A 57,671-nucleotide genomic window follows, 5' to 3' on the forward strand; every position below is an offset into this window, starting at 1 on the left:
TTTAGCTCACTTCTACAGGTTTTGGGAAGTATTTTATCAGAAAAAAATAGTTCAAGAAGGAGACAAATACTATTTCAAAGACCCTATGCCTCGGCCAGAAATTTACAATATAGCTAGAGTACCAGAAGGCGGATATCAAGAATCTGAAGTTACTCCTGAAGTATGGCATTTATTAACAGAATTTGATAAAGCCTACACCGATGTTGTACAATTACTGGAAGAAGCTTGGGCTATAAACGGAAGAGGTCAAGCAGCTCTAGTTCATGCTATTGAGGCTATGTTTAAACTTGAAAGATATGCGATTCCTTTAGTAAAGACACCTATACCAAACAATGAACAAGGGCTTCATTACGGACCTTGTTTTAGAATGATTTAAAACAATACAATTAACCAAACAATTAAAATATGGGAAGTTTTATAGAAATAAACGACACACTAGAACTTACAGAAGAACAAGGGTTTCCTGTTGATGTTTTCAACATAGAAAAACACAGAAAAAATCCAGTAATACTTAAAGATGTTGAAGGAAAAGTATTTGAGTTCAAAAACAAACCAAGCGCAAGAATTTTTCAACTAGACCCTGTAAGAGTTTATTATGCCCACAATATAGACGGAAAATGGTTATTCTGGGGACGCGTATTAATTCAAACTCAAAAAATTGAGAAGCAATTTAATAACGACGGTACTTGGGATGGTAAATCATGGATTACTTCAGGAACCTATACAATATTAAATGTTTATGACCCAGAATACCAACATACATTTACCTTAAACGAAGCTCCTGACGACAGAAATTACTTCAAATAAAAAACATGACAAGTCCCCCAACTACAAACAAACCCTCCATCAAGTTAAGTCAAAAGCACTTAGATGTTAACGACCCAAATTTAAAAATTGTTCTAGAAGACATTCAGGGCAATATTTTAAAAAGTCATGGTCGTTCACATTCACGCCATATCTTTTTACAATTTAATGGACATTCACATGAGAATCGCATGTGGTTAAATCAATTTGCTTCACAATTAACATCTGCATATGAACAACATCAAACTTCATTAGATTTTAAAAATTCTGGTACTGAACATTTATTTACAGGGCTTCTACTCAGTCATTCTGGATACCAAGCGTTAGAAATAGATAGCAATCAAATTCCTGATGATAAAGCTTTCCGTGCCGGTATGAAAGATATTACATTTCAATATGACACGGGGCCTAATGGAGTTCATGAAAGAACTATCAACCCATTAAATGATACCCCAAAAAATTGGCAAATTCCATTTAATCAAAAAATAGACGCCTTATTGATCCTTGCATACGGAGGAGACAAAACCGACGATGAGGTATGCAATAACTATTTAGATAACGAAATTGCCAAAATAGAAAGTAGTATAAACAACGTAGCTACCATACTATCTGTTGAAAAAGGATATATCCTAAGAAATAAAAATAATGATGTAATTGAACATTTTGGTTTTGTAGACGGACTAAGCAATCCCGTATTTTTTAAATCTGACTTTGATTCTTGGCAAAACAAAGAAGGGATAAAAAGTTTTGACCCCACCGCCCCTTTCGATTTAGTAGCTGTGAACGATCCCGGAGGGATAGATGAAGACCTGAGTTTTGGAACCTATTTTGTATATAGAAAAATGCAACAAAACATCAAAGGTTTCAACAAACAAGCCCAACAATTAGCTTCTTTAATCTCAGAAAAAACGGATGATAAAATTGACTCAGAATATGCTGGTGCTCTAGCTTTCGGTCGTTACAAAGATGGCACTCCTTTGACAGCTAATTCAAAGAAAGATACCTTTAACAACTTTGATTATCAAGAAGACATGGAGGGACTTAAATGTCCTTTTCACTCTCATATCCGAAAAACAAACCCAAGAGGAGATACAAACAGAATTAATAACACTCCTATTCAAAAAGAAAGGAGTCATAGAATTGTTAGGAGAGGAATTAGCTACGGTTCAAAAAATTTAAACCCAGATTCCGAATGGACCGATGCTGGACTTCTTTTTTTATCATGTCAAAGTGATATTGAACAACAATTTTTAGTCATGCAGTGTGGATGGTCAGACAATCCAAATTTCCCTATAAAAGATACTGGTCACGACCCTATTACTGGTGAACAAAACACTAAACTAAGCAACAATATTAAGGAGTGGCAACATCAGGTTAATGGTAAAACCATTACACTTGATTTCAGATATAAAAATCTAGTTAAAGTATTAGGCGGAGAATATTTTTTTGCCCCTAGTATTTCATTCCTTAAAAATTTAATTAATAATCAACCCAAAAAACCAAATTTATTATGAACGAACAAGGTTACAAAGACTGGAGAGTTGTACAATCTGTAGAACTAGGAGCTTCAGCTGAACAAGTATGGGAAGTTATTGGTGGTTTTTATACCATCCATAAATGGCATCCAGACATTACTGAATTAGATGTTATAAGCGACCAAACTGACACTCGACAATTAAGACGTTTATTAACTTTTCCTGGACAACCACAAGCTATTGAAGAACTAGTAATGATGGATAATGAAAATCATCACTATCGTTATAAGTGGCATTGGGGTGAATGGGGGCAAGAAATCCATAAGTACTACTCTGATTTACGTGTATTTGATGTAAAAGGAGGTACTTGTATTGTACAATGGGTAGCTACCTTCTATTATAAAGAGGATGCTATTTCTGACTTTTATCAAAGAGGCTTTGATGAATTACTAAAATTATTTCCAATGGTAAAAGAATCTGCTAACGCAATATAAAAACACTAATTATGGTAGAAACAGTTTTATTACAACCAACAGAAGGAGAAAAAACAAAAATTACAGGTTTTGATGCTGTGTATAGAACAGATATAAAAACCACTGGAAACTTATTAGATTATTTTGAATTAAAGGTTCCATCAGGAAAAGGAGCTCCATTGCACATTCATCATAAAAATGATGAAAGTCTTCATGTGATTGAAGGTGAGTTTACCTTTCAAATTGGCGATGAAGTGCATAAAGCCCCAAAAGGCACCTTCTTATTTCTTCCTAGAGGTGTAGCTCATAAATTTACCAATGTGGGTACTACTGAAGGTCATTTAATAGGTACATTTACTCCATCAGGAACTTTTGATTTCTTTGATAAGCTAACTAAACTAGCTCCAGATGATTTTGAAGAAATCCAAGCATATTCAAAAAAATATGGTCATGAAGTTCTAGAGGAAGGATCTTATTAAACTCTCTAACAAGAAATAGCAATAAACAACAAGTTTTAAAACTTATTGACACATTTACTATTATATACCGCTCATACCGAGCGGTATATTTCATTCTTCCATTTTAATTTATTCAAAAATCAAATAATTTAAAATTACTCAAATGACTTCAGAAAGATTAGAAGCCTTTAGCGATGGAATTCTTGCTATAATAATTACAATAATGGTTCTTCAATTAGAAGCTCCTAAAGAAACAACCTTCGAGTGTTTATACAAAATGACTCCTATATTTTTAAGCTATGTAGTAAGTTTTCTATACATTAGTATTTATTGGAATCATCATCACCAATTGTTTAAAATTGCTAAAAAAATTAATGGAAAAATACTTTGGTCCAACTTAAACTTACTTTTTTGGCTATCACTAATCCCATTCACTACTTCTTGGATTGGCAAAAACCACATAGAAAATGTACCAGTTATTTTATATGGAATTGTATTTCTTATGAGTGAAATTTCTTTTCTGTTTTTAAAATACAACATCATACAACTACATGGGAAAGATTCAAACGTGGGAAAAGACCTTAGAATAAGTAAAAGCAACCTACTTTTTTTTGGTATTCAAATTACAGGTTTATTAATAATGGGAATTAATGACTACATTCCACTATCTTGTTTTTTAATAGCAGGTATTGTAAAAGTCATAGAACTAAAAAAAGTATATAATTATATACTTACCAAGCATCAATAAAAAAAACCTACGATACGTAGGTTTTTTATTTTTTTTTGTAGAATACTAAATTTAATTTACAAACTCTTGCATTGTATTATTTTCATCATTGTAAAGTAGCACAACTTTCAACTCTGGGTGTTTTTGTAAAAACACTTTTGTTTTTTCTAACCCCATCGCTAAAAAAGCAGTAGCATATGCGTCAACATCAGCACAGTCTCCTTTTAAACGGACAGACACACTTAACAGATTACTCTCTTCTGCTAATCCTGTTTTAGCATTTACTGTATGCACTATCTTTTTGCCTTCAGCATTTACTTTGTACTTTCTGTAGTTCCCAGAAGTTGCCATAGATTCATTATCCAACTCAATATATTTTTGAACAGATCTTGTTCCATCAGTATTCGGTTTTTCAATAGCTACTTTCCATAATTTTCCATGTTTTGTACCTCTAGCTCTAATCTCTCCTCCTATTTCTACTATGTAATCATGAATATTCTTTGCCTCAAAAAATCGTCCAATAACATCAACTCCATAGCCTTTAGCAAAAGCATTTACATTAAACTCTATGTTTTCACTTTCTCTATAAACTTTCCTATCTTTTAAAACAACTTTATCGAATCCAACATGTTCCATCAAAGCCGAAATTTCTTCCGAAGTTAAATCTTTCTTTTCTTTTCCTGACCCGAAACCATAAGCATCAATCAACCTACCTATAGTCGGATCAAAATACCCATCTGTTTCTTTGTAAATTTTTTTAGCTTTTTCAAAAACTTCTACAAACATATCATCAACAACTACCGTAGAATCTCCTTGGTTAATTTTTGAAATATCTGAAGTAGGCATATAAGTTGATAAAGACTTATTAACCAAATGATATAAACTATCAATTGATTTTTGGTAATTAGTACTACTAACATAAGTAATATGATATGTGGTACCAAAAACACTTCCTTCTAATCTGGTTTCATTTTGTCTTTTTTCTTCCTTACAAGACATCAACAACAATAATGAAACTACTATAAACGTTATCCTTTTAATCATCTTAAAAATTTGATCACAAAAATAATGCATTCACACCTCATAAAAGATTGTTAATTCTCTTTTTTGTATATTCATTTTTATAAATTTGCTCAACTATTTAATAATTTTCTAAAAAATCAGAATAAAATGAAAAAAATATTTTTATTCCTTACCGCATCTCTTTTGTTAGCCTCTTGTGCTTCAACAAAAGAATTAGACGCTTTAAAAACTAAACATGAACAAACCAAAGAAGAGTTGTTAGCTGTAAAAGCTAATTTAACGAAATGTTTGGTTGAAAAAGATAAATATCAAGATCAAGCATCTTCTTTAGAATCTAGAGTAGATGAATTAAGAAAAGACAAAGAAAACACTTTACAGCAAGTTGAAAACTTAACAGTATTAACTAAAGGAGCTAACGATAACATTAAGGAAACTTTATCTCAATTAAGTAAAAAAGACAAATACATCAACAAAATTAGAGAAGCTGCCTCTAAAAAGGATTCATTAAACTTGGTCGTTGCCTTTCATTTAAAGAAGGAATTACAAGAAGGAATTGATGATGAAGATATTGAAGTGAACGTTGAAAAAACAGTAGTTTTCATCTCAATTTCAGATAAATTATTATTCAAAAGCGGAAGCTACACTATTACTGACAAAGCATCTAAAGTATTAGAAAAAGTTGCAACTGTTGTTAACGGACAACCTCAAATGGACGTTATGATAGAAGGACATACTGACAATACACCTGTGTCTGCTGGTTCTGCATTAATAGACAACTGGGGATTAAGTGTATTACGTTCTACTGCTATTGTAAGACAATTACAAAACAACTACAACGTAGCTCCTGAAAGATTAATTGCTGCAGGAAGAAGTAGCTATGTACCATTAGTTGCAAACGATTCTCCTGCTAACAAAGCTAAAAACAGACGTACAAAAATTATTATCTTACCAAGATTAAATCAATTCTTTGATTTATTAGATCAAAAGGTAGAATAATTTTTAAAAGATTTTATAGTAATAAAAAACGTGCTTCGAGCACGTTTTTTTATTTTAAAAATCAGCTAAGTCAAGAAAACAAAAAATTAAACTAACACGCTATTTGTCAATCAAATAATTAATTGTACATTTGCAGACCTTTTTAAAGGATAAAAAATCATTATTAACAAACAAAAACTAATCGTGTAATTATGAACACATTAAGTTACAAAACAGTATCAGCTAACAAAGCTACAGTTAACAAAGAGTGGGTTTTAGTTGATGCGGACGGGCAAACATTAGGTCGTCTAGCTTCTAAAGTTGCAAAACTTATTAGAGGTAAGTACAAGCCAAATTATACTCCTCACGTAGATTGTGGAGACAACGTTGTTATTATCAACGCTGAAAAAATCAACTTAACTGGTAACAAGTGGGCTGACAAGTCTTACATCCGTCACACAGGTTATCCAGGAGGTCAAAGATCATTAACTGCTACAGAAATGTTCGAAAAAGATCCTACAAGATTAATCGAAAAAGCAGTAAAAGGTATGTTACCTAAAAACAAATTAGGTAGTGCGTTATATAGAAACCTATATGTTTACGCAGGGACAGAGCATGGTCAAGAAGCTCAAAAACCTAAAACTATTAACCTTAACGATCTTAAATAATTATGGAAACTGTACACAAAATAGGTAGAAGAAAAACAGCTGTTGCTCGTGTTTATGTTTCTCAAGGAAGTGGAAACATCACTATCAACAAAAGAGAGTTTAAAAACTATTTCACTACACCAACTTTACAATACAAAGTTCAACAACCTTTAATGTTAACTGAAAACTTAGAGGCTTATGATGTTAAAGTAAACGTATACGGTGGTGGTGTTACTGGTCAAGCTGAAGCTATTCGTTTAGCAATTACTAGAGCATTAGTAGCTATTAACGAAGAAAACAAAGCTGTATTAAAACCAGAAGGATTATTAACTCGTGATCCAAGAATGGTTGAACGTAAGAAATTCGGTCAGAAGAAAGCACGTAAGAAATTCCAGTTCTCTAAACGTTAATCGTTTATTAGAACTGTTATTTATAAATCAATTTTTAACAGTTTAGTATCTAAATACTTCAGACTTAATAACTACTGAAGTATTGCGAAAACAGAACGTAAACACATTTATTAAAATGGCAAACATTCAAGAATTATTAGAAAGTGGTGTTCACTTCGGACACTTAACTAGAAAGTGGAACCCAAACATGGCTCCATACATCTATACAGAGCGTAATGGTGTTCACATCATCGATTTGTATAAAACTTCAGCTAAAATTGACGAAGCTTCTGCTGCGTTACAAAAGATAGCTAACTCAGGACGTAAAATCTTATTCGTTGCAACTAAAAAGCAAGCTAAAGATATCGTTGCTGAAAAAGCAAAAGCTGTAAACATGCCTTACATTACTGAGCGTTGGCCAGGTGGTATGTTAACAAACTTTGTTACTATTCGTAAAGCTGTAAAGAAAATGGCTTCTATTGATAGAATGAAGACTGATGGTTCTTTCGACGCTTTATCAAAAAGAGAAAAATTACAAATCAACCGTCAACGTGAAAAATTAGAAAAGAACTTAGGTTCAATTTCTGATATGACTCGTTTACCAGGAGCTTTATTTGTAATTGACGTAAAGAAAGAGCACATTGCTGTTGCTGAAGCACAAAAATTAAACATTCCAATCTTCGCAATGGTTGATACAAACTCTGATCCAAGACCAATCGATTTTGTAATTCCTGCAAACGATGATGCTTCTAAATCTATCGATAAAGTATTATCATATATTACAGATGCAATTGCTGAAGGCTTAACTGAAAGAAAAGCTGACAAAGAAAAAGCTAAAGCTGAAAAAACAGCTGACGCTCCAGCATCTGAGGAAGCTTAATAATTTTTAATTTAAAGGTTTCATTACATTGAAACCTTTAAATTTTTATACCTTACAACAATTAATTACAATTAAAAAATAACGATAGAAATGTCAGTAAAAATTAGCGCTGCAGACGTAAAGAAATTAAGAGAAACTACCGGAGCTGGTATGATGGATTGTAAAAAAGCATTAGTAGAAGCAGAAGGTGACTTTGATAAAGCTATTGAAATTTTACGTAAAAAAGGACAAAAGATTGCTGCTAAAAGAGCAGATCGTGAGTCTACTGAAGGTGTAGCAATTACTAAAATTAGCGATGACAACACTTATGGTGTTGCTATCGTACTAGCATGTGAAACAGATTTCGTAGCTAAGAATGATTCATTCAAAGAATTAGCACAAGAATTTGTTGATATCGCTTTTAACCATAATACAAAAGAGGAGTTCTTAGCTGCTGATTTTGGAGGAATGACTGTTGCTGAGAAATTAATTGAGCAAACAGGAGTTATTGGTGAAAAAATCGATATTACTTCTTTCGAAAAAATCGAAGCACCATATGTAGGAGCTTATACTCACGTTGGTAAAATTGCTGCAATGGTAGGTTTAACTGCTGCTGTAGATAACGCTGCTGAGTTAACTAAAGACTTAGCTATGCAAGCCGCTTCAATGGGAGCTGTTTCATTATCATACAAAGATTTTGATCCTGCTTATGTAGCTTCTGAAACTGAAGCTAGAATCGCTGCAATTATTAAAGACAACGAAGAGTTAGCTCGTTTAGGTAAAACGTTAAAGAACGTACCTCAATTCGTATCTAGATTACAGTTAACTGATGAAGCTATGGCTGAAGCTGAAAAAGAAGCTAAAGAGCAATTAAAAGCTGAAGGTAAACCAGAGCAAATTTGGGACAAAATCTTACCAGGTAAAATTGAAAGATTTATCTCTGACAATACAACTTTAGATCAAGAACAATGTTTATTAGATCAAAAGTTTATTAAAGACGAAAAGAAAACTGTTGCAGAATATGTTTCTTCTTACGGTGATGTTGAAGTTAAAAACTTCGTAAGAGTTACTTTAGGATAATTCTCAACAATCATATTATAAAAAAACCATCCATTTTTGGATGGTTTTTTTTTATTTGATCAAAATTCAAACTCAAAAAAAATATGTAGCTTTGCACAACTTTCAACAAAACAAATGCAATACAAAAGAATCCTTTTAAAATTAAGTGGTGAGGCACTAATGGGAGAGCGCCAATATGGTATTGACCCAAACAGACTTAAAGAGTATGCTCAAGAAATAAAGCAAGTTGTAGATAAAGGTGTAGAAGTAGCCATTGTTATTGGTGGTGGTAATATTTTCAGAGGAGTTGCAGGCGCTAGCCAAGGTATGGATCGTGTACAGGGAGACCATATGGGAATGTTAGCTACTTGTATTAACGGATTGGCATTACAGAGCGCTTTAGAAGACGAAGGTATTCATACCCGATTACAAACCGCTATCGAGATTAAAGAAATAGCTGAACCTTATATTAAACGTCGTGCTAATCGTCATTTAGAAAAAGGTCGAGTGGTAATTTTTGGTGGAGGAACAGGAAATCCGTATTTTACTACCGATACAGCGGCCGTATTAAGGGCTATTGAAATTAATGCAGATGCTATTTTAAAAGGTACAAGAGTAGATGGTATTTACACATCTGACCCCGAAAAAAATAAAGATGCAGTTAAGTATGAAAACATTACCTTTAAAGATGTAATTGACAAAGGTCTAAAGGTTATGGATATGACTGCTTTTACATTAAGTGAAGAAAACAAATTACCTATCATTGTTTTTGATATGAACACCAAAGGAAACTTGTTAAAGTTAATTTCTGGTGAAAATATTGGAACAATAGTTGATAACGAATAAATCGAAATTACCCTCTATTGAGGTTTATAAATACGAACAAAATGACTGAAGAAATTGATTTTATTTTAGATTCGGCCAAAGAGGCAATGAATAGTGCTATAGAGCATTTAGTAAAAGAATTGCGAAGCATTAGAGCTGGTAAAGCATCTCCAGCCATGTTAGCGAATGTTCAAGTAGACTACTACGGTTCTGCTACCCCTTTAGGGCAAGTAGCAAACGTAAACACTCCAGATGCAAGAACAATTTCGATTCAACCTTGGGAAAAAAACATGTTGCAAGAAATAGAAAAAGCAATTATGCTTGCTAATTTAGGTTTTAACCCAATGAATAATGGTGAAAATATCATCATCAATGTTCCACCATTAACTGAAGAACGTCGTAAAGATTTAGCTAAACAAGCAAAAGCGGAAGCTGAACATGCAAAAGTTGGAGTTCGTAATGCTCGTAAAGATGCTAACAACGAAATTAAAAAATTAGATGTTTCTGATGACATGAAAAAGAGCGCAGAAACTGAAATACAAAGTTTAACTGATCAATACGTTAAAGAAATTGACGATAAATTAGTCGTAAAAGAAAAAGAAATTATGACCGTATAATTTTCTTTGAAAAATAGTTTTAAAAAGAGTGTTTTTGACACTCTTTTTTTTTCGTTTAATTGTTTCATTTAGCATAACTTTGCTAAAAATTTTTTGAATGACTTTTTGGACTAAAATCGCAGGATTTATATTGCGAAATCGTTATCTAGTTTTAATTACCATAGCTATCATTACAGGACTTTTAGTCACTCAAATGAAATATATGCGCTTCTCATATACAGAAGCAAATTTACTCCCTACCGATCACGAAGCTAATATTCAATACAACAAATTTTTAGAAATTTTTGGTGAAGAAGGTAACCTAATTATTTTAGGGGTTAAAGACTCTACTGTTTTTACTCCAGCTAAATTTAATGCATGGAACAAGCTTGTAAAAGATTTAGACAGTTTATCTCAAGTAGATTTTACAATTTCTATTGCCAATGTACAACAATTAAAAGCAGATAGAAAGCAACGTAAATTTATTGTTGAACCGTTGTTTAAAAGCGCTCCTAAAACAAATAAAGAGGTAGATAGTATTAAAAAACAGCTCTTTGAAAAACTTCCTTTTTACGAAAACCTGTTATACAACGACCAAGGTACTTTGCAAACTGCTATTTACCTTAATAAAGATATTGTAAACACTCCTGCTCGTAGAGATTTCATTACCGATGTTTTAATTCCTACAGTTAATACTTTTGAAAAGCAACATCAATTAGATATTCGTGTATCAGGAATGCCATACATACGAACCGTGAATTCTCAAAACATTATTGATGAAATGGAAATATTTGTTGTTGGAGCATTGCTTATTACAGCCATTATATTTTTCTTCTTTTTTCGTTCGTTTAGGGCTACTTTTATTACTCTTTTGGTAGTAGGAATTGGAGTTATTTGGGCCTTTGGTTTTATTGGTCTTTTCCGTTATGAAATTACTGTTTTATCAGCCTTAATTCCTCCATTAATTATCGTTATTGGAGTTCCTAATGCAGTATTTCTAATCAACAAATACCAGCAAGAAGTAAAAAAACATGGTAATCAAGCCAAGTCATTGCAACGTGTAATTTCAAAAGTTGGGAATGCTACCTTAATGACTAATATTACAACCGCATCTGGTTTTGCCACATTTGTTTTTGTAAAAAGTCAGCTATTACGTGAATTTGGAATACTAGCTTCTGTAAACATTGTTAGTATATTCATTTTAGCTTTATTAATCATTCCAATTATATACAGCTTCATGCCGCTTCCTGAGAAAAAACATTTAAACCATTTAGAGAAAAAATGGATGGAAAATGTGGTAAATTGGATGGAACGTATGGTGAAAAAACAACGAATTGGCATTTATATTACTACAGTTGTTATTATCATCTTTAGTATGATTGGGTTATATCAAATTAAAGTATCTGGAAGTTTGATTGAAGACATGCCAAAAAGCAAACAGTTTTATAAAGACATTAAGTTTTTTGAGTACGAGTTTGGAGGTATAATGCCTTTAGAAATTTTAATTGACACCAAAAAAGATAAAGGTGTAATGAAACTTTCTACGTTAAAAAGAATGGAAAAGTTGAATGAAACAATTGAAACTTTTCCAGAATTATCTAAACCTATATCTATTACCAATTTAGTAAAATACTCAAAACAGGCTTACTATAACGGAAACCCAAAATACTACCAACTACCAACTAGCCAAGAAAAGGGATACATTTTTGCATATACCAAAAATTCTAGTAGTAATTCAGGCATGCTTAAAAACTTTGTAGATAGTACTGGACGTTATGCTCGTATTACAACTTTTATGAAAGACATTGGCACTGATAAAATGGATATTATTCAAGATAGACTACAAGCCGTAATTAAAAAGCAATTTCCAGACGACCAATATGAAATTTCGATGACTGGTAAAGCTTTAGTTTTTCTTAAAGGAACAAACTATCTGATAAAAAACCTAGTTATTTCATTATCACTAGCAATTATACTAATTTCTATTTTCATGGCGTGGATGTTCCGCTCACCACAAATGATTTTAATTTCGTTAGTTCCTAACATGCTTCCTTTGTTAATAACAGCTGGATTAATGGGATATTTAAGCATTCCTATAAAACCATCAACTATATTAGTATTTAGTATCGCTTTTGGTATTTCTGTAGATGACACTATTCACTTTTTAGCAAAATATCGTCAAGAATTACTAGCTAATAACTGGAAAATAAAACCCGCAGTATATTCTGCATTAAAGGAAACAGGTGTGAGCATGTTTTACACTTCTATTGTACTTTTCTTTGGTTTTTTAGTCTTTACCATTTCTAGTTTTGGTGGTACTATTGCTTTAGGAGGTTTGGTTTCAATAACTTTATTATTAGCTATGGTTTCTAATCTGCTATTATTGCCTTCTCTTCTTCTTTCTTTTGAAAAAAGAATCGCTAATAAAAATGTTTTAAAAGAAACTAAATTTAAAATTTTGCCTCCTAAAGAAGATAAGTAAAACTTTGCCTGCTTTTTGTAGTTCATCATTGCACAATTAATAGCAAAAAAAGTATCTTTGCGTGTTTTAATTGAAGATATTAAGAAATGAACAGAAGTAGCATTAAAGAATTATTACAATCGGATAAATTTTTACATGAAGTACACGTAAAAGGATGGGTAAGAACTTTTAGAAGCAATCGTTTTATTGCTCTAAACGATGGTTCTACCATTAATAATATTCAATGTGTTGTAGATTTTGAAAATACCGATGAAGCTTTATTAAAAAGAATAACTACTGGAGCTGCTGTAAGTATAAATGGTACTTTAATTGAAAGTCAAGGTAAAGGACAAACAGTAGAAATTAAAGTAACTAACTTAGAAATTTTAGGAGATTCAAATCCTGACGAATATCCTATTCAACCAAGAAAACACGGATTTGAATTTTTAAGAAGGAATGCACATTTACGTGTAAGAACCAATACTTTTAGCGCTGTAATGCGTTTGCGTTCTGCGTTATCATTTGCAGTACATCAGTATTTCCAACAAAATGGATTTTACTATGTAAACACTCCTATCATTACTGGTTCTGATGCCGAAGGTGCGGGTGAAATGTTTAAGGTTACAAACTTTGAAGCTAACAAAGCTCCCTTAAATGAAGAGGGTGAAATAGATTATACTAAAGATTTCTTCGGTAAAGAAACTAATTTAACGGTTTCTGGGCAATTAGAAGCTGAAACCTATGCAATGGCATTAGGTAAAGTGTATACTTTCGGACCTACTTTTAGAGCTGAAAACTCTAACACTACACGTCACTTAGCAGAGTTTTGGATGATTGAGCCAGAAGTAGCTTTTAATGATTTAGATGCTAACATGGATCTTTCTGAAGACTTTATCAAGTATGTCTTACAATACGTATTAGATAACTGCCAAGACGATTTAGCCTTTTTAGACAATCGTTTAGCTCAAGAGGAAAAAACGAAGCCTCAAGCAGAACGTAGCGAAATGGGACTAATTGAAAAGTTACGATTTGTAGTAGACAATAATTTTAAACGTGTAAGTTATACTGAAGCTATTGAAATTTTACGCAATTCTAAGCCAAATAAAAAGAAAAAATTCCAATTCCCAGTTAACGAATGGGGAGTAGATTTACAATCTGAACACGAGCGTTATTTAGTTGAAAAACACTTCAAGTGCCCAGTAATTTTATTTGATTATCCAGCCAATATTAAAGCGTTCTATATGCGTTTAAATGAAGACGGAAAAACCGTTCGTGCTATGGATGTATTATTCCCTGGGATTGGTGAAATGGTTGGTGGATCACAAAGAGAAGAACGTTTAGACGTTTTAAAAGAAAAAATGGCTGAACTAAACATTCCAGAAGAAGAATTATGGTGGTATTTAGACACTCGTAAATTTGGTACTGCTGTACACTCTGGTTTTGGTTTAGGGTTTGAACGTTTAGTTTTATTTACTACAGGAATGAGTAACATTCGCGACGTTATTCCTTTCCCTAGAACACCACAAAACGCTGAGTTTTAAAAAAATCATAAAACTTATAAATAACTATCGTCATTCCTTAATGAATGGCGATTTTTTTTGTCCTATTTCATATCTTTGTACATATGCTAAAACAAAGTTTACATCAAAAATTACTTCAAAAATTATCGCCTCAACAAATTCAGTTGATGAAGTTAATTCAATTGCCTACACAAGCTTTTGAAGAACGTTTAAAACAAGAAATTGAAGAAAATCCTGCACTTGATACAGGGAAAGAAGAATCTGATAATTTTGAAGATACATTAACTAATGATGTAGATTATGATGACTCTGGTAATGAAAAGATTGATGCTGAAGACATCAATATTGATGAATATTTAAGTGATGATGAGTTTCCAAGTTATAAAACACAAACCAATAACTATTCACCAGACGATGAAGAAAAACATGTTCCGTATGCAGCAGGAACAACTTTTCATCAATCTTTAAGTAATCAATTAAATACTTTTAGAATTAATGATGAAGAACGAGCTATTGCAGAGTTTTTAGTAGGAAGCATTGATGATAGCGGATATATTCGTAGAGAAATTATTGATTTAGTAGATGACTTAGCTTTTACACAAAACATTTTTACTACCGAAGAAAAAGTAAAAAACGTTTTAATAAATGTAGTGCAAAAATTAGATCCAACTGGTGTTGGTGCTTTAGACTTAAAAGAATGTTTAATCATTCAGTTAAAAGCAAAAAAAGAAAATGAAAGTAGAGTTTTAGCTATTAGAATATTAGAAGATGCTTTTGATCATTTTGTAAAAAAACACTACAAAAAGCTTCTTGAAAAATTTAGTATTTCTGAAGAACAATTAAAAAATGCTATTACCGAAATAAGCAAATTAAATCCGAAACCAGGAAGCTCTTATGCTGGTAATAATAAAATTGCGGAGCAAATTGTTCCTGACTTTTCTATTAGAATAATTGATGGTAATTTAGATTTAACCCTAAACTCTCGTAATGCTCCAGAGCTACACGTTTCTAGAGAATATAGCAATATGCTAAAAGGGTACCAAGATTCGAAAGAAAAGAGTAAATCACAGAAAGATGCAGTACTATTTATCAAGCAAAAACTAGATGCCGCAAAATGGTTTATCGATGCTATAAAGCAGCGTCAACAAACTCTTTTAATTACCATGAATGCTATTATGCATCGACAAGAAGAATACTTTTTAACTGGTGATGAGCGTAAGCTAAAACCGATGATTTTAAAAGATATTGCTGATGAAATTAGTATGGATGTTTCTACTGTTTCACGTGTTGCGAATAGTAAATATGTATCTACTCCTTATGGTACAAAATTGATTAAAGAGTTCTTTTCTGAATCAATGAAAAATGATCAAGGAGAAGATGTTTCTACCAAAGAAATTAAAAAGATTTTAGAAACAGTAATTAGTGAAGAAGATAAGCGTAAACCACTTACTGATGAAAAATTATCTGCTATTTTAAAAGAAAAGGGATACCCAATTGCTAGAAGAACAGTTGCAAAATATCGTGAACAACTTGACATTCCTGTGGCGAGATTACGCAAAGAGATTTAATGAAGTGGCATAAGTTTATATCAACCATTTTACACCCCATTGTAATGCCTACAATTGGTATTATTTTGTACTTTCTTTTATCTCCTATACAACTTAATTACCAGCAACAGTTTACGGTACTTACTGTGGTTTTTATTGCTACATACCTTATACCTATGCTTTTATTGGTTTTCTTAAAATCTATAGGCTATATAAAATCTTTTCAAGTACATAGTATAAATGAACGAAAAGCTCCTATTTTTTTTATGATGTCGCTCTTTTTTATTTTAGGAAAACTTTTCTCAAATATGGGTATTGTTAAGGACTTAAGTTATTTATTTTACGGTACTGTATTAGGACTAGGCATAATATATATCCTCTTTCCATTAAAAATTAAAGGGAGTTTACATTTATTATCTATGGGAATTGCAACCAGTTTCTTTTTATTATTTCAACAACTACAAGGTGTTTTTGTGCTCCCTGTGGTAATTACCTTTATTTTCCTGTCAGGAGCTCTAGCAAGCTCTAGATTGTATTTAAAAGCCCATACCACAAGAGAAGTCTATATTGGTTTTTTTATTGGCCTGATAAGCCCTTTTGCTATTTATTATCTTTTATAGGAGATAAAAACTTAACCCTAATCTTACAATTTTACTTTTTATCGGGTTATTGTTCAATTTAACATTTTTAAACATTGGAGTTAAGCCATAATATACATGAAAGTTAAAGGTTCCATACCCTACTGATAATGCTAAGCCTGTTTGCCATGTATTGTATTTTGCTACATTAGAGAGTTTTACACTTTCAGTTGGTAAGTTATATTGAAAGTTATTATTCATGTTATATACAATCTTAATTCCTGCATAAAAACGCCAAAAAGAATATGTATTAACATTAGAAGATCTCCACCTGAACTGTATAGGCATTTCAATGTTATGAAGCTTTATTTTATTTGAAGTTATTTCCGGGTCTATTTCATATTCGCTTACATTTCCTTCTAATACTTTTAAATTATGATTAAAAGAATCGAAGCTATACCCTAAACCAACACCTAAAGCTGTTTTTCCTTTTCTATTAAATGGAATATCCTTTATGTAACCAGCAGAAAAACCGTATGAAAAGCCTGTTTTTTCCACACCATCTGGCTGATCATTTAATAAATTATAAGTAATATCAATGTACAACTGATCTTCCCAATATTTATCTCCTATTTGTAGAGAATCCTTTTGAGAAAATGTACTTAATGACAATAACAATGCAAAAAGAGTTAATATATGCTTCATAATAATTTTCTAACGATAAATATACCTTTTTTGTATAAAAAAAGAGCAATCTTACGATTGCTCTTTTTTTATTTATTTAAAAGTAATTACTTATTAATTACACTTCCTTTATGAGTAGATAAACTTAACTTAAGAGCATTTACGTCTCTTAACTTTTCACGAATATCGGCTAATGTACCAACACTCGATTCTTTATCTGCTTTGATAGAAGTTGTCATAAAAGGCACTTCAGCTTCTGATACATTATCTCTTTCAAGAAAAATGAACGAAGGTACATCCTCTGGAGTCGCAATCTTATCATTTAACTGAATTCTATTATAACCTGTACCGTACTTAGGATCCTTTGCTTTACCAACATAAATTGTACTCACTAAACTTTTACGCTCAAGCTTTTTAACTTCACTTGCACTAGGTAAACGTGGTGAATCAATCAATAAATCTGTTTCTCTCATAGTAGTAGTTACCATGAAGAAGAATAACAACATAAAAACAATATCTGGTAAAGATGCCGTAGATAAAGCTGGCATACCTTTTTTCTTCTTTCTAAATTTAGACATACTCTATTGTTTTATTATTGAACATTTGTTGGGTCTGTATCTGATATAATTTGAGGATAACTCTCCTTAATATCTTCTACTTTCTTTCTTAAAGACTCATCTTTTCTTGCACTATCGATAAAAGCTTTTTCAAGTTCGTCAAAACTCATACCATATTTTTCTTGGCATAGTCTGTTACGTAAATCTGTATAAGCACGTAACAACTCATTTTGAACAGCAACATAAGTACCATACTCAGTACCTCTATCACTTTCTACTGAAATAATTGCTTTATTTGGATGATCTGATGATTCTGGATCCTTTACTCCTTTACAGTAGTCACAAGGTGCTCCAGCTTCTTTTCCTGGCATTGGGTTACCAATACCTCCACCATTATCAATAAATTTCATTGCAGCATCTTTTAAGTCTTTCAACTCCATTGGTTCGTTTTCAACTAAAAGTTGATTGTTACGGTTAATGCTTACTTGAAAAATATTCTTTTCTTTAACGATTGGTGGTTGAACATCTGTTTTTTCAGCTAACTTTTTAGGGATACCTGAATCCACATCCATTGTTGTTGTTACAAGGAAAAAGATAAGTAGCAAGAAGGCAATATCTGCCATCGAACCTGCATTAATTTCTGGGTTTTCTCTTCTTGCCATAATGATCTATGATTTAACTAATCCTTTTAATAAATCCCACACGAAGAAACCTCCTGCAATCACTATTAAAATAATACTTAACCAAATACCTGTACTTGTGTTTTTAGACACACTACTACCAGCCTCTGCTACTAATTCATTATTAGCTCCTATTACTTGACCATCACTAGAAAACATGTAAGATATCACTAATAAAACTCCCATAGCTAATATCCCTAATAATGCTTTTTTTAATGCAGCAGGATTTTTAAACAAGCTAAAAACAGAAGCTAAAACTGTTACTGCAGCTGTTAACATTAGTAATACTAAAGAATAAGTAACTAATGGAGAAACTGCATCTGACATTGCTACTTTGTCCTCACTATCAACACCCATAGTCATTAAGAATAAGACTATACCGACAAGAGAAAGTAAAGCAACAACGATTGTTATTAATCTATTGTTCTTCATACTTCTATTATTTTTTATACTTAGCTAATAAATCAATTAAAGAGATAGATGCATCTTCCATATTATTTACAATGCTATCTACTTTAGAAATGATGTAGTTGTAGAAAATTTGTAAGATAATTGCTACTACTAAACCAAATACTGTAGTTAAAAGTGCTACTTTAATACCACCTGCTACTACCGCTGGAGAGATATCGTTTGCAACTGCAATCGCATCAAATGCTCCAATCATACCAATTACAGTTCCCATGAACCCTAACATCGGTGCTAAAGCGATGAATAATGAAATCCAAGAAATATTTTTTTCTAATAATCCCATTTGCACTCCACCATATCCAACTACAGCTTTTTCAGCAGCATCTAAACCTTCATCAGCTCTTTCTAAACCTTGATAGAAAATAGAAGCAACAGGACCTTTTGTATTTCTACAAACCTCTTTAGCAGCCTCTACACCACCTGAACTTAATGCCTCATCTACACTAGCAACTAATTTTTTAGTGTTGGTTGTAGCCATATTTAAATAAATGATTCTTTCAATTGCAATAGCTAAACCTAAAATTAAAGCTACTAATACAATTCCCATAAAACCAGGACCACCTTCAATAAAATATCTTTTTAAAATTTGGTGGAAAGTTTCTGATCCTTCTGCCGCTGCTGCGTCTTGAGCATAAGTTGATTGAATAGCTCCTAAAAACATAAATCCTGCAATAGTTAGGATATTTACTACTTTTTTCATTTTGTTATAATTAATTTTAAATAGTTAACGGGTTAAAAATACAAATTTTACTACGAAAAACTCATTTTTTTACAAATAAGTAATTCTTTTCTCGTACTTATTACGCTTTTTAATTTTTCAGAGTGGCAAGTAACAAAAAAATGTTGGGACATTAAAAAAAAACTCTTATATTTCTATCAACACCCTATTCCCCCGCCTTTACCCTAAGTATTTCAAGCAGTTACAGCTGCTAATTTAACGATTTATTTACAAATCAAGCCATTTCTCCTCTTAGAGGTTTCTGAAAATAATGCTTAAATTCTTCTTTTGAAAGCTTTTCGCCCAATAAATACATCATTTTTGCTATAGCTGTTTCTGTGGTAATATCCTTACCATCAACAATACCAATACGTTTCATTTCAGAACTAGTTTCATAATGCCCTAATATGACACTACCTCCTGCGCATTGAGTTACATTCACAATACTGATTCCTTTTTGTATCGATTCTTCTAACAAATTAAGAAACCATTTTTCTGTAGGTGCGTTTCCTGATCCGTAAGTTTCCAAAACAATTCCTTTTAGCCCTGAAATATTTACAAAACTCCTTACTACTGGCTCTGTAATTCCTGGAAACAGTTTTAGAATTGCTACATGATTGTCTAGCTTTTTTCTAAAAACTAATTTAGTTTCTTTCTGACTAGGTTTTAATAACAAATGATGATTAAAATTTAAATGCACCCCACTTTCTGCCAACGGAGGATAATTCATCGATGCAAAAGCTTCAAACTGTTCTGCATTTATTTTTGTCGTTCTATTTGCTCTATATAATTTATATTCAAAATACAAACCTACTTCTTGAATTATTGGCTGACCATTTTCGTAAGTTGAAGCAATCTGTATTGAAGTAATTAAATTTTCTTTTGCATCTGTACGTAAATCTCCTATTGGCAATTGCGAGCCTGTAAATATCACTGGTTTTTGTAAGTTTTCAAACATAAAACTAATTGCAGAAGACGTATATGACATTGTATCTGAACCCGTTAAAACTACAAAACCATCAAACTTATTATAATTGTCAGAAATTATCTCGGCTATTTGAATATAGTAATCTACATTCATATTTGACGAATCTATGGGTTCATCAAATGATATAGTAGTTATATCACAGTTAAGCTGTTGCAATTCTGGTATTTTGCTAGATATTTGACTAAAATCAAAAGCTTTTAAAGCTCCTGTATTATAGTCTTTTACCATACCAATGGTTCCTCCTGTATAAACAATTAATATTTTAGGTTTATTTGTCATTTTGACACATTTTAATACCATTAATAAATTGGAATAATTTATGATGTAAATTTATCCAACAAAAATGACATAAAATTTTAAAACTATATAAATTATGATTGGATTTTATATTCTAATTGGGATTATATCTTTATTCAGCTGGTTAGTAAGTAATACTTTACAGCAAAAATTTAAAAAATACTCGCAAGTACACTTACGAAACGGCATGAGTGGTGCAGAAATTGCACAAAAAATGTTAGCTGATCATGGTATTTCAGATGTACAGGTAATTTCTACACCAGGGAGGTTAACAGATCATTATAACCCGCAAAACAAAACTGTAAATTTAAGTGAAGCCGTATACAACCAACGAAATGCTGCCGCAGCTGCTGTTGCAGCGCACGAAGTTGGACATGCTGTACAACACGCTAGAGCTTATCAATATTTACAAATGCGATCTAAACTGGTACCTATGGTAAGTATTACCTCTCGTTTTTCTCAGTGGATGGTGATTGGTGGTATTACTTTTGGAGCCGCTTCTGGTAGTACTGGCATCGGATTTTATATCGCATTAGCTGGTTTGGCTTTTATGGCTTTAGGTACAATTTTTAGTTTCATTACCTTACCCGTAGAATATGACGCAAGCAATAGAGCCTTAGCTTGGTTAGAAAATAAAAATATGGTAAGTCGTGAAGAACTAGCTGGATCTAAAGATGCTTTAAAATGGGCCGCAAGAACTTATTTAGTGGCTGCGCTTGGTTCTTTAGCTATGCTATTATATTGGGGGTTAAGAATTTTAGGAAATAGAGACTAAGTCAATATAGAAATATAATAATAAAACCCTCGTTTTGATAAATTCAAAACGAGGGTTTTAATTTAATTCTAAATAATTTTTTCCAAAAAATTTACACTCACAGCTAACTCTTAAATGAATATATTCGCGCCACAAATATTAATTATTCAATTTTAAACTATGAAAAAAATTATTTTATCAATTGCTATGTTAACATCAACGGTTTTAGCTTCTTGTTCTGACGATAATGAAAGTAATACAAATTGTAGAAAATGTGTTTTTGAAGGATTTGATCAAACACTTAACACGGAGTATTGCGATAATGGTGACGGAACAATCACTATGACTGTAGAAGGAGGACAAACAGTAACAGATGAAATTCCTAAAGGAAGCTCTTTTGAAGAGATTATGAAAGCTGTTGAAGCTAATGGATCTACTTGTGACAAATAAGTTTTAATGACCGTTAATAAAAAAAGCATCAAAATTTTCATTTTGATGCTTTTTCTTTATTTACATACGATTTTTTTAACTCAAAATAACTAGTCGTTTAATTTCAGTACTGCCATAAACGCTTGCTGAGGAATTTCTACATTTCCTACCTGACGCATACGCTTTTTACCTTTTTTCTGCTTTTCTAATAATTTACGCTTACGAGAAATATCACCTCCATAACATTTAGCCGTTACATCTTTACGCAATGCTTTTACTGTTTCACGAGCAATAATTTTTGCTCCAATAGCAGCTTGGATTGGAATATCAAATTGTTGACGAGGTATTAATTCTTTTAACTTCTCACAAATACGTTTACCTATTCCGTAGGCATTATCTGCGTGTAACAGCGCTGAAAGTGCATCAACAGTTTGTCCGTTTAACAACATATCTACACGTACCAACTTCGATTCTTTCATTCCTATCGGATGATAATCAAACGATGCGTATCCTTTAGAAACTGTTTTTAATCGGTCGTAAAAATCGAAAACAATTTCTGCCAATGGCATATCAAAAATTAACTCAACTCTCTCTGGAGTTAAATACGTTTGATTTACAATTTGTCCACGTTTTTCTATACAAAGCGACATTACTTGTCCTACAAAATCAGCTTTGGTAATAATTGATGCTTTTATAAAAGGCTCCTCTACTCTATCTAATCTTGATGGATCTGGTAAATCTGATGGATTATTTACAATAATAGCTTCATCTGGATTTTTCTTTGTATATGCATGGTAACTTACGTTTGGAACCGTAGTAATTACCGTCATGTTAAACTCACGCTCTAAACGCTCTTGAATGATTTCCATGTGTAACATTCCTAAGAATCCACAACGAAAACCAAAACCTAACGCTGCAGAACTTTCTGGTTGAAATACTAATGAAGCATCATTTAATTGTAATTTCTCCATCGAAGCTCGTAGTTCTTCATAATCTTCGGTATCTACAGGGTAAATACCTGCAAACACCATTGGTTTTACATCTTCAAAACCATCAATTATATCGGTTGTTGGATTTGCAAAATCAGTAATAGTATCACCTACCTTTACTTCTTTTGCCGCTTTAATCCCTGTAATTAAATAACCTACATCACCAGTTTTAATCTCGTTTTTTACAACTTGAGTTAACTTTAATGTTCCTACCTCATCGGCTCCATACTGTCTACCAGTAGCCATAAACTTTATTTGTTGATTCTTTTTGATAGAACCATCAATTACTCTAAAATAGGTTTCAATTCCACGATACGAATTGTAAACTGAATCAAAAATCAAGGCTTTTAATGGCGCATCAGGATTTCCGCTAGGAGCAGGGATTTTTTCAATAATTGCTTTTAAAATATTTTCAACCCCAAAACCTGTTTTTCCGCTTGCGTGAATTACATCTTCTGGCTCACAACCTAATAAATCAACAATATCATCTGTTACCTCCTCTGGATTTGCCGAAGGTAAATCTACTTTATTTAATACTGGAATAATTTCCAAATCATTTTCTAACGCCAAATACAGGTTAGAAATAGTTTGCGCCTGAATACTTTGTGCCGCATCTACAATTAATAATGCTCCTTCACATGCTGCAATAGAACGAGAAACTTCATAAGAAAAATCTACGTGACCTGGAGTATCGATTAAGTTTAGAATATAATTTTCTCCTTCATAAACATAATCCATTTGGATAGCATGCGATTTAATGGTAATACCTCGTTCACGCTCTAAATCCATATTATCTAACAACTGGTTTTGCTTTTCACGCTCGGTAACCGATCCTGTAAAATCTAACAATCTATCGGCAAGAGTACTCTTACCATGATCAATATGTGCAATAATGCAAAAATTTCTTATGTTCTTCATTCGTCGTATTCTAACTACTTGTAATTTGCAAAGATACTTTATTTGCAGGGTACTACAAACAAAATAAATAGCGAAAATTAAACATCTTCTTTAACTCATTTAACTAAGTACACCACCACATATACCTAATCCGATTATCAGGTACAAAACAGCTAGTATGTAAAATATTTTTGAGGCTGTTTTACTTTTTTTTCTGATAGCTGCGCCAATAACAGCTAATAATACGGGTGGACCAAACATAATTAAACCTATAATTACGAATAAACCTGAAAGGTCACCTACTTCTAAAAATATCATATCCTTTTTCTTATATTTCTTTTCTTAACTCTTCTAAATATTCTTTTTTATCATCTCTATAAAACAAATTCATTGTTTCAAAAGGAATAATTTTATCGTCTTTGTTTACTATATGTACGCATGATTTTTTTACCGCTCGTACATCAAAATTATAAGCATCAATAAACTGCATGATTATAACTCTAAATAAATTATCGTACCCTAACTCTGGTGCATCAATATTAGGCAGACAACACATTATTGATTTTAAATTTTCTTCTGCAACTTCAACAGAATTTCCTGTACTGAATAACTCTATCATTTTTCCATGCAATGCTTCATCTTGCTCATAAATAATGGTGTTTTTACTATTATCTAACAAATCATTGGGATTAATATATCTAGTTAACGGAAAAACTTCTTCTCCCAATTTAAGAGCATATCCCATTACCAAAGCATCAGGGTTACAAGGTACTGGAATTAAATCGTCAGCATTAAAAACGTCAGTTTGCTCCATTATTTTTCTTCTTACTTCAGTAAGCGTCATTCTATCAGTTTCAGGATTAAAATTTTCTAACCTTCCTGCTATTTGTGTTGGTTGAAAAGTAACTCCTCTCACACATTTTTGCTGCAAGGCATAATCGATAATTTTCCCTATTTCGTGATCATTTAATCCTTTTTGAAGAGTAACTACTAAAGTTGTTGATAGATTTAACTTATTCAAGTTATCAAGTGCTTGCCTGCGAATACTATTCAAATCTGCTCCTCTCAACTCTCTTAGCAAACTATCCTCAAAGGAATCAAACTGTAAGTAAACTTCAAAATCTGGCGTATATGTTTTCAATCGTTCTGCAAAAACAATGTCTTTAGCTATTTTAATTCCGTTAGTATTCAACATTAAATGACGGATAGGAAGTGATTTTGCATAGTCTAAAATTTCCCAAAATTGTGGATGTATCGTTGGCTCTCCTCCACTGATTTGTACCACATCAGGTTCTTTTTCATTTTTCACCACAGCATCCAACATTGCTTTTACTTCTTCTAATGTTCGATGACGCCCATAAGTGGGTGATGAGCCTGCATAACAAGTAGGACAAGTTAAGTTACACCTATCGGTAACCTCAACAACGGTTAAACACGAATGTTGTTCATGATCTGGACATAAACCACAATCATAAGGACATCCATAATCTGTTTTTGTGTTAAACGTATAGGGCATCTCACTAGGCTTGTTGTAGTTTCTGATATTTTTATAATATTCAATATCGTCTGCTATTAACACTTTTGAGTTCCCATGTTCTCTACAACGTTTAAGCATATAGACCTTCTCATCTTCAAAAACAATTTTAGCGTCTACTCTTTTTAAACATTCAGGGCACAAGCTCAATGTAAAATCATAGTAGTTATATTTTCTTTCTGGCATTTTTTATTTTTAGAATTATAAATTTCTTGTAATATACATAACAAACCATACATAGTATTTGAATAGTACTTAAACCAAGTATAAAGAAAGTATTTGGTTTTAAAAACTCTATAAAAAAACGAAAACCAAAATAAGCCAACATAAAAAACTTAAAAAGTTCTCCTGATTGTAAAACGTATTCCTTTTGTAGGTATCTTAAACTTATGAATAGCATTATTAAAAACACCAACTCATACAAAACTATTGGATGTCTTAAAACACCATCCCCTAAATCCATTCCTAAAAAGAACTTAGTTTCTACTCCGTAGGTAAACTCATTTATTCCTGAAAGAAAACATCCAATCCTTCCTATAAAAATCCCTACAATTATTGGAAGCACAAACAAATCACCAGATGACCTTGTTTCTCCAATTATTCTTTTTGCTAATTCAACACCTAACAAACCACCAAATAAACCTCCCATGATTGTTTTACTATTCAAAATTTGAATCATATTTTCTGCAGAAAAAGTAACTAAAGGGTTTTCTAATATCCCAACTAGTCGAGAACCAATTAAAGCTCCAGTCGCAGCTCCTAAAATAATTGACAACCTATTATTAGAAGAAATATAATCTTCTCTTTTCTTACGTAAGAAAACATAATAACGAAAGGCTAAAAAGAATGCTAAATATTCTAAAACAAGATGAATATTAACCGTATAACCAAATAAAACAGGTTCAAAAGGTAGTTCCAATAAAAAAGTTTGTGAGTTAAAAAGCGAAATATACGTAATTACTCAAAAAAGACAAGTTTGTGACAGGTAAACTCAAAAAACAACGACACACTAAAAACCTATAAAAAACTACATATCAAACATTTAAAAAATAATGATTATATTTATGCTAATGGATTAAGTTTAAGACTTTATTAAAAAATACAATTATGAAAAGTCTGTTTATAATTTTGTTATTTCTTTCTCAGAATATTTTTTGCCAAAAATATTACACTCGTACGGGGAATACTGAATTTAAAGCCTCTGTTGACGCTTTTGAACCAGTAGAAGCCGAAAACAAGAGTACCACAGTAATTTTAAATACTGAAAATGGTGAAATTGCTTCCCTTTTATTAATTAAAGCTTTTAGGTTTAGACTTGCTTTGATGCAAGAACACTTTAATGAAAACTATATGGACTCAGACGAGCACCCAAAAGCTACTTTTGCCGGAAAAATCCATGACTTCAATATGGACGAAATAGTTTCTGAAAAAGAATATAAAATCACTGGGATACTTAACATTAGGGGTATAAACAAAAAGATTACCACTTCAGCTAAGATTATAAAAACTGGAGATCAAATATTTTTAAAATCTAATTTTTCGGTAAAACCACAAGATTTTAACATTAAAATACCTAGCATTGTTAGGAATAAAATTGCTAAATCAGTTATTATAACCATAGACTATGAACTTTCTGAAAAAAAATAAAAAATGGTTAATTCCTAGCATTATTTTTCTGCTACTAGGAACTACTATCTTTTTTAACTACATCTATAAACCCCATAAAACTACAGAAGAATTAAACGCCGAATTTAACGGTGAAGCTTCATCTTTTTTGGCTTCATTAAAGCAAGACATAAAACCCTGGCTCAACAAAACAGTTATTTTAACAGGAAATGTTTCTTCTATAGATACCGAGGGGATTATCATAAATAAATCCATCTATTGTCAATTTAGAAAAGATGTTAATTTTAAATTATTAACCATTAACCAATCTATCACTATTAAGGGAGTGGTTATAGGCTATGATGATTTATTAGAAGAGTTAAAAGTTAACCAATGTATCATTAAAAAAACTACAAATGACTAAGCAAAAAACACTCATCTTATTATTTCTTTTATCAATAAACCATTCCTTTTCGCAAGATGATTTACTAAACGAACTAAAAAGCGAAACAAAAACAGATTCTAGCTACGAACTACCAGCATTTAAAGCTGTACAAATAGGCAATTTACAATCTACTAAAATAGCTGGGAAGGGAGATTTTTTCTTTATAGTAGCTCATAGATTTGCTCCTTTTTCTGACGGTATAGACAATTTTTTTGGTTTAGACGATGCTAATACTAAAATCCAATTTGTTTATAGCTTTTGGGATGGTGTTCAATTTAGTTTGAGTAGAGACTCCTATGAAAAAACCTATTCTGGTGCCGCAAAGTTTAGCATTAAGAAACAGAGCTCTACCTTTCCCATAAACATAGTTGCTTATGCTTCTTCCGACATTGAAACACAATCTAAAACTTCAGACTTCCCTACCTTAGAGTTTAAAGATAGAGTGAGTATAACTGCCCAAATTTTAGCTTCAAGAAGAATAAACAAAAACTTATCTTTATTAATAGCACCTACTTTTGTTCGTCAAAACAACCTTCAACAATATATACAAACTAATGACTCCAACCTCAATCGATTTATTGTCGGTATAGGTGGGCGAATGAAAATTAGTAAAAGGATGAGTATAAATGCTGATTATGGACTAAATCTTAATCGTCATGAAGATTCTATATATAAAGACCCATTTACGATAGGTTTTGACATAGAAACAGGCGGACATGTATTCCAATTAGTTTTTACCAATTCAAGAGCAAGCAATGACTCTGGTTTTTTAACAAGAACTAGAGGAGATTGGTTTAACGATGTAGCTTTTGGATTTAATATTGTTAGAGTTTTTTAATCTCACAAAAAATAAACCTAACTTTGCACCATAATTTAAGGTATGGTAAAAATAGGTAACATAGAACTTCCTGATTTTCCGCTATTATTAGCACCGATGGAAGATGTGAGTGATCCACCATTTAGAGCTTTATGTAAAGAGAATGGTGCAGATGTAGTGTATACTGAATTTATTTCTTCAGAAGGGTTGATTCGCGATGCAGCAAAAAGCGTAATGAAGCTAGATATATACGAAAAAGAACGCCCTGTGGGGATTCAAATTTTCGGTGCCAATTTAGACTCTATGCTAAAAACTGTAGAGATTGTTGAAAAATCAAATCCTGATATTATTGACATCAATTTTGGATGCCCTGTAAAGAAAGTAGTTTCTAAAGGTGCCGGAGCAGGAATCTTAAAAGACATTGATTTAATGGTTTCACTTACTGAAGCCATGGTAAAACATACAAAATTACCCGTTACTGTTAAAACTCGTTTAGGATGGGATCATGATTCGATTCGAATTATTGAAGTTGCCGAACGTTTGCAAGACGTAGGTTGTCAAGCAATTTCTATTCATGGTCGTACGCGTGCTCAAATGTATAAAGGTGAAGCTGATTGGTCACCTATCGCCGAAGTAAAAAACAATCCGAGAATGCATATTCCTGTTTTTGGAAATGGGGATGTTACTTCTCCTGAAAAAGCTATGGAAATGCGTGATGTTTACGGATTAGACGGCTGTATGATTGGTCGTGCATCTATCGGATATCCTTGGTTTTTTAACGAAGTAAAACACTACTTTAAAACAGGAGAACATTTACCAAATCCTACAATTTCTGAACGTGTTGATATGGCACGTCGTCATTTAGAAATGGCTATTGATTGGAAAGGAGAACATTTAGGAGTAGTTGAAACTAGAAGACACTATACTAACTATTTTAAGGGAATTCCTCACTTTAAAGAGCACCGGATGAAAATGGTTACTTCTGATGATCCTAAAGATGTTTTTGCTGCTTTTGACGAAGTACAAGCTAAATTTGGTGATGCTGTTATTCCTGAGATTGGATAATCTAAGAAAAAAATTATTTTTTTATAATCTATAATTACACTAACCTATAAATAAGTTAGTGAGCATGTGCTTTTTACCCTTCAATAAAGGCTTTAGATATTCTAGAACTTGCAATTTTAGCAGCTAAATATCCTAAAATTAAAATAGTACTTACTACCACTAATAAGTTTATCCATTTAAATTCTACAGGATATGCTAGGTTCTGTGTAATCATTAACAATCCATATTTCTGCTGAATAATTACCAGAACAACCCCTAAAACCAAACCTAATGCCATACCCACTAAGGTTAGTAGAAATCCTTGAAATATAAATATCTTTTTTATTTCGTCAATGGTGCTTCCTAAACTAAACAGGGTCTTTAAGTTTTCGCGCTTATCAATAATCATCATAATTATAGACCCAATGACATTAAACAAAGCTATAGCTACAATTAATGTAAAGATTAAATATGAAATAAAATTTTCAGTATTGATAACTTTATAATACAACGTATTTAACTGTGCCCTAGTTTGCACTTTAAAATCATTTCCTAAAACCTCTTGTAAGCTTTCTTGAAAAGCGTCTAAGTCTACCCCTTCTTTCAGTTTAAGCTCTATCCCTGACACTTGATTTTCTTTGTAACCCAATAATTCTTGTGCTAAAGAAATTGGAACGAATACATATTTATTTTGAAACTCTTCAGAACCTGTATATACTCCAGCTATTTGAGTAGACACAGAACGAAAAGCATTATTTGCGTTAATAAAACCTTTACCTGCCTTTGGCACTAAGATCTGTAACGGTTCACCAAAATTTAAAATTCCTAATGATAATTTATATGATATTCCATACCCTATTACCGCTATATTTTTAAACTTTGGATCTAACCAGGTACCTACGGTTAAAATTGAATCTGCAGGAATAATCTGTGAATAACTAGGATCAACTCCTTTTACTTGAGCTATATGATCTTTGTTTTTATATTTTAAGAAAACTCTTTCTTCTACAATTTTAGAAAAGACTTTAACCCCATCCTCCCTTTGTAAAACATCATGAATTTTTGTTGAAAATTCAAAAGATTTCCCTTGAGTTGCTGTAATTTTTATATCAGGATCTGAAGCATTTAATAACGAATCACTAAAAGTTCGTAATCCTGAAAATCCAGATAAAATTACAAACATAGCCAAAGTACCAACTACAACACCAAAAACAGCAATTGCTGTTATAATATTAATTGCATTAGTACTTGTTTTTGAAAACAAGTATCTTTTAGCTATGTATAGTGAAAAGTTCAAGCATTAATAAATTTAGCTAGCCAAAGTAAAGAAAATTTATTAACGTTTTTGACGGCGAGGTAAGATATCTGGGTTTTTAATTGGATCAACATCCTTCCCTTTTAAAGATTTATCTATTTCCTCTATGTAATCTAAGCTATCATCACCAAAGAACAATAATTCTGGCATTCTTCTTAGCTGATGCTTTGTTCGTTGAGCTAACTCATGACGAATTAAAGGAGTATTCGATTTTACGCCTTCTATTATTTCATCTCTTTTTTCTGAAGGAAAGACACTTAGGTACACTTTAGCAACTCCTAAATCGGCAGTAACCGAAACTTTAGATACCGATATAATCACCCCCTTCATTCCATCTTGTGCAGCACGTTGTAAAACGTCTACCAAGTCTTGTTGCAACACTCCTGCAATTTTACGTTGTCTATTTGTTTCTTCCATGTTGCAAATTTAAGCATAAAATTACGGAGTGTAAATTTTATTTTTAATTGCATACATAACTAGCCCCACTCTATTTCTAACATTTAATTTTGTAAATAGACTATCTCTGTATCCATCTATAGTTTTGGGACTTAGAAACATTTTGTCGGCAATTTCTTTGTAGGTCAACTCTGAACATGCCAACTTCATAAAAGTAAGTTCGTTTTCTTTAAATGATAAATTGTTTTTTGTATGTTTTCCTGAAACTGAATCTAATAAAATAGTAGTAACATTTTTTGTGTGATAAAAACCATTATCCATCATTTCCAGTAATGCTTTTTCTAACACATCTTTTTCTGTATCTTTTAGTAAATATCCAACAGCACCTGCTTTTAGCATCTTTAATATTGTACCATCTGCATCTTCTACAGATAAGGCCATAACATGCACATGAGGATAGTTATTCACAATCCATTCAGTAGTTTCAATACCATTCATCACAGGCATATTTACATCTACCAAAACTAAATCAGGTACATTCTTTGGTGAAGCTGAAAACTTCTCAGCTACTTCCTTTCCGTTTTTGCACGTGTAAAGCACTTTAAACTTATCAAAGGTATTTACCATTCCTTCAATAGCCTGTGATAACAACGTATGATCATCTACAACAACAACTGAGTATTTCATAATTTCATAAGTTAGATTAATTTTTTAGTTGTTGGGGAAATACACTAAGGCTCCTTAAATATAATAATTTATTATTAAACTTGTGCCTTTTTGAGGTTCTGATATAAATTTTGCCTCTGCATTAATCAATTTTGCCCTAGCCTTAATGTTCTGTAAACCAATACCTTTCAACCTGACCCTATCCATTTCAAACCCAACACCATCATCTTTTGCTTCTATTTGAATAGAATCTTCAGCATAGTTTAAAGAAACCATAAGTTTAGACCCTTTTGAATGTTTAATCGTATTGGAAAAAAATTCCTGCAAAATCCTAAAAATAACTATTCCGTGCTTCTGATTTATTTCTTGTTCCTCTCCTGTAACCACTAAGCTCGCATCTATATAATTTAACCTATTAAATCGCTCAATTTCTAGTTTTAAAGCTTCTTTTAACTTTACATTGTTAATAAAATCTGGATTAATTACTTTTGATAACGCTCTTACTTCCGTTAGGCTTTTAGCTATGATTTCAGATATTTCTCCAATACTTTCAGATGAAGAATGCTGTAACTGTATTTTAGCCAAAGTTAAGAGCTGCCCAATATTATCGTGCAACTCCCAACTAATATTTCTTAAAGTTTCTTCTCGTATTTCTATTTGTGCTTCGGCAATTTCTCGCTCATATCGTTTTTTATTTTCAGCACGTTCAAATAACAGCTTATTTTTTCTACGCTGAAAAACAGTAAATAAAATCACCAAAAAAACAATAATGACAACAATTACGATTGTGGTAACAATTAATATTCTACCTTCCTGTTGCTCCATAATAACCCAAAAGATATAATAACATTCATCAAAACAATTAAAGAGTATAAAATAGGAAATAAATCTTTATTTTTCATATAGCTCCAAAAGCTAAAAAACGGAATGGCTGGCAAATGAAAAACAAGAAAACCAACCGAAACCCAAAAAGGTAATAGCTCTTTATAATTTATTATCTCATTTGACAATAATAATTCTCTTAAATATAGAAAAACTAACACTCCTGTATTAAAAGATCCGATTATAATTGTATAATGCGTATAACTTTTATAAAAAAATGTTAATACCCAAAGAAGGATTAGTAAGAAAAGTAATCCATATGAAATCTTCAAATATTTTTTTTCTTTCAATAAATTCTCGTACAAAAAGAAAATTGCTATATATTCAAAAGCATTATAAAAATGATAAACCCAAAAATTTGGCTGTCTTATCTTACTTAAATAGGCTCCTGTAAGTTCAACAAAAAAAGTCACCACCAAAAACAAAGTTAACAACTTTAAGAAAGGAGATTTCCTTTTAATTAGAAAAAAACAACTTAATAGCGCTACTATTAATTGTGAATATAAAGGAGCCTTGAACAAATCCATCTTGTTAATTTGCGTATGGTGGTTCTAAATTTGCCTGATTACCTGCCCCACTCAATGATTCATCATTAAGAGGTGAAGCATACATAAACCCTGCTTTATTTTCTTTCAATACTCTTATATTGTAGTTATAATCATCTCTTTTTCCTTTTTCAAACTCTTCTTTAGTATTATATATCCATTTATATCCATGCTTTGCTAGCATTTCTTTAAATGTTACTAATTTTCCTTGTTTAGCTGATTGCACAGGGTCGAAAGCAATCTGTTTATCATTTATGGTCGTTGTAGGGATATAAATTAAACTACTATAACTTTTTCCTGTATTGTTATGATTTTCTTTAGCGGTAGATATAAAACTAATACCAGTTATTTCAATATTAGCTTTTTTACTCATATTTTCCACATGCGCTAAGTACTTTTTAAATTGCGCAAAGTCAAATGTATTTGCACGAGTATCTTCATAACCTAAAGTCTTTTCTATTGGAGCAATTCTTGTTCTGTCATAATTCGACAACATTTCAACTATTTCCTTATAGTTAAGCATTTCTTTTGTTCTTCCTTCATCTGAATAACAAAATGTCCCTTCAGGGACTTGAGATCGCCAATCATCGCAATCACATTTACTGTCAGTTTTTTCACATGACACAGCAAAACTCACTGCTAGAGTTAAAAATAATAATTGAAGTAGGTTAGTTTTTTTCATAATAAATTGATTTTTTGATTTCCTAAATATAACCGCTTATTTTTTAATAAAAAAAGTACTTTCGTCAAGAAACCCTTTAAAAACCCAACTACCAACCACTTAAAACGAAGATGTAAATTCACAAACAGGAAAAACCCCTTGCCTCTACAAATGTTTTAACTCTTGTTTTTTCATGGCATATACTCTTGTTTTTTATAATACTTTTAAGAAGAGTTTTTCATACTTTTACCCTATGAACAAAATTGAACACATTGGTATAGCTGTTAAAGATTTAGAAAAATCGAATGCTTTATTCGCTTCTCTTTTTGGTGAAGCTCATTATAAAATTGAAGAAGTTGCTAGTGAAGGAGTAAAAACATCGTTTTTTAAATCGGGTCCTAATAAAATTGAGTTATTAGAAGCTTCAAACCCTAATAGTCCTATTGCTAAATTTATAGAAAAAAAAGGAGAAGGAATTCATCATATTGCTTTTGCTGTTGATAACATAAAAGAAGAAATTAAGCGTTTACAAAACGAAGGTTTTATAGTTTTAAATGAAACTCCTAAAAAAGGAGCCGACAACAAACTGGTGGCTTTCTTACATCCTAAAACGACTAATGGTGTATTAATTGAGTTATGCCAAGAGATAGAAGAATAGGATAAACTTTAAAGATTATATATTTGTATCTTGCAACGCCTTAAAACTAGTATTTAATAATGACAACCTCTTTTGATTCTTTTCAAAAACGCCGATTACAATCTTCCTATATATCCGTTGTGGTTAGTATTGCTTTAGTCCTTTTTATGATAGGTGTTTTAGGATTGGTTTTATTAAAATCGACCAAAGTTGCCAATCATTTTAAAGAAAAAGTGGTTATGACACTTTTCCTAAAAGATGAAGTAACTGATGAAAATGTTAAAAGCCTCAAAGAATCTATCAAAAAAGAAAACTTTGTAAACAAGGTTGTTTACATTCCTAAAGAAGAGGCTGCAAAAGAGTACAAAAAAGATTTAGGCGAAGACTTTTTACAGTTTTTGGGAGACAATCCTCTTAAAAATGGAATTGACATCTATTTAAAAGCAGATTATGTTACTCCTGAAAAAATGACGGAACTTGAAGCGTCTTTTGGAAAAAATCAATTTGTAGCTGAAGTAAATTACGATAAACCTTTGGTTCAATTATTAACCAAAAATATTCAACGTATTAGTTTTTGGTTGTTAGTGCTAAGCGGATTTTTCGGGTTAGTAGCTATTATTTTAATAAACAGTTCTATCCGATTATCAATCTACTCTAAACGTTTTAATATAAAAACCATGCAAATGGTGGGTGCTACCAAAAGTTTTATTCGTAAACCTTTTATTTGGCAAAGCATACGATTAGGAATGCTAGGTGCTTTTATAGCAATTAGCGGATTAGCTATTTTAATCTATTATGTTGACGAGTACATTCCAACTTTAGAATTACTTACAGATTACACAGCTTTAGGATATGTTGCAGGTGGTATTATACTAGTTGCCTTTTTTATTACATGGGTTAGTACTTTCTTTGCCACACAACGTTTTTTAAACCTACAAACAAACGATTTATACTACTAGTATTAAGAATATTATGAAAAAAGACAATTTACCAAAACAAGAGTTTCTATTCGGTAAACGAAATTATATCATTATGTTAATTGGTATTGCTGTTATTGCCTTAGGTTTTATTTTAATGGCAGGTGGCGGTAGTGACGACCCAAATGTTTTCAATCCTGAAATTTATGGGTGGCGCAGAATTCGTTTAGCTCCTACCTTAGTTATTATTGGTTTTGGTATTGAGATTTATGCTATTTTTGCCAATCCTAAAAAATAAGCATGGATTTATTAGAAGCAATCATCCTTGGAATTATTCAAGGACTTACCGAGTTTTTACCTGTATCATCTAGTGGACATTTAGAATTAGCTAAAGCATTGTTTGGAGACACCTCTGTACCTCAAGAAAGCTTAACTTTTACCGTTGTTCTACATGCGGCAACAGCCTTGAGTACAATTGTTGTTTTCAGAAAAGAAATTACTGAAATTTTTAAAGGGCTCTTTCAATTTAAATGGAATGAAGAAATGCAATTTTCTGTAAAAATTATTCTTTCTATGATTCCTGCTGTGATAATTGGTTTAGCCTTTGAAAAGGAATTGGAAAGCTTTTTTGGAGGAAAAATTTTATTAGTAGGTTTTATGCTTTTAGTAACTGCTGTGTTGCTTTTATTAGCTGATAAAGCTAAGAACACTAACAAAAGTGTTTCTTTTAAAAGCTCAGTAATTATAGGAATCTCTCAAGCAATTGCCATGTTACCTGGAATTTCACGTTCGGGAGCTACTATTTCAACATCTGTGTTATTAGGTGTAGACCGAACTAAAGCGGCTCGCTTTTCTTTTTTAATGGTGGTACCGTTAATTTTAGGAAAAGTAGCTAAAGATATTTTAAGTGGAGATATTAATTTTCATAGTTCAGAAATTGTACCACTTTCAGCAGGGTTCATTGCTGCTTTTATTTCTGGTTTACTAGCGTGTACTTGGATGATAGCTTTAGTTAAGAAGAGTAAATTATCGTATTTTTCTTTATACTGTGCTATTGTAGGTTTAATTGCCATTGGCTATTCTTTATTTTTCTAAATGACTGCGGAAGATTACAAAAACGGACAAATTTTATTGATTGACAAACCTCTAGAATGGACTTCTTTTCAAGTGGTAAACAAGCTTCGTTGGCACATTCGCAAACGTTTTGACATAAAAAAAATTAAAGTCGGACATGCTGGAACCTTAGATCCGTTAGCGACTGGTTTATTAATTATTTGTACTGGTAAACAAACCAAAAACATTGACGAATATCAAGGGCAAATAAAAGAATACACAGGTACTTTTGTTATTGGTGCTACTACGCCTAGCTACGATTTAGAAACCGAGATTAATGAGACGTTTCCTATAGAACATATAACAGAAGAATTACTCCATAAAACTACTGAGCAGTTTGTTGGTAAAATTCAGCAAAAACCACCTATTTTTTCTGCAATTAAAAAAGATGGGAAGCGTTTATATGAATTAGCCCGCAAAGGTGAAACTACTGAAATTAAAGCTCGTGAAGTAGAAATTAACGAGTTTGAGATCACTAAAATTGATTTACCTAATGTTGAGTTTAGAATCGTATGTAGTAAAGGAACTTATATTCGCTCTATTGCTAACGATTACGGAGAAGCTTTAAATTCTGGAGCACATTTATCTGTTCTTAGAAGAACTAAAATTGGAGATTTTTCTGTAGATAATGCGTTAAGTGTTGATGAATTTATAGAGAACTTATAAGAATCTACTATACCAGCTTTCTGTAATAGGTACTTCCCAGTAATTTTCTAATTCTATTTTAGTTTGTACCAAATTATCAAAAACTATTGTTTTAGCTGATACAGACTTCTTTTTAAGCAACTTTTTAAATTCTTTAACGTCTTTGTACTGAATAAATTCTCCTTGCTTAAAACACACATTCATCTTATCTAACAACTCTACTTCGTATTCTTGTTGTAGTTGTAAAATAAATGCTACTTGTTTATCAATATCTGCATTCGTTAATACTGAACCTTCTTCAACAGAAAAAATAATGAAACGATCGTATTTCAGTTCAAAAGAAGCTTTGAAATCAGCATCTTCAGACTTCCACCCGTCTACAAAACCTTGTAACTTTTCTTTTAGCCCGTCAATTTCTTGTGTATAAAATTTTCTACTTGATGGATATACCCAAACTTTTGCCTCTTCTGATAAACTACTGAATTCTACAAACATATTTATTCATTATGGGCGCAAAGATACAGAAAACAATTCCCCTTTTCGACAAAAACAAAAAGGGGAATCTCTAGCTATTTTATATGTTTTATTACTGAAGCATTGACACTATATCTTCCTGCGTATTTTCTCCTTTATTTTTATTGTACCAAACTTGTAAATCTGTTTTAAAATCAGCATCTAAACTACCATGCTTCTCTTTATAATCAACAACCATTTTAGTAGCTGTAGTAGGTCTTGGTCCCCAAGTATTGATTACTTCATTTTCTTTATTTAAAGCAATTAACTTAGGAATTGATCTTCCTCCATTAGTTAAAAAAGCATCCATCAACTCTAAGTTTTCATCTCTTAAAACCAATTTAAAATTGATGTTTGGATTTTCTTCTGCTATTTTGTTTATCACAGGAATATTTTGTGCTGCATCACCACACCAACCTTCAGTTAATACCAACCAAGTTTGTGGTTCTTTTACATCTTTAATTTTAGCAAGTGTTTCTTCGGTTAATTTTACCGTTTTGTCTAAACGCTTCATACGTTTATCATTTAACTTACTATAGTTTAATAAATCATCTGACTGATTAGGTCCAGTAGATTTTCCTTCTGCTAACAAACCGCTTACTAAATTTCTGTATTCTGTATAAGACAATGCTCTTTCTAAGCTATTTTGAATAATTTTTTTCATCGTTAACATATATTGTTATTACAAAAATATTTCATCTATAATAAAGAATATGTAACCTAAGTTACACTTCACTATAAAACTTGAATAACATAGACGAAAGCATAAATACAACCTTACACTTCTGCTGATTCTTCTGCCTTAGCTTGTAAATTGGTAATGATATCTTTAGTCATAGACGCCAAATCAAACTGGTGTCTCCACCCCCAATCTTTTCTTGCTACAGAATCGTCGATGACCTGAGGCCAACTATCTGCAATGGCTTGTCTAAAATCTGGATTGTAAGTAATTGTAAATTCAGGAATGTATTTTCTAATTTCTTCAGCAATTTCTTTTGGTGTAAAACTTATTGCTGCTAAATTATATGAAGTTCTGGTTTTAATATTTTCGGCATCTGCTTGCATTAACTGAATGGTTGCATTGATAGCATCATCCATATACATCATTGGCAAACGAGTATTTTCTGATAAAAAACACTCAAAAGTACCTTTCTCTATAGCTTCAAAATAAATGTCAACTGCATAATCTGTTGTTCCTCCTCCTGGTAAGGTTTTCCAACTAATAATTCCTGGGTAACGAATGCTACGTACGTCTACTCCGTATTTTTCATGGTAATAATTGCACCAATGCTCACCTGCGACCTTACTAATACCGTATACTGTAGAAGGCTCCATAATAGTTTGCTGTGGAGTATTCATTTTTGGTGAAGTTGGCCCGAATGCTGCCATAGAACTAGGCCAATATACTTTTTGAATGTGCTTTTCTTTAGCCAACTCTAATACAGCTAGCAATGAAGTCATGTTTAAATCCCAACCTTTTAATGGATATTTTTCAGCAGTTGCTGATAACATTGCTGCCATTAAATACACTTGAGTAACCTTATATTTTTGAATAACACCTAAAATTTGCTCTTGATTCGTGGCATCGATAATTTCAAAAGGACCAGAACTCATCATTTCTGCATTTCCTTCTCTAATATCTGAAGCAATCACATTCTCTTTTCCGTAGATAGATCGTAATTTCTGGGTTAATTCTGTTCCAATTTGCCCGCAAGCTCCTAAAATTAATATGGTATCACTCATTTTTAATTATTCAAAAATATATGGTCGCAAAGTTATTAAATTTAAGATTTCGCAAAAAGTATTTATTCTTTTTTAACTATCTACAATACAGAATGCTAACCTACTGATTTCAAACTTATAATTTAACCTCACAGGTAATACCAGGTAAAATGTGTACTTTTACCCTTTAATTATTTGAGTAAAATGAGTCGGTTTTTATTTGTTATTGCTTCGTTAATTCTTTTTGTTTCCTCTTGTCAAAAAAAGGAAACAAAAAAGAAAGAATTACCTATTAAAACTGAAATGAATATTTCGGTTAAGCACGCTGATTACTCTAAAGTAAACGAAAGCTACTTAAAAAAAATTAAGCCTTGGAAAGAGTATTTTATAGTTGATGACTTTTTACAAGAATTAAAAAACACAACACCTACAGAGGCTTTAAACAACGCTTTAGAGCTTAAAGTACTTACTAAGCAACTTAAAGATAGTTTAAACATAGAAGTTCTTAAAACACCCGCTTTTAAGGCTCGTATTAATGTTTTTGAAAATGAAACCTTACGTTTAGCTGATATGACTTTCATTCCCTCTATCACAGCTGATGAAGTAAATAGTGAAGTTGAAAAAATTATGATGATTTTTGGAAGTGTTAATGATAAAATTAATACGGTTTACGCTAAAGAAAAATTTGACAGCGAGATAAACCTAGATAGCTTATTTAAGAATCAATAGTTTTTAAAGCTTCGTATATTAAATTACTTTCAAATCCTCGATATAGAAGATAATCAGCTATTTTTTTCTTTCTTTTAAATTGATTGTTTTCTGAGATAGATGCATTCTTTTTCTCAACCAACTCGTACAAGGCTTTTATGTATTCGTCTTCATCAATCTCTTTTAATGCTGATTTTATATTGTAGACAGAGATATCTCGAAATTTCAATTCTCTAACTATTCGTTCTTTCCCCCATTTTTTTATTCTGAATTTTCCTCTTGCAAAACTTTTTGCAAAGCGTTCTTCATTTAAAAAATTATGTTCTAATAAATGCAACAAAATATGCTCTCTGGCTTCTGGTATTAATCGATATTCTTTCAGTTTTTCTTCTACTTCCTTATGACATCGATCTTGATACACACAATAGTGTTCTATCTTTCTCTTTATTTCTTCAACTGTAAAAACCTGTTTACTCATAGTGCGAAAATATAAATTCTACTTCCACTTGTTCAAAAATGAAATCACTTCTTCTTTATAACTAGCACCTATTGGAATTTCTTTTGAGTTTATTTCAATATCGTTAATTGTAAAAGCTGATATTTTATTCGTATTGATAATATACGATCTGTGAACTCTTAAAAAATTACTATTTAATTTTTCTTCAATATCGCTTATCTTATACTTAGATACAACCCGTTTATCATTAACAATATGCACTTTTACATAATCTTTTAAGCTCTCTATAAATAATATATCTCCAATAAAGACTTTGTAGTACTTACTTCCTGATTTCAATAACAAAAACTCTTCTGTGTTTTCGCTTTCTTTAATTATAGATATATCACTCTCCTTTTTTGACCTCAAAAAACGATCTACTGCTTTAAAAAAACGCTCGAAAGTTATTGGTTTTAATAAGTAGTCTAGCACTTCCAAATCATAACTTTCAAGGGCGTAATCTCTGTAGGCTGTTGTAAAAATTGTTTTTGGAGGGTTTTTAATTGTTTTTAAAAAATCTATTCCTGTAATATTTGGCATTTTTATATCTAAAAACAATAAATCTACTTCTTGAGAGCTTATTATTTCAAAAGCCTTGAGGGCGTTATCACAGCTCCCAACTATTTCAAGCGCTGGTATTTTTGCTATATGATTCTCTATTAACTCTCTTGCTAAAGGCTCATCATCAACCACTAAACATTTTACTTTCATCAACTTTTTAATTTGAATAAATCTTTAAAACTACATTAAATTCATTTCCTTCATTCTCTATTGTCAAGCTATATTGGTCTTGATAGATTAAATCTAATTGTTTTCTAACGTTTAACAAGCCTATACTCTCTTTTTTTAGGACATAATCTTTGGAAACCGTATTAGATATTTTAAACTTAAAGCTATCCTCTGAGCTTAAAAGCTCAATTTTAATTTCAGGCGACCCACTATCTTCTCCTGCACCGTGTTTAAAAGCATTTTCAACTAACGATAGCAATATCAATGGTGGTATCTTGATATCTTTTTCTACATAGTTTATTAAGGAAACTTTTAAACGTGAGTCGTACCTTAGTTTTTCTAACTCTATATAGTTTTCTATCAATTTAATTTCATTAGAAAGTAATACAAACTTGGTATTGCACCTATACAATACATAATCTAACATTTCTGATAATTTACCTATTGAGGTTGGTGTTTTTGGCGAGTTACTCAAAGACAAACTATAAATATTATTAAGGGTATTGAATAAGAAATGTGGGTTTAATTGTGCTTTTAATGTTTTTAATTCTGCTTCCGTTTTTTCTTTTTCAAATACCAGTTCTTTTTCTTTAACTCTCTTATAATCCATAAAATATTTTACTGAAAGAAAAATCAAAGTTGTTAAATACATATTCGGAATATAACCAAACAACAACTTTTTCCAATCGATTAAAATCTCCAAAATAGGCTCTTGTGTAAACACTCCTTTTCTTATTAATGTTTCTCCTACATGTACAACCAAGATTCTATTAAACGCTGCAAATAAATATGTTGCTATTAAAAACAAAACAACTGTCATTACATATTTTTTCCTCAATAAAAACTTTGGAATAACATAATAGGCTAAGAAATAAGATGTAATTATCTTGGGAATCATATGACACATAGACATCACAAAAGTTCCTAAAAAAGAAAACTCTTCTTGGTATATAAGTGAGTCTTTAGGAAAGTCTAAAACAAGAAACACACACCAAAATAGTACGTGTTGTAATACTCTACTCTCTGAAAAAAACTTAATAACTGCTGTTCTTGTAATCATAGTTTGTAAATATATAAATAGCTCTAGTATTTATAATCCCAAATCGACAAACTAGAGCTTTTACCTCCTGAATAAAGCTTTTTTAAGCCTTAAATTCTTCACATATTGAATAGTTTTTTATACGTCGATTATTTGTAGTGTTTTATCTATTACAATAAACCCGCATGTTTGTTCAACTCATATTTGCCTCATAATTCAAATATTAAGTAATAATGAAAAAGTTTTTATTTACCCTTATAGTATTTATCTCTATTCAGTTATCTGCTCAGGTAACACTTACAGGTAAAATTGTAGAAAAAAACACAAAACAACCTTTAGAGTTTGCTACTGTAATTTTAACCAACCCAACCACAAATGAAATTGTTGCAGGTGAGTCGACTAACAATAAAGGAGAATTTTTTATCGATACTAAAAAAGGAGATTACAATATTAAAGTTGAATTTATTGGTTTTAAAAATCATTCAATAAATAATATTACACTTACTCAGAGTCAATCATTACAAACTATTTTTTTGCAGGAAGACGCACAAACTTTAAATGAAGTAGAGATTGTAGCAGAAAAATCTACCACTGAATATAAATTAGACAAACGTGTTTTTAATGTAGGAAAGGATTTAATTTCTAAAGGGGGTTCTGTAAATGATATTTTAAACAATGTTCCATCAGTAAATGTAGATATTGAAGGAGGTATAAGCTTACGAGGCAATCCGAATGTTCGTATTTTAATTAATGGAAAACCTTCTGTTTTAACAGCAAATAATGGTTTAGAATCAATTCCTTCTGAGAATATAGAAAAGGTTGAAGTAGTTACGAATCCTTCTGCTAAGTATGACGCAAGTGGAACAGCTGGAATTATCAATATCATTTTAAAGAAAAATAAAAGTGGTGGTTTTGGTAGCTCTTTACAGTTAACTACAGGAATTCCTAACAATCATAGCATCAACTACAATATGAATTACAAAAAAGAAAAATTCAATTTATTTTCTAATATTGGTTATCGTTATATGTCTTTCGATGGAAATGGTTATTTGAACAGAACTAATCTCAATAATGGGGTAGTAACTTCTTATTCTAACAGGGTAACTAATACTACTAGAAGCCGTAGTACTTTTAACCTTTATTTTGGAAGTGATTATTACATTAATGATAAAAACACTCTTACCCTAAGTTACTACCATAGAAACAATACAAGTAAAAACAATGTTGATTATACCTTTAACTTTTTAGACAACACACAACAAACAGATAGTATTCTTACTACACAAGAATCATATAAAGAACCTCAAAAAGTAAATCAAATTGAATTAAATTACGTAAAAACATTTGCTAAAAAAGGGCAGAAATTTACCGCTAACTTTCAATACGATTTTTGGAATGATGACGAAAATGAATTAGTTAAAGAACAACAACAATTCCCTACGACCTCAGCCATAAATATTTTACAAAGTAGAGACATAGAAAGTAGCAAAGATTTTTTATTTCAAACTGATTTTAAACTACCTATCTCAGAAAAATCACATGTAGAAATGGGGATAAAAGGAGAAATTAGAAATATTGACAGCGACTATAAAGTTTGGGATAATGCTGTTATAATTGATAGTTTAAATAACTTATTAAAATATAATGAACGTATTTATGGAGCCTATGTTCAATATGGAAACAAAAAAAACAAACTACAATATTTATTAGGTTTACGTGCTGAGCATGCTAATACTGGAAGTACCGACAGAAACAATCAGTTTAAAACTAATAAAAATTACACCGATTTATTCCCTACTGCACATTTAACCTACAACTTTAATCAAGCTACCAATTTACAATTAAGTTATAGTAGAAGAATTAGACGTCCTAGTTTTTGGCACCTAAACCCTTTTGGTGGAATATCTGACCGCAGAAATATACGCGTAGGTAACCCAGATTTAAACCCCATGTATACCAATTCTTTTGAGTTAGGTTTATTAAAAAGATGGAGCAAATTCACCTTAAATCCATCAATTTATTACCAACGAACTACCAATGTATTTGAAACTTTGGTATCAACAAATTCTTTTGAAGTCTTAATATCCAAACCTATCAACTCAGGAATAGAGAAAAGATTAGGAACTGAGTTAGCTATTCAATATTCTCCTTATAAATGGTGGAGATTATCAAGTGAGTTCAACTACTATTCTTTTAATCAGAGAGGAATATATACTGTTGATGACAACACATGGTCTACTCGTTTAAACTCTAGAATGAAGTTTTCAAGATTAACTATTCAATCTAGCTTAAATTATCTTGGAAAGAGACAAAGCGGGCAAATTTTTACTGAAGCTCAGTATAGAGCTAACATAGGAGTAAGTAAAGATTTATGGAACGACAAAGCTACACTTACCCTAAACATGAATAACATTTTTGATTCTCATATAAACAAACAGTTAATTACTGGTGAAAATTATAGAGCTATTAGGTACGATAAACCTATTGGTAGGTATACTTCTGTAAGTTTTACTTATCGTTTTAACAGAACTAAAAAAGATAGAGATCGTTTACCTGATTAAACTTCTGCTTTTTGAATTAAAAAAGGGTTAAAAACAATAAGTTTTTAACCCTTTTTATAGTTAACAAAAAATCAATTATAAAACGCTACGTAACCACATTTTAAATTTGGTGATTAAGTAGAATAATATCGGTACTACAATTAATGTTAAGAAGGTAGCGATAAATAATCCGTAAATAACAGTCCATGCTAATGGACCCCAGAAGATTACGTTATCCCCTCCAACATATATATGTGGATTTAACTCACTAGCTAAGGTAAAGAAATTAATATTCAATCCTGTTGCTAACGGAATTAATCCTAAAATGGTTGTGATAGCAGTTAATAATACTGGACGTAGACGTGCTTTTCCTCCTCTAATAATAGCTTCTCCTAAAGTATTTACATCTACAAACTCATCTGCTGACAATCCATGTTCTACTTTCTTTCTATCAATTAATAACTGAGTATAATCCAGCAACACCACTCCGTTGTTCACTACAATACCCGCCAGCGAAATAATTCCCATCATGGTCATCATAATTACGAATGGTTTTGCTGTGATAATTAAACCTCCAAAAACCCCAATCAAACTCAAGAAGATTGCCAACATGATAATTGCAGGTTTTGAAACAGAATTAAACTGGAAAATCAAAATCAAGAAAATCAAACCTAACCCTCCAAAAAATGCTTTTAATAAGAATGCCATTTGCTTACCTTGTTCCTCTATTTGCCCAGTGTAATCAATTCTTACTGAATCTGGCTGCTCAGTAAACGTCTTCATTTCACTTTGAATTTTAGAAACAATTGCTGTTGCATCTGTATACCCTGGTGCTAAAGCTGAATATACTGTTACTACCCTCTTCACATCTTTGTGCTTAATCGCACTAAAACCAGATGTATTTATTTCTTCAGCTACTGCAGACACAGGAATCTCCTTAATCGTTCCTGTAGCCATATCTCTAAAGGTTATCTTTTGATTGAAAATAGCACTCTTATTATACCTGTTCTCTTCATTAAAACGAACATAGATATCATAGTCATCACCATCTTCTTTATAGATTCCTGCTTTCGCCCCAAAAATAGCATTACGTAATTGGCTTCCTACTTGAGAAGAGTTCACCCCTAACTCACCAGCTTTTTTACGATCAACATTTACTAACATTGATGGTTTAGACTTATTTACGTCTATTTTTAACTCATCGATACCAGCTATACTTTTTGAATTGATAAAATCACGCATTTTCTCAGCAGTATTAATCAATTCAGCATAATCATTTCCTTCTAATTCGATATTAATAGGATATCCTGCTGGTGGACCTACCGCCTCTTTTTCTACCGAAATTTCTAATCCTGGATAAATTCCACGTAAAGCTTCGGTTACCTTCTTTTGCAACTCTTTACTATCTGCCCCTCTACGATACTTATACTCACGCATTGAAGCCGTTATTTTTCCTCTATGAGGCATTTCTGCTGTTGAACCTCCATCTGTTTGTGGATTTCCTGAACCAGCCCCTACTTGAGAAACGGCACTCTCTACCAAGAAATTATATCCATTATCAACATATTCTGGTAAGTTCAAGACCTTATACACACGCTCTTCCAAATCTTTCATGATCAGATTTGTCTTTTCAATATCTGTTCCTTGAGGGTACTCGATATATACAATAATCTGGTTAGGTGTATTATCTGGGAAAAATTCTACTTTGGTTCGTTGACTTCCTATCGAAGCTCCAAACCCTCCAAAAGCTATGATCAACAATACGAAAGTTGCTATTGAAATTATATAGGGTCTCCAACCTCTTAATGCTGCTCTTAACATTTTCTCATAAAAACGTTCCCAACGTGGCAATACTCTATTTTGGAAACGGTTTGCCCAAGGTCTTAATGCTAATCTATACACCCATAACATAATAGCTGTAAAAATCATAATTGTTCCTATGGCTCTATACGCTCCTCCTAATAGCGCAATTAGCAAACCTATAATTGCCATAGTAGCCGATAAGATAATAATACGTCTTAATGGCATATTTTTATCTTCCACACTCATAAATTGAGATACCATTACCGAGTTAAAGAAGATCGCTACAAATAAAGATGACCCTAATACAACTGATAATGTTACTGGGAAGTAAATCATAAATTGCCCCATAGTTCCAGGCCACATTCCTAAAGGAATAAATGCTGCTACCGTCGTTGCTGTTGATATAATAATCGGAAATGCAATTTCACCAATACCTTTTTTAGCAGCTTCAATTCGAGGCATTCCTTCGTCCATCAAACGATATACGTTTTCAACAACCACAATACCGTTATCTACCAGCATACCTAGTCCCATAATTAATCCGAAAAGAATCATGGTATTCATTGTGTACCCTAACCAACTCAATATCATTAATGACATGAACATTGACATAGGAATGGCAAACCCAACAAATAAGGCGTTTTTGAATCCCAAGAAGAACATCAATACCAACACCACTAAAATTACCCCAAAAATGATGTTGTTTACTAAATCATCAACTTGTCCAATCGTTTTTGAAGATTGATCGTTAGCAATCGTAACTTTTAAATTACTTGGAAATACATTGACTTTAGCATCTTCAACTATTTTTTGAATTTTTTCAGCAGCCTCAACCATGTTCTTTCCCGAACGCTTTTTCACATCCAGCATCACCACAGCTTCACCAAACTCGCGAGCGTAGGTAGTTTTGTCTTTATCTTTAAAAGAAACCTTTGCGATGTCTTTTAAATAAATTGAGTTTCCTTTTTCTGATTTTACCACAAAATCTTGTAATTCTTGTGGATCTTCAATTTCCCCTAAAATTCTTATAGTTCTTCTTTGTCCACTAGCAATTAAATTTCCTGCAGACATCGTTAAGTTTCCTCCGTTTATCGAATTGATAACATCTTGAAAACTTACTTGTGCAGCCATCATTTTGTAAATATCAACGGCTACCTCAACCTCTTTCTCTTCAGCTCCACGGATATCTACTTTTTTAATTTCCGAAAGATCTTCTATTTCATCTTCTAAATACTCTCCAAATTCTTTTAATTTATCAACTGGATAGTCTCCTGAAATATTGATATTTAAAATTGGCATTTCTTCAGAAAGACTCAACTCAAATACATTAGGCTCTACCTTTGCTCCATTAAATGTAGGCCAATCTTCGCTCGAAGTTTCTTGATCTATTTCATCTTTTACCTTTTGTTTTGCTTGATCTACTGTAATGTTTTCATCAAACTCTACAATTACCATTGAGTAATCTTCTTGCGAGGTAGAAGTAATTTCAACCACATTACTTACCGTTTTTAATCTATCTTCTAACGGATCGGTGATTAGTTTTTCTATATCTTCTGCTGTATTTCCAGGATATACAGAACTAATATAAATTTTGGTTTCTCTAATTTCTGGGAAATTCTCTCTGGGCATACTTAAAAAGGCAGAAATACCCGAAATAAAAATCATTACCATCATTACATAGATGGTCGTTTTATTATTAATCGCCCAAGAGGATAAACCAAATTCTTTATCTACTTGCTTTTTTTGTTTTTCAGTCATCAGTTGTGTAACTTTAATGGGTTATTTTGCGTCTTGTGAAGCTGCTAAAATTTTAACTTCCTGTCCATTTTTAACACTACGTGCTCCTTCTTCAATAATTTTTGCTCCGCTTTCAACCCCGCTTAAAACTTCAATAATATCTCCTTGAGTTTTTCCTGTACTTATAATTGTTTGTTTGGCAGTACCTACTTGATCTTTTATATTTTCAACCACATAAATATATTGCTCTCCATTTGCGTTTTCAGAAATAATACTTTGAGGTATTAAAACAGCCTTTTCGTTTGAGTAATCGTTAATTTTTAACTTAGCAGTTAAATTAGGTTTGATTTTACCATCTTGATTTGGAACTCCCACCTCAACTTTAAAAGTTCTGTTTGCTGGATTGATAAAATTGCCCGCTTGACGAATTTTTGAAGTCAATTTTTTTCCTAAAATTGGGAATTCTACTTCAACTGTTTTTCCTTTTTTAATAGAGGTAATATAACTTTCAGGTACATCTGTTTCTATATACATATCTTTTAGGTTTACAATTCTGAAAACTTCAGACCCCATTCCTGGCGCAACCACGGTACCCTGTTCTTTAATTACATCATCTATAACTCCAGAAAAAGGTGCAGTAATTACCGATTTTGCTAATTGTCTTCTTAATTGACTCACAGCATTTGTCTGTGCTTCATAACTGGTTTTCGCTTGTAAAAATTGAATCTCAGAACCTATTTTTTGCTCCCATAAACGTTTTTGACGCTTGTAAGTAGTTTCTGCTAAAGCAGCTTGTGCTTCAACTTGTGCTAATTGATTTGCTAAACCACCGTCATCAATTTTAGCTAAGGTTTGTCCCTTTTTCACATACTGTCCTTCCTTAACATAAATACGTACTAACAGTCCTGGCATTTCAGGATATATTAAAACATTTTGTTTAGTTTGTACATTTCCTTGCAATTCTAAGTAATGATCAAATACTTGTTCTTTAGCAGAAATCACTGTAATTAAAGGAACTTTTTTATTAGTGTCTAACTCAGATATTTTATCGTTTAAAATTTTAATATCTTCTGCTAATGTTTGCATTTGTGTATCTAACGAAACTTTTTTCTCTCGAATTTTAGCTAAATCGTTAGAGGCAATTACATCTTGAACAGATTGTTCTTTTTTACCTCCACAAGAAGCTAAAAGAAGTGTAACTACGAATAGTGAATATATTTTTCTCATTATAGTTGATTTTATTTTAGTGGTATGTTTAATGCGTTTTCTAATTGTGCTTTTTTAGCTATTACATTCAGCATTGATTGCACATAATTGTTTTGTTGTGTGTATAACTGGTTTTGTGCCTGTAGTAGATCGAAACTTGAAGAAATTCCTTCAAAAAACTTTACTTGTTGCTTTTTTTCAATTCTTTCTGCTAGAGCTAAGTTTTTCTTGGCTGTTTCGTAATTTTCTATTACTAATTGATATTCGCTCTTTGCAGTTTTTACTTGTAAGTTTAATTTTTGTTTTGCTTCTTCTAATCGAATATCAGCGTTCTCTAATTCTATCTTAGCTTGCGCAGTTCTTGAACTTCTTCCGAAACTACTGAATATAGGTATGTTTAAGCTTACTCCGAATAAAGAATAATCAAACCATTTTTGGTCACTATTGAAAAAGTTAAAGTCGTCTGAGTTTGCGTTTGCTCCATAATTAATAAAAGCAGACAAACTAGGTAAAGCTTTACTTTGTTCAAACTTCATCAATAAACGTTTACTTTCTCTGTCGTTTTGAGCAATTTTAAAATCAATATGATTATCAATATTAAATTGGGTGCTTAACAAACTTAAATCAGTATTCTCAACAACCAAGTTATCTAAGGTAGAAGTCAGTGTTAATTTTACATCGATTGGATTTCCTAACGAAATATTTAACATTTGGTATGCAATCTCTTTTAACCTCTCTGCATTTCTTAAATTACTTTCAACATTTCCTAAAGTAATTTGTAATTGCTCTACATTTTCTAACTCAGTTAACCCATTATCATACGTTTTTTGGGTTTCATCTAAGTTTTTTTGAAGAACCTTTTTATTCCTCTCTAAAATTTCTATTGTTTTTTCGGTAACCAATACATTACCATAAGCATTCACAATAGCCTCACGTGTTGATAGCTCTGTTTTATTCTTAGCTTGTTCTGAAATTTTTAAATAGGTTTTTGCTGATTGTAAGCCTACCAAATACGAACCATCAAAAAGCAATTGTGTTAAAGTTACAGAAGCATTCATTGTTTGTTTTGTTCCAAAACGTAGTGGTATAAAACCTGTTGGAGACGTCACTTCTTTACCATTTCTTGTTACACCATCAAAATAATCTTCAACAACATCTATGGTACTTTGTGTATTATCAAAAGCCGCTGCAGGTAGTAAAGACACCTGTTGTTTTAACCAATTTTGATAATCTACCTTCCCATTAATTTGAGGTAATCCAATCGTGGTAGTTTCCCATTTTTTCTTTTTGGCTACCTCTATATTATTTAAAGAGACTTTATTTTCGTAACTGTTCTTTATAGCATAATCAATAGCTTCTTGCATTGATAAACTCATTTCCTTTTCTTGTTCTTGGGCGATAATACTCCCTATAAAAAAGAACACAAATACACTGTATATGTATTTCCTCATTGTTTTTAGTTTAGATTTATGTTTTTTAATTGTTTTTCTAATTCTTTTACTCCCTTTTCTGTAGCAATAGCTCTTATGTGATATTCTAAAATCTCATACTCTATCTGCATAACTTCTTGCATGTCGTTACTGTATAATTCACTTTCAAACACCCCAAAGACCAACGTGAAATAAAAGTTCACTAAAAGATCACTCTTTATTTCTGCTCTATATAATCCTTGGTTAATGCCTTTTTCTAAATTATCTATATTACAATCTCTAAACATGCACACCTCTCGTTCTATTAGCTTTGTATAGGTTTCTGGATAGTACTTTTTTAACTGATACATAGGAGACGTTTTTGCATTCTTAAACATTTCTTTAAAAATTGCTTTTACTGCAAACTCCTCCTCTACCGCATTGTAATTTTGACTTTTAACCTTGTCTATAGCGTCACTTATTGTATTATGAACCGCCTCAGTACTCGCATCAACTAAAGCCGTTTTATTTGGAAAGTACTTGTATAATGTCTTTTTTGACACACCAAGCTCTTTCGCAATATCATCCATCGTTGCGCTTTTAAACCCTAGGGTTAAAAACATCTCACCTGCCTTATCTATAATTTTATCTTTCATAATTGCTTGCAAAAGTACAACAGGAAACTCTAGAAACAAAAAAAGTTTCCTAAGTTTTAATCTTTTTTTAACATACCCTTATAGTTAAAATTTATGTTTACCGTATTTTTACAAAAATTTTCAGATTTGGACATATTATCATATCAATCAGACTTTATAACTTATTTAGAATCTCAAAAGTTTTCTAGAGAGCCTAAAAACCTTTATGAACCAATAGATTACATTCTTCAATTAGGAGGTAAAAGGATTCGTCCAGTACTTACCCTAATGGCTGCAAATATTTTTTCTGATGATTATCAAAAAGCCTTACCTGCTGCATTAGCTGTTGAAGTTTTTCACAACTTTACTTTAGTACATGATGATATTATGGATGATGCTCCTTTGCGAAGAGGAAACGAAACGGTTCATGAAAAATGGGGTATAAACACAGGTATTCTCTCAGGAGATGCAATGCTTATTTTAGCCTATCAATATTTTGAAAACTACGAACCAGTAGTTTTTCAAAAATTAGCGCAACTATTTAGTAAAACTGCCCTTGAAGTTTGTGACGGTCAACAACTAGATGTTGATTTTGAAACGAGAAATGATGTAACCATCGACGAATACATTAAAATGATTACACTTAAAACTTCCGTTTTAGTAGCAGCAGCTTTAAAAATGGGAGCTATCGTTGCTAAAGCTAATGAAGAGCAAGCGCAACATTTATATAACTATGGATTAAACCTAGGTATTGCCTTCCAACTACAAGATGATTACTTAGATACTTTTGGTGACCCTGAATCTTTTGGTAAACAAGTAGGAGGCGATATCATTGAAAACAAAAAAACATATCTTTATTTAAAGGCTTTGGAAGTAGCCAATGCTGATGACAAAGAAAATTTACGTGCTTTATATAACGGAAAACAAAAAAATAATACAGAAAAAATAGCGGTTGTTTCCTCTATTTTTGAGAAGAATAACATCCCTAAAGAAACACACAAACTTATTGAGTATTACACAAATAAGTCGTTTGAAAGTCTAAAGCACTTAGACATTAGTGATGAGAATAAAGAAGGCTTACGTGCCTTTGGTATGAATTTAATGAGCAGAAAAGTGTAAAAAAATAGCTTTTTATTTAAAAAAGTTTTTATTTTTGCACACCTAAGAAAACTGGTCCTATAGCTCAGTTGGTTAGAGCACCTGACTCATAATCAGGTGGTCCCTGGTTCGAGTCCAGGTGGGACCACATTTAAGGCATCAACATTACGTTGGTGCTTTTTTTTTGTTTACAGCACGCTTCTTCCCTAAAAATCAGTACCACTTTCAAAATCCTTTATCTTAAAAAAACTTAAGCAATTACTATATATTCACCATTAATCTCAAAGATTTTTCTCAACCTAATCATAATTTACTGTAAAACCATATTTTTTTTGTAACTTTAAAGCACTCCTCGAGAAGTATTTTTTTCATTCTGAAAAAAAATAAATTAACAAGCGATTTAATTTTACAGTATCATTAAAGTATTGAATTAGTCAGTAAAAGATTAGTAAATGAAACAAAACTAAACCACAACTCCTCATAAACAAAAGTGCTCTCAGTAAACTTTTATCGCATAAACTTTATAGGGATGACTACTATGACTACCAAAGAAACCGATTTTCATGAAAATACAGGCATGTACACTACTAGAAAAGAGCCTCGAAAATCTTTTGCTACTTACCAGAGAAATCAAAACAAATTTTACCTGAATACTTTAAACTTAATAGACAGAAAAGCTGCTATTATGCTACGTGTAAATGCCACTATTCTTTCTGCCTCTGTTATTTTCTTTAATTACATTACCTCAATCAATTTTGGTGTTAAAATTGCAGCTATTTTAATTATAACTTCCTTTGTTTCACTGATTTTTTCAATTTTAGCCTCCAAACCTAATAGCCTCTCATTTCTAAGAAGATTTAAAAAAGATATTGTATCTAAATACAAACGAAAAGAAGAAAACTTATTCATGATTGGTATGTCTAGCGACAAAACTTTAGAAGAATATGAAGAAGCCTATAATAAAGTGTTAAAAAGCCAAGAGCTACAAATAGGAAACCAAGTTCGAATTATGTATTTGTTAGAAAAAGAAATGAAACGTGGTTTTTTTTATTTAGAACTAGCGTATAGCAGCTTTTTAGTAGGCCTACTCATTTTAATTTTAGTACTGTTTTTTGCTAATCTTTTATAATTTTTTCGAATTAGTATTACCGATAATCACAAACCTTTTCTTTTTAAAAGAAAATTTTTAATTACCTCCCTATTTGTGAATGATAAATATCATTGTCCTTCAATTCTTGAATTAATAATTTAGAAACTGTTTAATTCATTTTCTTACCCATGAAAGTACTTGTATATAGTTCAAAAAAATTTGAGGTTCCTTATTTAGAAAAAGCGAACAAAGGAAAACATGAACTAACATTTATAAAAGAAGCTTTATCTTTAAAGACTGTAATGTTATCTATGGGGTATGATGCAATATCTATATTCGCAGCAGATGAAGCTGATGCTGTTATTCTTGAAAAACTAAATGATTTAAACATTAAGCACATTACTTTAAGATCTGCTGGATACGACAATGTAGATTTAAAAACGGCATCTAACCTAAACATAAAGGTCGCAAACGTACCTGCTTATTCACCTTACGCTATTGCTGAACATGCTACCGCATTATTATTAGCTTTAAATAGAAAACTGATAGAGTCTAATAAACGTATAAATAATTTTAATTTTACTCAAGACAACCTTATTGGTTTTGATTTAAACAACAAAACAATAGGCATTGTTGGAACAGGAAAAATAGGTTCGGTTATGTGTAAAATTATGCATGGTTTTGGGTGTAAGTTACTGGGATATGACATTAAGGAAAGTAAAGATTTAGTGAATTCTTATCAGTTACAATATGTGCCTTTAAAAACCCTATGTAAAGAGGCTGATGTAATTTCTTTACACATACCTTTAACTACTGAAACCCACCACTTGATTAACGATAGCTTAATTTATGAAATGAAAGAAGGTGTTATTATTATCAATACAGCTAGAGGTGCTGTTATCAATACAGAACATATAATAGCGGGATTAGAAAAAGGAAAAATTGGTGCTTTAGGTATTGATGTATACGAAAAAGAAAAAGGTGTTTTTTTTAGTAACGATTCTCAAAAAACTCTTGAAGATAATCTTTTAGTGAAGTTAATAGCAATGCCAAACGTACTCATTACTGGTCATCATGCCTTTTTAACTAAAGAAGCGATAACCAACATTGCTGAAACCACTATTTATAATTTAAATTGTTGGCAAGAGAATAAAACAACAGAGAATGAACTAACTAATGCGTAGTTCTAATAAAAAATTACTTTTTATAAATATTCTTTAACTGTTTTTTATTTCCTTTTTCATCTAAGACCTCTAAATCATATCTTATCTCTATTTTCGTACCTATAGGTGCATAATAATAAATAATCCAAGCATCTGCCTCTTTTGTTCCAATACAGCCATTAGAATATGCTTTTCCTAAAGTTAGTGGATTAGTGGTTGGGTGTATCATTTGTCCATAGCGTAATCCATTAATTTCTGTTTCTATAAAAGGAATTTGAGGAAGCTTAGTTATTTTGTTATCATCTCTTTTGGTTGTTAAATACTCAAAGTTGTTAACTGGATTTACATATCGTGGTTTACGAACATGATTTACTATAAAGCCTTTTCCCGTTTTTGTTTTTAAATCCTCTACTCTACCCGACATTTTAAGATATTTTTCTTCATTTTTTCCAACTCTTATAGGAAAATCATACAACATCAAAGAATCTTCATATATCTTAAGTCTAAATTCTGGAATGTTAATATCGATACTAGTTCTTTTAAAAGAATCAAGTATCTTTTTTGAAACTATAGAATCAGGAATAACTATTAACGCTCCTTTAGGCAAGACAATCATTTTTTTCTGATCATAAACAAAAGAATCTATAGCTTTCATCCTATAATAATCAATATTTTGAAGTGTGTCTATAATCCAAGGATTTGATCTAACCAAAAGGTGTTCTGTCAATATATAAGGAACTAGCGAATCATACTTTTTAACAATAGAATCTAAATACTCAAAATAATTCTCAACAATAATGCTGTTATGAACTTTAACCACAACAGGCAAAGTAGATTGAAGCGAAACTTTATTATCTATTGATTTTTCCGTCGAAATTATATTTCTACAATCAGGAAAGTACAACTTTAAGATAATCAAAAAGACAAGGATGAAAGTTATTTTAAGTATCTTAAGCATTCTTTGATTCTATCTGTATTTATAATGAAGCCTTTATAATCATTGTGATTATTTAGTAAAGATAAGTTTGCTAGTAGCGTTTTTAAATGACAATTATCAGTTTATAGCTTTCTTTAATTTTGTCTCTTGGTTAAGCATAAAGTGATTTGTAAGTTCCTCTATTGCTTCTTTATAGCCAATATTAAAAATTTCATTAAGATGTTTTTTATCAAAAATACCATACTTGCTTATCTCTTTCGATGAAATTACTAGTGTACAATCGTTAAATTTTGCATAGTCATCCTTAAAATACTTTAGTCTAAAAGCACGTTTCATAACATTATGAGAATATTTTAATTCTTTAATTGTTACAGTATTAAAACCATTAACATAACTACCAATTATAATATCACACTCTGGCTTTAAGAACTCCACAGGAAAATTATTAAGAGTTCCTCCATCTATATAATAAGAGCTGTTAATTTTAACAGGAGCAAAAACACCAGGAAAAGCAGCAGATCCTAATACTGGTCTTATCAGTTCTCCTGTATCGAATGTTTTTAGAGTTCCATTTAAAATATCTGTCGCTGTAATTACTAATGACTTTTTAAGAGAGGTAAAACTGTCTTCCTTTAAATAAACATTAAACTGCTTATAAAATTTTTCTGTATCAATAAGCCCTGGTTTTCTAAAAGCATATTTTTTGATATCTAATATCTGAACACTTTTAAAAAACTCTAACATATCTTTCCAACCATAACCATAAGCATACAACGAACCAACTATGGCGCCTACACTAGACCCAGAAATATGTGTTGGAAAAAGACCAAACTCCTCTAATGCCTTAATCGTTCCAACATGAGCAATACCCCTACTGCCTCCACCTGAAAGAACTAAACCTATACTCATAACATATTTATTTAAAATTTTATACTTAAATTTATAATCAAAATGTTTTACTTGAAATGATATCTATCAGTTTCACCATATGATTTTTATCATTTTGAACACCATTTGATTCAAATACATTTGATTATAACATTAAACCTAACTTATGCTACGCTTTGATGTCATGACTAAGCAGCTAAAGTCTTTTTTTATAGAGATTGGAGAATTATCTCTTTTTACCTCCCGTTTTTTTAAGGAAACCTTTAAACAGCCTTTTGAATTAAAGGAACTACTACAACAATGCTATCAAATAGGCAATCGTTCGTTACTTTTAGTGAGTATTACTGGTTTTATAATCGGATTAGTACTAACCTTACAAACTCGCCCTACTTTAATGGAATTTGGCGCTGTATCTTGGATGCCCTCCATGGTTGGCATCTCAATTGTTAGAGAAATAGGTCCAATTATTACAGCTTTAGTATGTGCAGGAAAAATAGGTTCTGGGATTAGTGCCGAATTAGGTTCTATGCGTGTTACCGAACAAATAGACGCAATGGAAGTATCTGGCATAAACCCATTTAAATATTTAGTAGTTACTCGAGTTTTAGCTGTTACTTTTATGCTCCCTTTGTTAATAATTATAGCCGATACCATTGCCCTTTTTGGATCCTTTTTAGTTGAGAACGTAAAAGGAAATGTCTCTTTTGTATTATTTTTTAATCAAGTATTAGATGCTTTGAAATTTGGAGATGTGGTTCCTGCCACAATAAAATCATTCTTCTTTGGAGCCGCAATAGGGCTTATCGGTAGTTTTAAAGGCTACAATTGCGAAGAAGGAACAGCTGGTGTTGGTAAAGCC

The 57,671-nt window shown here is 31.6% G+C and carries 62 protein-coding genes and 1 tRNA gene (2 of these 63 cut by a window edge); 35 read left to right on the top strand and 28 right to left on the bottom strand.

Annotation, left to right across the window (positions count from 1 at the left end; all coding sequences use genetic code 11):
* The 6 genes from DFQ07_RS14430 to DFQ07_RS14455 all read left to right on the top strand — a co-directional run.
* A protein-coding gene (locus DFQ07_RS14430; protein WP_133537962.1) for a ferritin-like domain-containing protein crosses the window boundary here: on the top strand, positions 1 to 376 show its 3' portion. It extends 761 nt beyond the left edge of the window; 376 of the gene's 1,137 nt are visible here — the last part of the coding sequence; its start codon lies beyond the left edge, outside the window; the stop codon is at positions 374 to 376.
* Positions 377 to 405: 29 nt separating this feature from the next.
* On the top strand, positions 406 to 807 hold the full coding sequence (locus tag DFQ07_RS14435) for a hypothetical protein (RefSeq protein ID WP_133537963.1): 402 nt from the start codon (positions 406 to 408) through the stop codon (positions 805 to 807).
* A gap of 5 nt (positions 808 to 812) precedes the next feature.
* Entirely contained in the window at positions 813 to 2,318 is a 1,506-nt protein-coding gene (locus DFQ07_RS14440; RefSeq protein ID WP_133537964.1) for a Dyp-type peroxidase, read from the top strand.
* On the top strand, positions 2,315 to 2,773 hold the full coding sequence (locus DFQ07_RS14445) for an SRPBCC family protein (RefSeq protein WP_133537965.1): 459 nt from the start codon (positions 2,315 to 2,317) through the stop codon (positions 2,771 to 2,773). The genes DFQ07_RS14440 and DFQ07_RS14445 overlap by 4 nt, the downstream gene beginning before the upstream one ends.
* 11 nt (positions 2,774 to 2,784) lie before the next feature.
* Complete coding sequence (locus tag DFQ07_RS14450) at positions 2,785 to 3,231, top strand: cupin domain-containing protein (RefSeq protein WP_133537966.1); 447 nt, start codon at positions 2,785 to 2,787, stop codon at positions 3,229 to 3,231.
* Positions 3,232 to 3,373: 142 nt separating this feature from the next.
* Entirely contained in the window at positions 3,374 to 3,958 is a 585-nt protein-coding gene (locus tag DFQ07_RS14455; protein WP_133537967.1) for a TMEM175 family protein, read from the top strand.
* 51 nt (positions 3,959 to 4,009) lie between these two features.
* On the opposite strand, the gene DFQ07_RS14460 is transcribed toward DFQ07_RS14455, so the two are convergent.
* Positions 4,010 to 4,981, bottom strand: a complete 972-nt coding sequence (locus DFQ07_RS14460) for an FAD:protein FMN transferase (RefSeq protein ID WP_243743996.1) — start codon at positions 4,979 to 4,981, stop codon at positions 4,010 to 4,012.
* 126 nt (positions 4,982 to 5,107) lie between these two features.
* Between DFQ07_RS14460 and DFQ07_RS14465 the strand changes: the two genes are divergently transcribed.
* The 11 genes from DFQ07_RS14465 (at position 5,108) to DFQ07_RS14515 (ending at position 16,458) form a co-directional block, all read left to right on the top strand.
* The gene (locus DFQ07_RS14465) at positions 5,108 to 5,956 is read left to right on the top strand and encodes an OmpA/MotB family protein (protein WP_133537969.1); all 849 of its coding nucleotides are present in this window, start codon (positions 5,108 to 5,110) and stop codon (positions 5,954 to 5,956) included.
* A 191-nt stretch (positions 5,957 to 6,147) separates the two neighbouring features.
* Positions 6,148 to 6,603 (top strand): 50S ribosomal protein L13, encoded by a 456-nt coding sequence (gene rplM / locus DFQ07_RS14470; protein ID WP_133537970.1) that lies wholly within the window; start codon positions 6,148 to 6,150, stop codon positions 6,601 to 6,603.
* A 2-nt stretch (positions 6,604 to 6,605) separates the two neighbouring features.
* Entirely contained in the window at positions 6,606 to 6,992 is a 387-nt protein-coding gene (gene rpsI, locus DFQ07_RS14475; RefSeq protein WP_047790000.1) for a 30S ribosomal protein S9, read from the top strand.
* A gap of 115 nt (positions 6,993 to 7,107) precedes the next feature.
* Positions 7,108 to 7,851 carry a 30S ribosomal protein S2 gene (gene rpsB, locus DFQ07_RS14480; RefSeq protein ID WP_133537971.1) on the top strand — a complete coding sequence of 248 codons (744 nt, stop codon included), beginning with the start codon at positions 7,108 to 7,110 and terminating at the stop codon, positions 7,849 to 7,851.
* A gap of 90 nt (positions 7,852 to 7,941) precedes the next feature.
* Positions 7,942 to 8,910 carry a translation elongation factor Ts gene (tsf, locus tag DFQ07_RS14485; RefSeq protein ID WP_133537972.1) on the top strand — a complete coding sequence of 323 codons (969 nt, stop codon included), beginning with the start codon at positions 7,942 to 7,944 and terminating at the stop codon, positions 8,908 to 8,910.
* A gap of 114 nt (positions 8,911 to 9,024) precedes the next feature.
* On the top strand, positions 9,025 to 9,735 hold the full coding sequence (gene pyrH / locus DFQ07_RS14490) for a UMP kinase (protein WP_028892295.1): 711 nt from the start codon (positions 9,025 to 9,027) through the stop codon (positions 9,733 to 9,735).
* A gap of 41 nt (positions 9,736 to 9,776) precedes the next feature.
* Entirely contained in the window at positions 9,777 to 10,331 is a 555-nt protein-coding gene (gene frr, locus DFQ07_RS14495; RefSeq protein ID WP_133537973.1) for a ribosome recycling factor, read from the top strand.
* A gap of 97 nt (positions 10,332 to 10,428) precedes the next feature.
* Positions 10,429 to 12,792 carry an efflux RND transporter permease subunit gene (locus DFQ07_RS14500; RefSeq protein ID WP_133537974.1) on the top strand — a complete coding sequence of 788 codons (2,364 nt, stop codon included), beginning with the start codon at positions 10,429 to 10,431 and terminating at the stop codon, positions 12,790 to 12,792.
* 86 nt (positions 12,793 to 12,878) lie between these two features.
* Positions 12,879 to 14,312 (top strand): asparagine--tRNA ligase, encoded by a 1,434-nt coding sequence (gene asnS, locus DFQ07_RS14505; RefSeq protein ID WP_133537975.1) that lies wholly within the window; start codon positions 12,879 to 12,881, stop codon positions 14,310 to 14,312.
* Positions 14,313 to 14,395: 83 nt separating this feature from the next.
* Entirely contained in the window at positions 14,396 to 15,859 is a 1,464-nt protein-coding gene (gene rpoN / locus DFQ07_RS14510) for an RNA polymerase factor sigma-54 (RefSeq protein WP_133537976.1), read from the top strand.
* Positions 15,859 to 16,458 carry a hypothetical protein gene (locus DFQ07_RS14515; protein ID WP_133537977.1) on the top strand — a complete coding sequence of 200 codons (600 nt, stop codon included), beginning with the start codon at positions 15,859 to 15,861 and terminating at the stop codon, positions 16,456 to 16,458. Before rpoN ends, DFQ07_RS14515 begins: the two co-directional genes overlap by 1 nt.
* On the opposite strand, the gene DFQ07_RS14520 is transcribed toward DFQ07_RS14515, so the two are convergent.
* The 6 genes from DFQ07_RS14520 to DFQ07_RS14545 form a co-directional block, all read right to left on the bottom strand.
* Entirely contained in the window at positions 16,453 to 17,121 is a 669-nt protein-coding gene (locus tag DFQ07_RS14520; RefSeq protein WP_133537978.1) for a porin family protein, read from the bottom strand. The genes DFQ07_RS14515 and DFQ07_RS14520 overlap by 6 nt on opposite strands.
* An 86-nt stretch (positions 17,122 to 17,207) precedes the next feature.
* Positions 17,208 to 17,678: an ExbD/TolR family protein gene (locus DFQ07_RS14525; protein ID WP_133537979.1), complete on the bottom strand. Its 471-nt coding sequence runs from the start codon at positions 17,676 to 17,678 to the stop codon at positions 17,208 to 17,210.
* A 14-nt stretch (positions 17,679 to 17,692) separates the two neighbouring features.
* Positions 17,693 to 18,319: an ExbD/TolR family protein gene (locus tag DFQ07_RS14530; RefSeq protein ID WP_133537980.1), complete on the bottom strand. Its 627-nt coding sequence runs from the start codon at positions 18,317 to 18,319 to the stop codon at positions 17,693 to 17,695.
* Between the two features lie 6 nt (positions 18,320 to 18,325).
* On the bottom strand, positions 18,326 to 18,769 hold the full coding sequence (locus DFQ07_RS14535) for a hypothetical protein (RefSeq protein ID WP_133537981.1): 444 nt from the start codon (positions 18,767 to 18,769) through the stop codon (positions 18,326 to 18,328).
* A 7-nt stretch (positions 18,770 to 18,776) separates the two neighbouring features.
* Positions 18,777 to 19,505 carry a MotA/TolQ/ExbB proton channel family protein gene (locus DFQ07_RS14540; RefSeq protein ID WP_028892285.1) on the bottom strand — a complete coding sequence of 243 codons (729 nt, stop codon included), beginning with the start codon at positions 19,503 to 19,505 and terminating at the stop codon, positions 18,777 to 18,779.
* 253 nt (positions 19,506 to 19,758) lie between these two features.
* Positions 19,759 to 20,790: an asparaginase gene (locus DFQ07_RS14545; protein ID WP_133537982.1), complete on the bottom strand. Its 1,032-nt coding sequence runs from the start codon at positions 20,788 to 20,790 to the stop codon at positions 19,759 to 19,761.
* 94 nt (positions 20,791 to 20,884) lie between these two features.
* Between DFQ07_RS14545 and DFQ07_RS14550 the strand changes: the two genes are divergently transcribed.
* Positions 20,885 to 21,583, top strand: a complete 699-nt coding sequence (locus DFQ07_RS14550; protein WP_133537983.1) for a zinc metallopeptidase — start codon at positions 20,885 to 20,887, stop codon at positions 21,581 to 21,583.
* A gap of 159 nt (positions 21,584 to 21,742) precedes the next feature.
* On the top strand, positions 21,743 to 22,012 hold the full coding sequence (locus DFQ07_RS14555) for a hypothetical protein (RefSeq protein WP_133537984.1): 270 nt from the start codon (positions 21,743 to 21,745) through the stop codon (positions 22,010 to 22,012).
* 89 nt (positions 22,013 to 22,101) lie between these two features.
* Here the strand turns inward: DFQ07_RS14555 and lepA are convergent, their stop codons facing one another.
* The 4 genes from lepA to DFQ07_RS14575 all read right to left on the bottom strand — a co-directional run bounded on the left by lepA (position 22,102) and on the right by DFQ07_RS14575 (position 26,330).
* Complete coding sequence (gene lepA, locus DFQ07_RS14560; protein ID WP_133537985.1) at positions 22,102 to 23,898, bottom strand: translation elongation factor 4; 1,797 nt, start codon at positions 23,896 to 23,898, stop codon at positions 22,102 to 22,104.
* A 99-nt stretch (positions 23,899 to 23,997) separates the two neighbouring features.
* Positions 23,998 to 24,195: a hypothetical protein gene (locus DFQ07_RS14565; protein WP_133537986.1), complete on the bottom strand. Its 198-nt coding sequence runs from the start codon at positions 24,193 to 24,195 to the stop codon at positions 23,998 to 24,000.
* 10 nt (positions 24,196 to 24,205) lie between these two features.
* Positions 24,206 to 25,597, bottom strand: a complete 1,392-nt coding sequence (locus DFQ07_RS14570; RefSeq protein ID WP_133537987.1) for a radical SAM protein — start codon at positions 25,595 to 25,597, stop codon at positions 24,206 to 24,208.
* Positions 25,578 to 26,330, bottom strand: a complete 753-nt coding sequence (locus DFQ07_RS14575; RefSeq protein ID WP_133537988.1) for a prolipoprotein diacylglyceryl transferase — start codon at positions 26,328 to 26,330, stop codon at positions 25,578 to 25,580. Before DFQ07_RS14575 ends, DFQ07_RS14570 begins: the two co-directional genes overlap by 20 nt.
* A gap of 188 nt (positions 26,331 to 26,518) precedes the next feature.
* On the opposite strand from DFQ07_RS14575, the gene DFQ07_RS14580 reads away from it, so the two are divergent.
* Genes DFQ07_RS14580 through dusB form a run of 4 tightly spaced genes read left to right on the top strand, consistent with a single transcriptional unit; the run spans position 26,519 to position 29,343 of the window.
* Complete coding sequence (locus tag DFQ07_RS14580) at positions 26,519 to 27,058, top strand: YceI family protein (RefSeq protein WP_133537989.1); 540 nt, start codon at positions 26,519 to 26,521, stop codon at positions 27,056 to 27,058.
* Entirely contained in the window at positions 27,036 to 27,440 is a 405-nt protein-coding gene (locus DFQ07_RS14585) for a hypothetical protein (protein WP_133537990.1), read from the top strand. Before DFQ07_RS14580 ends, DFQ07_RS14585 begins: the two co-directional genes overlap by 23 nt.
* Positions 27,433 to 28,299: a DUF5777 family beta-barrel protein gene (locus DFQ07_RS14590; protein WP_133537991.1), complete on the top strand. Its 867-nt coding sequence runs from the start codon at positions 27,433 to 27,435 to the stop codon at positions 28,297 to 28,299. Before DFQ07_RS14585 ends, DFQ07_RS14590 begins: the two co-directional genes overlap by 8 nt.
* 42 nt (positions 28,300 to 28,341) lie before the next feature.
* Positions 28,342 to 29,343: a tRNA dihydrouridine synthase DusB gene (gene dusB, locus DFQ07_RS14595; protein ID WP_133537992.1), complete on the top strand. Its 1,002-nt coding sequence runs from the start codon at positions 28,342 to 28,344 to the stop codon at positions 29,341 to 29,343.
* Positions 29,344 to 29,416: 73 nt separating this feature from the next.
* Here dusB and DFQ07_RS14600 read toward each other — a convergent pair whose 3' ends face one another.
* From DFQ07_RS14600 to DFQ07_RS14620, 5 genes are all read right to left on the bottom strand, one after another.
* Positions 29,417 to 30,619: an ABC transporter permease gene (locus DFQ07_RS14600; RefSeq protein WP_133537993.1), complete on the bottom strand. Its 1,203-nt coding sequence runs from the start codon at positions 30,617 to 30,619 to the stop codon at positions 29,417 to 29,419.
* Positions 30,620 to 30,658: 39 nt separating this feature from the next.
* Positions 30,659 to 31,054 (bottom strand): 30S ribosome-binding factor RbfA, encoded by a 396-nt coding sequence (rbfA, locus tag DFQ07_RS14605; RefSeq protein ID WP_133537994.1) that lies wholly within the window; start codon positions 31,052 to 31,054, stop codon positions 30,659 to 30,661.
* 21 nt (positions 31,055 to 31,075) lie between these two features.
* Positions 31,076 to 31,720 (bottom strand): response regulator transcription factor, encoded by a 645-nt coding sequence (locus DFQ07_RS14610; RefSeq protein WP_317126701.1) that lies wholly within the window; start codon positions 31,718 to 31,720, stop codon positions 31,076 to 31,078.
* 54 nt (positions 31,721 to 31,774) lie between these two features.
* Entirely contained in the window at positions 31,775 to 32,524 is a 750-nt protein-coding gene (locus DFQ07_RS14615) for a sensor histidine kinase (protein WP_133537996.1), read from the bottom strand.
* A gap of 588 nt (positions 32,525 to 33,112) precedes the next feature.
* On the bottom strand, positions 33,113 to 33,808 hold the full coding sequence (locus DFQ07_RS14620) for a hypothetical protein (protein ID WP_133537997.1): 696 nt from the start codon (positions 33,806 to 33,808) through the stop codon (positions 33,113 to 33,115).
* A 232-nt stretch (positions 33,809 to 34,040) separates the two neighbouring features.
* On the opposite strand from DFQ07_RS14620, the gene mce reads away from it, so the two are divergent.
* The 5 genes from mce to truB are packed head-to-tail and all read left to right on the top strand — an operon-like array spanning position 34,041 to position 37,120.
* Complete coding sequence (mce, locus tag DFQ07_RS14625; RefSeq protein WP_133537998.1) at positions 34,041 to 34,445, top strand: methylmalonyl-CoA epimerase; 405 nt, start codon at positions 34,041 to 34,043, stop codon at positions 34,443 to 34,445.
* A 59-nt stretch (positions 34,446 to 34,504) separates the two neighbouring features.
* Positions 34,505 to 35,383, top strand: coding sequence for a cell division protein FtsX (locus DFQ07_RS14630; protein ID WP_133537999.1), 879 nt, complete (start codon positions 34,505 to 34,507; stop codon positions 35,381 to 35,383).
* A 13-nt stretch (positions 35,384 to 35,396) separates the two neighbouring features.
* Positions 35,397 to 35,639: a DUF3098 domain-containing protein gene (locus DFQ07_RS14635; protein WP_133538000.1), complete on the top strand. Its 243-nt coding sequence runs from the start codon at positions 35,397 to 35,399 to the stop codon at positions 35,637 to 35,639.
* 2 nt (positions 35,640 to 35,641) lie between these two features.
* Positions 35,642 to 36,436: an undecaprenyl-diphosphate phosphatase gene (locus DFQ07_RS14640; RefSeq protein ID WP_133538001.1), complete on the top strand. Its 795-nt coding sequence runs from the start codon at positions 35,642 to 35,644 to the stop codon at positions 36,434 to 36,436.
* Entirely contained in the window at positions 36,437 to 37,120 is a 684-nt protein-coding gene (gene truB / locus DFQ07_RS14645; RefSeq protein ID WP_133538002.1) for a tRNA pseudouridine(55) synthase TruB, read from the top strand.
* Here the strand turns inward: truB and DFQ07_RS14650 are convergent.
* The 3 genes from DFQ07_RS14650 to DFQ07_RS14660 form a co-directional block, all read right to left on the bottom strand.
* Entirely contained in the window at positions 37,115 to 37,594 is a 480-nt protein-coding gene (locus DFQ07_RS14650; RefSeq protein WP_133538003.1) for an ABC transporter ATPase, read from the bottom strand. The two genes, truB and DFQ07_RS14650, sit on opposite strands and share 6 nt — an antisense overlap.
* A 91-nt stretch (positions 37,595 to 37,685) precedes the next feature.
* On the bottom strand, positions 37,686 to 38,276 hold the full coding sequence (locus tag DFQ07_RS14655) for a thioredoxin family protein (RefSeq protein WP_133538004.1): 591 nt from the start codon (positions 38,274 to 38,276) through the stop codon (positions 37,686 to 37,688).
* A 113-nt stretch (positions 38,277 to 38,389) separates the two neighbouring features.
* Positions 38,390 to 39,355, bottom strand: a complete 966-nt coding sequence (locus DFQ07_RS14660) for an NAD-dependent epimerase/dehydratase family protein (protein ID WP_133538005.1) — start codon at positions 39,353 to 39,355, stop codon at positions 38,390 to 38,392.
* 183 nt (positions 39,356 to 39,538) lie between these two features.
* Between DFQ07_RS14660 and DFQ07_RS14665 the strand changes: the two genes are divergently transcribed.
* Complete coding sequence (locus DFQ07_RS14665) at positions 39,539 to 40,063, top strand: hypothetical protein (protein ID WP_133538006.1); 525 nt, start codon at positions 39,539 to 39,541, stop codon at positions 40,061 to 40,063.
* Here DFQ07_RS14665 and DFQ07_RS14670 read toward each other — a convergent pair.
* Genes DFQ07_RS14670 through DFQ07_RS14680 form a run of 3 tightly spaced genes read right to left on the bottom strand, consistent with a single transcriptional unit; the run spans position 40,050 to position 42,327 of the window.
* The gene (locus tag DFQ07_RS14670; RefSeq protein ID WP_133538007.1) at positions 40,050 to 40,520 is read right to left on the bottom strand and encodes a regulatory protein RecX; all 471 of its coding nucleotides are present in this window, start codon (positions 40,518 to 40,520) and stop codon (positions 40,050 to 40,052) included. The two genes, DFQ07_RS14665 and DFQ07_RS14670, sit on opposite strands and share 14 nt — an antisense overlap.
* Positions 40,521 to 40,538: 18 nt before the next feature.
* Complete coding sequence (locus tag DFQ07_RS14675) at positions 40,539 to 41,249, bottom strand: LytR/AlgR family response regulator transcription factor (RefSeq protein ID WP_133538008.1); 711 nt, start codon at positions 41,247 to 41,249, stop codon at positions 40,539 to 40,541.
* Between the two features lie 7 nt (positions 41,250 to 41,256).
* On the bottom strand, positions 41,257 to 42,327 hold the full coding sequence (locus DFQ07_RS14680; protein WP_243743997.1) for a sensor histidine kinase: 1,071 nt from the start codon (positions 42,325 to 42,327) through the stop codon (positions 41,257 to 41,259).
* A 212-nt stretch (positions 42,328 to 42,539) separates the two neighbouring features.
* Between DFQ07_RS14680 and DFQ07_RS14685 the strand changes: the two genes are divergently transcribed.
* Positions 42,540 to 44,867, top strand: coding sequence for a TonB-dependent receptor domain-containing protein (locus DFQ07_RS14685; RefSeq protein WP_133538009.1), 2,328 nt, complete (start codon positions 42,540 to 42,542; stop codon positions 44,865 to 44,867).
* 75 nt (positions 44,868 to 44,942) lie between these two features.
* On the opposite strand, the gene DFQ07_RS14690 is transcribed toward DFQ07_RS14685, so the two are convergent.
* From DFQ07_RS14690 to DFQ07_RS14705, 4 genes are read right to left on the bottom strand one after another with little or no spacing between them, the layout of a single operon-like run.
* Complete coding sequence (locus DFQ07_RS14690; protein ID WP_133538010.1) at positions 44,943 to 48,407, bottom strand: efflux RND transporter permease subunit; 3,465 nt, start codon at positions 48,405 to 48,407, stop codon at positions 44,943 to 44,945.
* A 21-nt stretch (positions 48,408 to 48,428) separates the two neighbouring features.
* Entirely contained in the window at positions 48,429 to 49,613 is a 1,185-nt protein-coding gene (locus tag DFQ07_RS14695; RefSeq protein WP_133538011.1) for an efflux RND transporter periplasmic adaptor subunit, read from the bottom strand.
* Between the two features lie 11 nt (positions 49,614 to 49,624).
* Positions 49,625 to 51,043, bottom strand: coding sequence for a TolC family protein (locus DFQ07_RS14700; protein WP_133538012.1), 1,419 nt, complete (start codon positions 51,041 to 51,043; stop codon positions 49,625 to 49,627).
* Positions 51,044 to 51,048: 5 nt separating this feature from the next.
* On the bottom strand, positions 51,049 to 51,657 hold the full coding sequence (locus tag DFQ07_RS14705) for a TetR/AcrR family transcriptional regulator (protein ID WP_133538013.1): 609 nt from the start codon (positions 51,655 to 51,657) through the stop codon (positions 51,049 to 51,051).
* Positions 51,658 to 51,783: 126 nt separating this feature from the next.
* Between DFQ07_RS14705 and DFQ07_RS14710 the strand changes: the two genes are divergently transcribed.
* From DFQ07_RS14710 to DFQ07_RS14725, 4 genes are all read left to right on the top strand, one after another.
* A complete protein-coding gene (locus tag DFQ07_RS14710) occupies positions 51,784 to 52,755 on the top strand; it encodes a polyprenyl synthetase family protein (protein WP_243743998.1) in 972 nt (323 codons plus the stop codon).
* 53 nt (positions 52,756 to 52,808) lie between these two features.
* Positions 52,809 to 52,882: transfer RNA gene (locus DFQ07_RS14715), tRNA-Ile, on the top strand.
* A gap of 381 nt (positions 52,883 to 53,263) precedes the next feature.
* Complete coding sequence (locus DFQ07_RS14720) at positions 53,264 to 53,863, top strand: hypothetical protein (RefSeq protein WP_133538015.1); 600 nt, start codon at positions 53,264 to 53,266, stop codon at positions 53,861 to 53,863.
* Between the two features lie 149 nt (positions 53,864 to 54,012).
* Positions 54,013 to 55,008 (top strand): 2-hydroxyacid dehydrogenase, encoded by a 996-nt coding sequence (locus tag DFQ07_RS14725; RefSeq protein WP_133538016.1) that lies wholly within the window; start codon positions 54,013 to 54,015, stop codon positions 55,006 to 55,008.
* 13 nt (positions 55,009 to 55,021) lie between these two features.
* Here the strand turns inward: DFQ07_RS14725 and DFQ07_RS14730 are convergent, their stop codons facing one another.
* Both DFQ07_RS14730 and DFQ07_RS14735 read right to left on the bottom strand, forming a co-directional pair.
* Entirely contained in the window at positions 55,022 to 55,945 is a 924-nt protein-coding gene (locus tag DFQ07_RS14730) for a L,D-transpeptidase (protein WP_133538017.1), read from the bottom strand.
* A gap of 96 nt (positions 55,946 to 56,041) precedes the next feature.
* On the bottom strand, positions 56,042 to 56,833 hold the full coding sequence (locus DFQ07_RS14735; protein ID WP_133538018.1) for a patatin-like phospholipase family protein: 792 nt from the start codon (positions 56,831 to 56,833) through the stop codon (positions 56,042 to 56,044).
* A gap of 163 nt (positions 56,834 to 56,996) precedes the next feature.
* Between DFQ07_RS14735 and DFQ07_RS14740 the strand changes: the two genes are divergently transcribed.
* Positions 56,997 to 57,671: the 5' portion of an MlaE family ABC transporter permease gene (locus tag DFQ07_RS14740; protein WP_133538019.1), read on the top strand. Its footprint extends 90 nt past the window's final position; 675 of the gene's 765 nt are visible here — the first part of the coding sequence; it begins with the start codon at positions 56,997 to 56,999; its stop codon lies off the right edge, out of view.

The sequence above is a fragment of the Tenacibaculum caenipelagi genome (assembly GCF_004363005.1).
Classification (GTDB): Bacteria; Bacteroidota; Bacteroidia; order Flavobacteriales; family Flavobacteriaceae; genus Polaribacter; species Polaribacter caenipelagi.

Bases quoted from the DNA above. Each gene is read 5' to 3' on its own strand.
- DFQ07_RS14615 (WP_133537996.1), bottom strand. From the start codon at position 32,524: ATGGAGCAACAGGAAGGTAGAATATTAATTGTTACCACAATCGTAATT.
- DFQ07_RS14570 (WP_133537987.1), bottom strand. From the start codon at position 25,597: ATGCCAGAAAGAAAATATAACTACTATGATTTTACATTGAGCTTGTGC.
- DFQ07_RS14590 (WP_133537991.1), top strand. From the start codon at position 27,433: ATGACTAAGCAAAAAACACTCATCTTATTATTTCTTTTATCAATAAAC.
- mce (WP_133537998.1), top strand. From the start codon at position 34,041: ATGAACAAAATTGAACACATTGGTATAGCTGTTAAAGATTTAGAAAAA.
- asnS (WP_133537975.1), top strand. From the start codon at position 12,879: ATGAACAGAAGTAGCATTAAAGAATTATTACAATCGGATAAATTTTTA.
- DFQ07_RS14690 (WP_133538010.1), bottom strand. From the start codon at position 48,407: ATGACTGAAAAACAAAAAAAGCAAGTAGATAAAGAATTTGGTTTATCC.
- DFQ07_RS14650 (WP_133538003.1), bottom strand. From the start codon at position 37,594: ATGTTTGTAGAATTCAGTAGTTTATCAGAAGAGGCAAAAGTTTGGGTA.
- DFQ07_RS14705 (WP_133538013.1), bottom strand. From the start codon at position 51,657: ATGAAAGATAAAATTATAGATAAGGCAGGTGAGATGTTTTTAACCCTA.
- DFQ07_RS14685 (WP_133538009.1), top strand. From the start codon at position 42,540: ATGAAAAAGTTTTTATTTACCCTTATAGTATTTATCTCTATTCAGTTA.
- DFQ07_RS14440 (WP_133537964.1), top strand. From the start codon at position 813: ATGACAAGTCCCCCAACTACAAACAAACCCTCCATCAAGTTAAGTCAA.
- rplM (WP_133537970.1), top strand. From the start codon at position 6,148: ATGAACACATTAAGTTACAAAACAGTATCAGCTAACAAAGCTACAGTT.
- DFQ07_RS14700 (WP_133538012.1), bottom strand. From the start codon at position 51,043: ATGAGGAAATACATATACAGTGTATTTGTGTTCTTTTTTATAGGGAGT.
- truB (WP_133538002.1), top strand. From the start codon at position 36,437: ATGACTGCGGAAGATTACAAAAACGGACAAATTTTATTGATTGACAAA.
- DFQ07_RS14735 (WP_133538018.1), bottom strand. From the start codon at position 56,833: ATGAGTATAGGTTTAGTTCTTTCAGGTGGAGGCAGTAGGGGTATTGCT.
- DFQ07_RS14530 (WP_133537980.1), bottom strand. From the start codon at position 18,319: ATGGCAAGAAGAGAAAACCCAGAAATTAATGCAGGTTCGATGGCAGAT.
- frr (WP_133537973.1), top strand. From the start codon at position 9,777: ATGACTGAAGAAATTGATTTTATTTTAGATTCGGCCAAAGAGGCAATG.
- DFQ07_RS14445 (WP_133537965.1), top strand. From the start codon at position 2,315: ATGAACGAACAAGGTTACAAAGACTGGAGAGTTGTACAATCTGTAGAA.
- tsf (WP_133537972.1), top strand. From the start codon at position 7,942: ATGTCAGTAAAAATTAGCGCTGCAGACGTAAAGAAATTAAGAGAAACT.
- DFQ07_RS14720 (WP_133538015.1), top strand. From the start codon at position 53,264: ATGACTACTATGACTACCAAAGAAACCGATTTTCATGAAAATACAGGC.
- DFQ07_RS14535 (WP_133537981.1), bottom strand. From the start codon at position 18,769: ATGAAGAACAATAGATTAATAACAATCGTTGTTGCTTTACTTTCTCTT.
- DFQ07_RS14555 (WP_133537984.1), top strand. From the start codon at position 21,743: ATGAAAAAAATTATTTTATCAATTGCTATGTTAACATCAACGGTTTTA.
- DFQ07_RS14520 (WP_133537978.1), bottom strand. From the start codon at position 17,121: ATGAAGCATATATTAACTCTTTTTGCATTGTTATTGTCATTAAGTACA.
- DFQ07_RS14630 (WP_133537999.1), top strand. From the start codon at position 34,505: ATGACAACCTCTTTTGATTCTTTTCAAAAACGCCGATTACAATCTTCC.
- DFQ07_RS14670 (WP_133538007.1), bottom strand. From the start codon at position 40,520: ATGAGTAAACAGGTTTTTACAGTTGAAGAAATAAAGAGAAAGATAGAA.
- DFQ07_RS14680 (WP_243743997.1), bottom strand. From the start codon at position 42,327: ATGATTACAAGAACAGCAGTTATTAAGTTTTTTTCAGAGAGTAGAGTA.
- DFQ07_RS14620 (WP_133537997.1), bottom strand. From the start codon at position 33,808: ATGAAAAAAACTAACCTACTTCAATTATTATTTTTAACTCTAGCAGTG.
- DFQ07_RS14455 (WP_133537967.1), top strand. From the start codon at position 3,374: ATGACTTCAGAAAGATTAGAAGCCTTTAGCGATGGAATTCTTGCTATA.
- DFQ07_RS14545 (WP_133537982.1), bottom strand. From the start codon at position 20,790: ATGACAAATAAACCTAAAATATTAATTGTTTATACAGGAGGAACCATT.
- DFQ07_RS14435 (WP_133537963.1), top strand. From the start codon at position 406: ATGGGAAGTTTTATAGAAATAAACGACACACTAGAACTTACAGAAGAA.
- DFQ07_RS14515 (WP_133537977.1), top strand. From the start codon at position 15,859: ATGAAGTGGCATAAGTTTATATCAACCATTTTACACCCCATTGTAATG.
- rbfA (WP_133537994.1), bottom strand. From the start codon at position 31,054: ATGGAAGAAACAAATAGACAACGTAAAATTGCAGGAGTGTTGCAACAA.
- DFQ07_RS14675 (WP_133538008.1), bottom strand. From the start codon at position 41,249: ATGAAAGTAAAATGTTTAGTGGTTGATGATGAGCCTTTAGCAAGAGAG.
- DFQ07_RS14525 (WP_133537979.1), bottom strand. From the start codon at position 17,678: ATGTCTAAATTTAGAAAGAAGAAAAAAGGTATGCCAGCTTTATCTACG.
- DFQ07_RS14585 (WP_133537990.1), top strand. From the start codon at position 27,036: ATGAACTTTCTGAAAAAAAATAAAAAATGGTTAATTCCTAGCATTATT.
- dusB (WP_133537992.1), top strand. From the start codon at position 28,342: ATGGTAAAAATAGGTAACATAGAACTTCCTGATTTTCCGCTATTATTA.
- DFQ07_RS14540 (WP_028892285.1), bottom strand. From the start codon at position 19,505: ATGAAAAAAGTAGTAAATATCCTAACTATTGCAGGATTTATGTTTTTA.
- rpsB (WP_133537971.1), top strand. From the start codon at position 7,108: ATGGCAAACATTCAAGAATTATTAGAAAGTGGTGTTCACTTCGGACAC.
- DFQ07_RS14465 (WP_133537969.1), top strand. From the start codon at position 5,108: ATGAAAAAAATATTTTTATTCCTTACCGCATCTCTTTTGTTAGCCTCT.
- DFQ07_RS14655 (WP_133538004.1), bottom strand. From the start codon at position 38,276: ATGAAAAAAATTATTCAAAATAGCTTAGAAAGAGCATTGTCTTATACA.
- DFQ07_RS14500 (WP_133537974.1), top strand. From the start codon at position 10,429: ATGACTTTTTGGACTAAAATCGCAGGATTTATATTGCGAAATCGTTAT.
- DFQ07_RS14580 (WP_133537989.1), top strand. From the start codon at position 26,519: ATGAAAAGTCTGTTTATAATTTTGTTATTTCTTTCTCAGAATATTTTT.
- DFQ07_RS14550 (WP_133537983.1), top strand. From the start codon at position 20,885: ATGATTGGATTTTATATTCTAATTGGGATTATATCTTTATTCAGCTGG.
- DFQ07_RS14640 (WP_133538001.1), top strand. From the start codon at position 35,642: ATGGATTTATTAGAAGCAATCATCCTTGGAATTATTCAAGGACTTACC.
- DFQ07_RS14610 (WP_317126701.1), bottom strand. From the start codon at position 31,720: ATGAAATACTCAGTTGTTGTTGTAGATGATCATACGTTGTTATCACAG.
- rpsI (WP_047790000.1), top strand. From the start codon at position 6,606: ATGGAAACTGTACACAAAATAGGTAGAAGAAAAACAGCTGTTGCTCGT.
- DFQ07_RS14565 (WP_133537986.1), bottom strand. From the start codon at position 24,195: ATGATATTTTTAGAAGTAGGTGACCTTTCAGGTTTATTCGTAATTATA.
- DFQ07_RS14695 (WP_133538011.1), bottom strand. From the start codon at position 49,613: ATGAGAAAAATATATTCACTATTCGTAGTTACACTTCTTTTAGCTTCT.
- DFQ07_RS14635 (WP_133538000.1), top strand. From the start codon at position 35,397: ATGAAAAAAGACAATTTACCAAAACAAGAGTTTCTATTCGGTAAACGA.
- DFQ07_RS14450 (WP_133537966.1), top strand. From the start codon at position 2,785: ATGGTAGAAACAGTTTTATTACAACCAACAGAAGGAGAAAAAACAAAA.
- DFQ07_RS14460 (WP_243743996.1), bottom strand. From the start codon at position 4,981: ATGATTAAAAGGATAACGTTTATAGTAGTTTCATTATTGTTGTTGATG.
- DFQ07_RS14665 (WP_133538006.1), top strand. From the start codon at position 39,539: ATGAGTCGGTTTTTATTTGTTATTGCTTCGTTAATTCTTTTTGTTTCC.
- pyrH (WP_028892295.1), top strand. From the start codon at position 9,025: ATGCAATACAAAAGAATCCTTTTAAAATTAAGTGGTGAGGCACTAATG.
- lepA (WP_133537985.1), bottom strand. From the start codon at position 23,898: ATGAAGAACATAAGAAATTTTTGCATTATTGCACATATTGATCATGGT.
- rpoN (WP_133537976.1), top strand. From the start codon at position 14,396: ATGCTAAAACAAAGTTTACATCAAAAATTACTTCAAAAATTATCGCCT.
- DFQ07_RS14725 (WP_133538016.1), top strand. From the start codon at position 54,013: ATGAAAGTACTTGTATATAGTTCAAAAAAATTTGAGGTTCCTTATTTA.
- DFQ07_RS14730 (WP_133538017.1), bottom strand. From the start codon at position 55,945: ATGCTTAAGATACTTAAAATAACTTTCATCCTTGTCTTTTTGATTATC.
- DFQ07_RS14660 (WP_133538005.1), bottom strand. From the start codon at position 39,355: ATGAGTGATACCATATTAATTTTAGGAGCTTGCGGGCAAATTGGAACA.